The organism is Maritalea sp. S77, assembly GCF_049801075.1.
In the GTDB taxonomy this organism is placed as follows: Bacteria; Pseudomonadota; Alphaproteobacteria; order Rhizobiales; family Devosiaceae; genus Maritalea.
The window spans coordinates 343466-401136 of record NZ_JBNAGG010000001.1 but is presented as its reverse complement, the minus strand read 5'-3'; the positions used below and the strand labels follow the sequence as shown (position 1 = coordinate 401136).

The window sequence follows — 57671 nt, the reverse complement described above, 5'->3', positions numbered from 1 at the left end:
ACAAGAGCGACCAACTGAACGGGCGAAGCCTGCTTCAGCGCCAAGTTCTGCGCCAAAATCTGCCTTCGCGGATCAGCAACAGCATGATCGACAGCAAGAGCGCCAAGAGCGTGAGCAACGCGAACCGGAACCAAGGCCAACCCCAGCTGCAGTGAGAATACCACCTCAACTGCCGGTTGAAGAGCCTGTAGCTGAGGAACCGCAAGAAACACCGACAAGCGCAGAGCCATTTGAGTTTGATTTTTCAAGCAACTATCGTGAAGAGCCTGCGGAGCCGGAAGAGGCGCCAGCAGATACTGAAGACTTCACTGCCGAAGTTGAGCGTCTTGTAGAGCAAGCAGAGCGCGAGCCACAGCCTGAGCCAGTTGCACCGCAAACACAAACGCCCGAACAGCGCCAATCAGCGGAGAGCTTGCGTCAAGAGGTGAATGCAGCTGCAGAAGTTGATGAAATCGCTGATTTGATTTCTCAGGCTGATGAGCCAAGTCCATCACAACAGCAACCAGCCGCATCTATGAGTAGCCAGTCTGTTGAAGCAGAACAGGTTGAGCCCGTTGAACCGCGCTATGACCATGAAACGGACGCACTGTATACTGATGAACCTTATATGGAGCAGGAAGAGCCGCCACAGCAGCAGGAGCCGACACCAGTTGCCGCGCCACCTGCTTATGAGCCGGAGCAACCTGCAGCTCCGCAAGCACCAGTAGATTATTCAAACACAGTGCCGAATGATCCGTTGGCTGAAATTGAGCGGCTCATTGAAGATACAGCAGAAGGCCAGCAGCGCACATCATCACCACACTCCTATTTGGACGCGGAAGATGATTACACAAATGCGCCCGCGGCCAAGGAAGATTCGTCAAGCGCTGCGGAGGCTGCCATTTTGGCGGCAATGGCTGCGGCGCGCCCGAGTTCACCACAAGCTGAAGCGCCAAAAGCGCAAGCTCCAATTGGTCCAGCCCCAGAACCTGCACCAACCGCCGCTGCGGCAGCTTCTCAGCGCCCAACAGCGCCATATTTGGATCGTGAACAGCCGGAATTCGCAACTTTGCCAAACGAAGAACCTGTCCGGCGGGTCAAAAAGAAGAAAAACAACAAGCTGCCGCTCTATGCCGGCGGCATTGCGACATTGCTATTGGTCGGCTTGGCTGGTGCGACAGTTTGGAACTTTATTGGTGGCGGGCAAACTGAAGGCGATGTGCCTTTGGTAACGGCACAAAATACGGACGTGAAACAGGTTCCGGAAAATACAGGCGAAGACACCGAAGCTCCATCTGTATTTTCCGCACTTGAAGGCCAAGGTGAAGATAGCTCAACTGAGCAACTTGTCTCTCGTGACGACACTGACGGTGCATCCGGTGAAGGCGTATCACGTGTCATCACCCCATCAAGCACCGAAGACAATAGCAATGGCCTGACCAACCGCAAGGTGAAAACCGTTACTGTATTGGCCGATGGCACCATCGTTACGGGTGATGAAGCTTCTGCAGGTGCGCAGCAGCTGCCAGATATTCGCCCGAACGTGCCATCTGTTTCAGGTGGTTCCAACGAAGGCACAACCACAAGCACAGATCCGATCGGCGATGCGATCCAGTCTGCTGAAAATACAGCTCAAGATGTACAAAGCACCTTGGAAGATGCCGCTAGCCTATTGACAGGTCAAGGCACAGACACGGCCGATACAACATCTGACGACCAAGCCTCGACGGCAGGTGAGGTGGTTGAAGATGCGCCGACACCACCATCGCGGCCAGAAGGACTTGGCACCGATCAGCCATTGGCATCGGCTGTGTTGAACAATGTGCCAACCACCAACACGTCGACCTCAAGTGGTGACGATCAACCGCTTGGTTTGGTACCAGATTCAACACAAAGCACGCAGACGCAACCGACAAGTACGGTGCCAGTGAACACATCGCAGAACACCGTAAACGCACCATATTATGTGCAATTAGCAAGTCAACGTACGCCAGAAGCAGCGCAGCAAACTGTCTCTTCAGTGTCCCGTCGTTTTGCAGGCGCACTTGGCGGCCAATCTGTCGGCGTAAATCGTGTGGATTTGAGCGATCGCGGCGTATTTTACCGTGTGTTGGTGCCCGCCAATTCGCTTGAAGCGGCTAATTCGATCTGTAACAGCATCAAGCTATCCGGCGGTGATTGCTTTGTAAGGAACAACTAGTACCCCTTTGGCAAAAGCCATAAAACAGTTGATGAGCGCAGGGTTGAGTTGACCCTGCGCTTTTTTTTGCGCCATGATTTAGACCACAGGCAGCAAGGATATTAATCACCATGCCCTTTCAGGAAGACGAGTTTGCACAACAACGAGAAGCGCCGCGCCAGGGCGTGATGTATGTTGATGTAAAGGGTTATGAAGGGCCGCTCGACTTGCTGTTGGATTTGGCGCGCAAGCAAAAGGTGGATCTAGCTCATATCTCCGTGCTCTCATTGGCTGAGCAGTATTTGGGATTTATCGAAACGCTTAAGGAACGTCGGATCGAAGTTGCAGCCGACTATTTGGTCATGGCGGCATGGCTTGCCTATTTGAAAAGCCGCCTCATGGTGCCGCATGATGATGAAGATGAAGAACCCAGCGGTGAGGAGATGGCCGCATTGCTTCAATTCAGATTGAAACGTTTGGAGGCCATGCGCGACGCGGCTGCCAAACTGATCAATCGACCACGGTTGGGGCGCGAAATTCACAAACGGGGCGACCCGGAAACCATCATCACCACCAAAACCAATCAATGGCAGGCAACCTATTACGATTTGTTGCGTGCTTATGTCATTCAGCGGGAAAAATCGTTTCCGCAAGATTATTCCGTCAAGGTTCGCACCGTGTGGTCACTCAGTGAAGCTGAGGAAATTTTGGAACGCCTGATCGGCCAATCTATGGAATGGGCACCATTGCACGTCTATCTGGCAGATTATCTTGGGGCCTCAGTCGAGGAGCGGCAAACCGCTCTCGCGTCATCTTTCACCGCCAGTTTAGAAATGGTGCGACAAGGCCAGATTGAATTGCGCCAGTCGGCACCATTTTCCCCGCTTATGGTGCGGCGTAAACGCCCGAACCCAGGCACCGACAACAAGTAATGCTTGGCCACATATCCTAAAATTGATAGATAAGGGCATAAATGGTGATCAGCGCTTAAAACGAGCTGCGGAACCATATAACAATAAAAGGCAAATCGATGGACACAAATGGCCAACAGAGCGAAATTAACATCCGCAATTTGCGGGTGTTGGAAGCGCTATTGTTCGCAGCCAAAGAGCCATTAGGTGCCGAAGATTTGCATCCGCATTTGTCAGAAAATGCAGACCTCGCCGATCTTTTGGAGCAATTGCAGCAGCGTTATCAGCATGCTGGTGTCAACCTTGTGAAACGGGGTGAGAAGTTTGCCTTCCGCACAGCGGAAGATTTGTCGTTCTTGCTGCGGCGGGACGATGTTGAACAAAAACCACTTTCTCGCGCGGCATTGGAGACCCTTTCGATCATTGCTTACCATCAGCCCGTAACTCGCTCTGAGATTGAAGATGTGCGTGGCGTTGCTACGTCGAAGGGCACTTTGGATGTGTTGATGGAAGCGGGGTGGGTGCGGATGCGTGGCCGCCGCAGAACACCAGGACGGCCCGTCACCTATGGCACAACGCTAGAGTTTTTGGATCATTTTGGCCTAGAACAGATCTCAGATTTGCCTGGCTTGGGTGAGCTTAAAGGTGCTGGCCTTCTATCCTCTAACCTTCCACCAGATTTCAATGTGCCCAAGCCACGCGATGGGGCATTGACCGAAGATGAAGATCCGCTTGAACCCGATGATGCAGGCGATGATCTGCTGAGCGAGTTGACCGCGACGACCAAATCGGATGATTCCTAATTTATGACTCAGCAACCGATTCAAACACGTCAAACCAAGGCCGATGTGCATTGGGGACCGCGCGGCACCGCGGGCATCAGCTTTGCTGCCGCACTTGAGTTTCAAGATGTAGATTGCACTGTGGGTAATACCCACGTGTTGCACAATACCAGCTTTGAAACTGCGCCCGGTGAAATCTTGTGCCTGTTGGGCGAAAGCGGCTCAGGTAAATCCACCATATTACGCGCTGCCGCAGGTCTGCAGGATATCGATTCTGGGCGCATCTTGATCAACAAGCGCGTCATGTCCGCCAAAAACGTTACTGTGCCGCCAGACAAGCGCGGCATTGGCCTGATGTTTCAGGATTTTGCGCTGTTCCCACATCTCTCGATCTTGAAAAATGTCGAATATGGTTTGAAATCTTTGGGCCGTGAAGAGTCACGCAAACAGGCGTTGCACGCACTCAAGCGGGTAGGGCTGGACTCACGCGCTGACGATTATCCGTCGCAGCTTTCAGGCGGCCAACAGCAGCGATTGGCGCTGGCGCGCTCCATCGCTCCAAAACCCGGCCTGTTGTTGCTTGATGAGCCGTTCTCCTCATTGGATGCGCGTTTGCGGGAAAGTGTTCGCGCGGAAACTTTAGCCGTGCTGCGGGAAACCCAAGCCACCTGTATTTTGGTGACCCACGATCCAGAGGAAGCTATGATTTTCGGCGACAAAATCGCGCTGTTGCGTGATGGAGATATTGCCCAAATTGGCACCTCCGACGAAATCTATAACCATCCAAAAGACATTGATGTCGCGCGGTTCTTTTCACCCGTAAGCGAGATCCCAACCGTTGTGCGCGGTGGTGTGGCGACAACACCTTTTGGCAATGTTGATGCAGGCGCCCGTGAAGATGGCGCGCGTGTAATTGTCGCAATGCGGCCTATCGGTGCTGTTTATATTGATTCAAGCGGATTGGGCACGCCGGGGCGGATTGTCGCCAAGCGAGACGCACTAGGTGTGGATACGCTTGAGGTGGCCGTTGCAGGCATAGACAGCACAATCCGTTTGCGTCAGCCCACAAATGTCAATATTCGCCCAGGGTTGGATGTAAATATTGCTATTAATCCCGAACACGTGCTTGTGTTTGATGCAATTTGACCATATTTGATGGAGTGTAGATCTTAGTGAGATCATCAGTTGAAGGAGTAAGAGAATGAATCCGGGTCCATGGGGTATTCTCATCATTGCCATCGCCGCCTTGCTATTGTTTGGCCGCGGTAAAATTTCCGGCATGATGGGTGAAGTTGCTTCCGGCATTAAGGCCTTCCGCAAAGGCATGCAGGATGACGAAAAGACAGGTGAAATCGAAAGCAACACAGTCGATGCCACCAGCAAAGAGAAAGAAAAAGAGAAGCAAGACTAATCCAATTGGTCATGCTGCCTTGCCTGTAATCGGCGACAATTCATAAGAGGAGCAATATGCTCAATATCGGCTGGAGCGAGATGTTGATCATCGCGGCATTTGCATTAATTGTCGTGGGGCCAAAAGATTTGCCCGCATTATTGCGTCAACTGGGCCGCATGTTTTCCTCTGTGCGTCGTATGGGCAATGAATTCAAATCTGAGCTGACAAAAGTCGCAGCAATTGATGAATTCAAAGAAGCCAAAAAATCAATCACTGATCCGTTGAACCAGACATCTAAGCAGATTTCTGATGAGTTCAACAAAGTGAGTGAAAATGGCGTCGAGCCAACAGGCAAAATCAAACCAAAGGTTGAGGGAAGTGAAAGCGTCGCTGATGAAATTCGCGAGGCGGCGGGGCTACCACCTGTTCCACAACCAGATCCTGACGCGGCTGCCGCGTCAATGAAAGAAGCTGTGAAGCGCGGGCAAGAACGCGCCGCAGAATCTGCTGCACAAGCTGAGGCCGCCAAAGCCGCAGCGAAAGCGAAAACGGCTGAAAGCAAAGCAGGAGAAACTGGCGCGAGCGCTGCCAAAACGCCTGCTAAAAAGGCCCCGGCTAAATCATCAACGGCAAAAAAAGCGCCAGCGCGCAAGCGCACAGCTGCGTCAAAGACCAGCGCGAGTGGCACGGCGGCAAAGAAAACTGCAACCAAACGCACTACCGCTAAGCGGGCACCAGCAAAAACCGCAACTGCCAGCAAACCGACCACGGCAAGTAAGGCTTCAACAACGCGCAAACCTGCCGCAACTAAAAAACCTGCCACGGCCAAAAAAGCCGCACCGCGCACACGCGCTAAAAAAGCCAGTGCAACAACTAAGGAGCAATCATCATGAGCAAGCTCCTCGAAAATCCAGAAGCACAGCAAGACGCTGACGACCAAGAAGTAGCCCAAAGCGAAGCCCCTTTGATGGAGCACCTTGTCGAGTTGCGCCAACGCTTGATCTATTCGCTGGTCGCGGTTGCTGTTCTATTTGTCGCCTGCTTCTTCTTCGCCAGCCAGATATTCAACATCTTGCTCGGCCCATTTGAACGCGCAGTTGGCAATATTGAAGATGTGGAGCTGATCTATACCGCACCGCAGGAATTCTTCTTTACCCAATTGAAAGTCGCGCTGTTTTCCGCGATCTTCTTGGCATTCCCAGTCATTGCGATCCAAATTTACCGCTTCATTGCACCAGGTCTTTACAAGCGCGAACGCCGCGCTTTCCTGCCGTTCATTGTTGCGACGCCAATTCTTTTCATACTCGGTGCGAGCCTTGTTTATTTCGGCGTCATGCCGCTGGCGATGAAGTTTTTCATTTCGCTTGAACAAACTGGGTCAGGCCAAGCTTCCATTCAAATGGTCACGCGGGTTTCTGAATATCTTTCATTGACCATGACCTTGCTACTGGCGTTTGGCTTTTGTTTCCAGCTGCCGGTTATTTTGGTGCTTTTGGCGACAGCCGAGTTGATTTCATCAGATAATCTGAAGTCATGGCGCAAATATGCGATTGTTGGCATCTTAACGCTGGCCGCATTTTTGACACCACCAGAACCGATGACACAATTGGGATTGGCTGTGCCTGTGTTCTTGCTTTATGAGCTTTCGATTCTTGCCGTTCGCCTTGTGGAGCGATCGCGCAAACCCCTTGAGTCCGAGACTGATTCAAGCAACTAATCAAAAATACAAAAACGGCAAACCGCCGGAGAAAAAAGATGTTCGATATTAAATGGATCCGCGCCAATCCAGACCTATTTGATGGGTCATTGGCGCGCCGGGGCGCTGAGCCCATGGCCAACGCTTTGATTGCACTCGACGATGAGCGTAAGAAAACTGTGCAGCAACTCAATGAGTGGCAGGAGCAACGCAACGCGTCATCAAAACAAATTGGGCAAGCCAAATCTCAGGGCGACGAAGAAAAAGCGCAAGCGCTTTTGGCCGAAGTCTCAGATTTGAAATCTAAAGTGCAAGCGGGCGAAGATCAGGAACGTGAGCAAACTGCCGAGCTGAACAAGATTTTGGCTGGTGTGCCCAACTTACTTTTGGACGATGTGCCAGACGGTGAAGATGAAGACGCTAATGTTGAACGCCACAAAGTTGGCGAGCCAATGCGCTTCAACTTTGAACCGAAAGAGCATTATGAGCTAGGCGAGGCGCTTGGCCAGATGGACTTCGAAACCGCGACCAAAATTGCCGGTTCACGCTTTGTGGTGCTGAAAAACGATGTTGCACGTTTAGAGCGGGCTTTGGGCCAATATATGCTCGATCTGCACACCCAAGAACATGGCTTCACTGAAGTGGTCGCGCCACTACTGGTACGCTCTGAAGCCTTGTATGGTACGGGCCAATTGCCGAAATTCGCGGAAGATGCATTTCAAACAACTGATGAACGTTGGCTTATTCCAACGTCTGAAGTGTCGTTGACCAACTTGGTGCGCGAAAGCATGTTGAGCAAAGAAGAACTGCCGCTGCGCTTTACGTCTTTGACTCCATGTTTCCGCTCTGAAGCTGGTTCTGCGGGGCGCGACACGCGCGGTATGTTGCGCCAGCATCAATTCTACAAAGTGGAAATGGTAGCAGTAACAACGCCAGACACATCGCTCGATGAACATGAGCGCATGCTGGGTTGCGCCGAAGCTGTGATGAAGGGGCTGGACATTCCATATCGCGTGATGCGTTTGTGCGCCGGCGATATGGGTGCCACGATGCAGCGCACCTACGATATTGAAGCGTGGTTGCCAGGGCAGGACACCTACCGCGAGATTTCATCTGTATCCGTTGCGGGCGACTATCAGGCGCGCCGTATGCAAGCGCGCTATCGCGACGATGATGGTAAGCCGCAATATGTGCACACATTGAACGGTTCCGGCGTGGCCACCGGCCGTGCACTGATTGCGGTGATGGAAAACTATCAGCAAGATGACGGTTCAATCGCCATTCCAGACGTATTGCAGCGCTATATGGGCGGCCAAACGAAGATTTCGGTTAGCTAATGAAAGATAACCCGCGCATTTTGATCACCAATGATGACGGAGTCGACGCGCCCGGCATCAAGGTGTTGGAACAAATTGCGCGGGAAATATCCGAAGATGTGTGGGTTGTCGCCCCACAAACCAACCAGTCTGGTGTGGGGCATAAATTCACTCTTGGACAAGAGTTGGAAATCGAACAGCGCGACGCACAAATTTATGCTGTTAATGGCTCACCCGCTGATTGCGTGGTAACGGGCATGACGCATCTGCTCAAAGATCAGCCTGCAGATATTGTGCTTTCTGGCGTCAACCGCGGCCAAAACATTGCTGATCTTATGAATTGCTCAGGCACAGCGGCAGGCGCCAGAGAAGGCGCGTTGCAAGGTGCACTGGGCATCGCCTTGAGCCAAAGCATGGACTTTTCCAACGAGCATTTGATCGAGTGGGATTGCTCAACAGCCTATGGTGCGCAAGTGGTGCAGCAAGTCATGGCAGCCGCGCAAGGCACTGAAACATATTACAACATCAACTTCCCACGCTGCGAGGCGGCCGAAGTGAGTGGTGTTGAAGTGGTGCCACACCAACGATTTGCAACCTCGCCTTTTGAGTATTATCCGTCAGACAATGCGGGTAAACATTTCGTGGCAATATTGGATACGCCAAAGCCGCTAACACCTGAAGCCGATTGCGTCCGTTTGCTGGACCATAACGCCATCACCGTCACTCCGCTCTTGCTACAGCAAACTGATATGAAAGAATTGAAGCGACTGTCTGGCGCTTTTCAGTTTTCAAAGGTCAGTCACGATGCAGGATGACGAGCCAGAAAATGTAGAATGGGCAAAAGCTTCCTTGGTGCTCAGTCTTCGCCAAAAGGGCATCACTAAGCGCGAGATCGTGGACGCGTTCGAGCGAGTCCCCCACGAACTTTTTGTGCCAGAAGAATTTGCGTCCCACGCCTATAAGGACTGCGCATTGCCCATTGAATGCGGCCAGTCGATGACATCGCCTGTCAAAGTGGCTCATATGCTGAATAAATTGCAGTTTGACGAGGTTGTGCCAAAAATATTGGAAATCGGCACCGGCTCAGGCTATGCCACGGCGCTTTTGTCTCGATTCGCCAAGCGCGTGTTTACCATTGAGAAGTACGGCACCTTGCTGAGACTTGCCCAAGATCGTTGGGAAAAGCTCAAAATTTCCAACATTGTCAGCCAACATAGTGATGGTTTGGACGGGTGGGTACACCAAAGCCCATTTGATCGGATTTTGTTGACAGGGTCAGTTAAGTCCGTGTCACCGCAACTGCTGGATCAACTGGGCGAGGGCGGTATTTTGATGGCCCCCATCGGTGCACCAAATGAGTTGCAACAACTCACCTGTTTTGAGCGTGTTGGTGACCAATTTGCAGAAGATGTTGTTGGCACAATTCGCCTCGCGCCACTAATGCATGGAAAATCTCAGACTCTTTAAACTCCCCTTTACCTTAATGAATTTATAGTGGGTCGAGTAAAGTTGTATTGAGTATGAGTAAAACCATGATTGTGCGCCAAAAAACACGACTGTTGAAAAATAGCGTTGCCCTTGTCTCTGTTTTAGGAGTAGCCGGGGTTCTGGCAGGCTGCACCACAGCGCGGTCTCCCTTTGTGGCACAGGGCCCGTTGGTTACAAATTCCGTAAATACAGCGCAAAACGCCGATCTAAATCAGGCGATGCCGGGAACCATCAACGGTCCGCAACAGCCAACCATGCCACAAACGGCTTCGCCAGCGCCGGTTCGCGTTGCACAAAATACCAACGCGCCATTCACACCGCCAGCAGATGTTGGCGGCGCAGCACGCATCACATATCCAACTTCAGGCTCACAAGACCCGTTGCTAGCGGGCAATTATCCTCAGACACAGGCGTCTAACTCTAATTTCGGCAATGTGGCCGCAGCACCATCTCAGGTTTCGCAGCAACCTTTGCCAAGTTTGTCACCACTTCCAGTAAAGAGTACCCCAACCATGACAGCGTCCACTTCGCCTGCCGAAATACAGACACAGCCGCAAACTCTGCAGCCACCTGTAACCAACACAGCTGCTGCAGCAACACCAAGGCTCGTGCCAGAAAACGCATTTATGCACAAAATCGAAGCGGGCGAATCGCTCTATGTGATCGCGCGCCGCTACGATGTGTCACCAGATTCTATCGTCACAGCCAACGGCTTAGCCTCAGCCGACCGCATTTTTGTGGGTCAAGAGCTGATCATTCCTGGTCGTCCAGACCTCATCGCGCAAAAAGCGCAAGCTCAGCCGGTTCAAAAGGTGGCTGAAGTGAAGCCAGTAGCTTCGACAGTGCCAGTTCAAAGCGATGTGTCTGCCGCGCCACAAATCAGCCCGACGCCAATTGCGCGTCCTGCTGGTTTGAAAGTGGCGACAACGCCTACGCCGCAGCCGAAACAAACTGCACCGAAGGCAACTGCACCAGTTCAGCAGCAAACTGCACCTGCGCCGAAGCAAGATGAAATCAAAACAGCATCTGTACCAGAAACACAAATCACTGCGCGCCCACAGGTTGAGCCGCAGTCACAAGGCTTCCGCTGGCCTGTTTCTGGTCGCATGATCCAAGATTTTAAAGCCTCGAAAAACACGGGCATCAACATTGAAGCGCCAGAAGGTACATCAGTGAAAGCTGCCGACACCGGCACAGTGATCTATACTGGCAACGCGGTTGAGGGCTATGGCAACCTTGTTTTGATCAAGCATCCTAACGGCTATGTTTCTGCCTATGCGCACTTGAAAGACATTAGTGTATCCAAAGGGGCAAACATTCGCCGCGGCGAGCAAATTGGTTCGGTTGGCCTAACTGGTTCAGTGGCGCGTCCACAATTGCACTTCGAATTGCGCAAGGGTGCAACACCTGTTGATCCAGCTCCATTGCTGGCCAGCTAAATAATTCTAATCACTTAGAAATTTGAAGGGCGCGTCAGGAAATGGCGCGCCCTTTTTTGCCTGCAAGATGGCGCACAAACTGAATAGCCACTCGGCCAGAACGTGAGCCGCGCGTTTGTGCCCATTCGATTGCGGCTGCGCGTAACGCTTGTTCATCCTCGTCGATTCCAAAATGTGCGCAATAGGCTCGGATCATCTCCAAATAGGTGTCTTGATCGCAATTATGAAACCCGATCCACAATCCAAACCGATCAGAAAGAGAAATCTTTTCGTCATTGGCTTCATTGGAATGAATGGCCGATCGAGCTTCATTGTCGATCATTTCCCGAGCCATCAAATGACGACGATTTGACGTGGCATAAAACAAAACATTCTTTGGGCGACCTTCTAAGCCGCCGTCCAATACGGTTTTCAGCGCTTTATAGTCCGTTTCTTCAGGGCTGAACGACAAATCGTCGCAATAAATGAGAAATTGCGCGTCATGAGCCGCCAGTTTCCGCATCAATTCGGGCAAGGTGGAAATATCCTCCCGATGAATTTCAACCAGTATAAGACGTTTAATGTCCGTTTCGTTCTGGGCCCGCGCATTAATTTCACCATGAATGGCTTTGACAATGGAGCTTTTGCCCATGCCCTTGGCACCCCACAGCAGGGCATTGTTGGCGCCATAACCCTTTGCAAACTGTAAGCTATTGTCCAACAGTGTCTTTTTTTGCGGGGCAATGCCCTGCAACAGGTCAAGATCAATCCGGTTGACCTGATCCACAGGCAAGAGTTGGCTCACGCTGCCTTCCCATTGATAGGCATTGGCGTCAGTAATTTTGACATTTTCAGTGACGGGGCGGCTTGCCAACACGCGCAAAGACTGCGCGATATCTGCCAAGAACTCACTTAATTTCATTTTTGCTCCAAACTCATGAAAAAAGGTGGGGTTTTCACTTTGCATTTCAAAAATCCCCCCTATATATTCCCGCAAAACCAAACCAACCCGTGGCTTGGGTTTTATTGCAGATTATGTGAAATCTGAATCGAACAAAAGCCACATCAAGGAGTATCCGTATGTTTGTCTCACCCGCATTTGCTCAAGCTGCTGGCGCACCAGGCGCTGCTGACTATTTGACCAGCTTGATGCCGATCCTTTTGATCATCCCAATTTTCTACTTTTTGATCATTCGCCCGCAGCAAAAGCGTGTGAAAGAACAAAAGAATATGCTTGATGCCATTCGTCGTAACGATGTGATTGTCACCAATGGCGGCATCATCGGCAAAGTGACACGTGTCAAAGACGACAATGAGCTTGAAGTTGAGCTCGCTGAAAATGTGCGTGTAAAAGTTTTGCGCTCAATGGTTGCTGACGTGCGCACTAAAGCTGAGCCTGTCAACGACAACAAAAAATAATTCTTTAAACGCGAACGCTAGGTTTTCTTGCGATGCTAAATTCATCTCCACTCCGCGCGACACTCATTGTTCTGGTGGCGCTCGCAGGCATTTTGTTCACTTTGCCTAACTTTGTTGCACCTGCAACATTGAACAATCTGCCCGATTGGTTGCCGAAAAAACAAATTGTATTGGGGTTGGATTTGCAGGGCGGCTCACACCTGCTTTTGGAAGTGAACCGCGAAGAAATCGTTAGCGAACGCATTAAAGAGTTGCGTCGCGAAGCGCGGACAATTCTCGCAAACGATAATGCCATTGGTCACTTGATCAAAACTGAAGGCACCAAGCTGACAATTGAGTTGACTGATCCTGAAAATTTGCAAACTGCAGTCAGCGCTTTGCAGGCCTTAGATGTGCCACTGTCGCAAGCACTTGGCGGCGTAGGTGGCGTTGATGAAATGATCATCACCCAGACACCAGACGATTTGATCACCATTGAGTTGACTGAAGATGGTATCGCCGAGCGTTTGTCCTCTGTTGTTGCACAATCCATCGAGGTTGTGCGCCGTCGTGTGGATGAGCTGGGCACAACAGAGCCAACCATCCAACGACAGGGCAATGATCGTATTCTTGTGCAAGTGCCGGGCTTTGATGATTCAGAGCGCTTGAAAGATGTGATTTCGCAAACCGCGCGTCTCACATTCCATATGGTGCATCCAACCATGAGCGCGGCACAAGCCAAAATCCAAGGTCTTCCTGAAGGCACAATGATTTTGCCAAGCCAGGATGGCGGCGAAGAGTTGGTGTTTGAAGAGGTCGCAATTGGCGGCGAATCCCTGGTGGATTCGCAGCCGGGCTTTGACCCACAAACAAGCGCACCAATCGTTTCATTCCGCTTCGACACACGTGGTGGCGTGAAATTTGCGGAGATTACAGCAGCAAATATTGGCAAACGTTTCGCCGTTGTATTGGACAACCAAGTGATCACCGCGCCAGTGATCAATTCGGCCATTCCAGGCGGCTCCGGCCAAATCTTTGGTAACTTCACCGCAGAAAGCGCAAACGATCTTGCTGTATTGCTGCGGGCAGGTGCGTTGCCAGCAACTTTGGATATTATTGAAGAACGTTCAGTTGGCCCAAGCCTTGGTGCAGACAGTGTGGCCGCGGGTGAAACTGCCGGCTTAGTAGGCGGCTTGTTGGTCATCATCTTTATGGTCGTGGCCTATGGCACATTCGGCGTATTTGCCAATATCTCACTGGTCCTCAACGTAACTCTTATCTTAGGTACATTGTCACTTTTGGGCGCCACGCTCACATTGCCGGGTATCGCGGGTATCGTGTTGACCATTGGTATGGCCGTTGATGCGAATGTTTTGATTTATGAACGTATTCGCGAGGAAAAGCGGGCAGGGCGCTCAGCCATTCAGGCTATTGAAGCGGGCTTCCAGCGTGCCTTCACCACCATTTTGGATGCGAACGTCACCACTTTGATTGCCGCTGCAATTCTGTTCTTCCTTGGCTCCGGACCAATTCGTGGTTTTGCGGTAACATTGGCCATCGGTATCATCACGACCCTGTTCACAGCCTATGTGTTGACGCAGTTTATGATTTCACGCTGGTACGCACGTCGTCGCCCGAAGGAACTCAAAATCGCGCTTCTGAAATTTTGGCCGGAAGACTTCAATTTGGAGTTCATGAACTTCCGCAAGCTTGCCTATATTTTCTCTGCAGTCTTGATCGTTGGCTCACTGTCTTTGTTTGGGGCAAAGGGACTCAATCTCGGCATCGACTTTAAAGGTGGCTCAGCGATTGAAGTTCAATCCATTGAGGGACCAGCTGATATTGCGCAATTGCGTGAAATCGTTGGTGCGCTAGATTTAGGTGACGTGCAAGTTCAAGAATTTGGCAGTGAAAAAGACGTGCTTATCCGCGTTGAAACACAGCCAGGTGGAGACGTTGCCCAGCAAGAAGCCGTCACGAAAGTGATCGATGCGGTTGAGGCTGTTGGTTACGACCGTCGCCGCTCAGAGGTTGTCGGTCCAACCGTATCTGGTGAACTCGCACAAACTGGCACTCTGGCCGTTGTAGCTGCCATTATTGCCGTGTTGGGCTATATCTGGATGCGATTTGAATGGCAGTTTGCTGTCGGCGCTGTTGCAGCGTTGGTGCACGACGTTTTGCTCACCATTGGCTTGTTCGCAATCACCGGGCTTGAGTTTAATCTGGCCTCTATTGCGGCGATTTTGACCATTGTGGGCTACTCGCTCAACGATACGGTGGTGATTTACGACCGGGTGCGCGAGAACTTGCGCAAATATCGCAAGATGAGCATTCCCGAGCTGCTGAATATGTCGGTCAACCAAACACTATCCCGTACGATCCTGACATCGATCACCACTTTGCTTGCATTGGGCGCATTGGTCATCTTCGGCGGCGAGGTGATCCGCAGCTTCACCATTGCGATGGCTTGGGGCGTGCTGGTTGGTACCTATTCAACCATCTTTATTGCGTCACCATTGTTGATCAACTTCAACCTGACACAACGTAAAGAAGCAGCGAAAAAAGAAGAGCGCCGCGCAGACGGGGCGTCGGTTTAGAGTTGACCACGCAAGCGGACAAAGGCTTTCTCAAATATCAGGTCCCCATTGACGCCTATGGCAATGGGGGCTTCCGCTTTGGCGAAATGTCTCACAAAGGCTCACTATTGTGTCTGCCTTCAGGTATGCACGAGTGGGATGTCACGAGTGCCGCCCAAATTACCCATGCAAGTTTGGAGAAGGTTTGGGCCGAAGCGGACCAAATTGATGTGCTTTTTGTTGGCACAGGCGATCAGCTACTGATGCTTGAAAAACCAATCAAACAAGCCGGTCGTGATTTGAACATCATTACCGAACCGATGAGCACTGGCGCAGCAGCCCGCACATATAATGTTCTATTGGGTGAAAAACGCGCAGTCGCGGCAGCTTTTTTGGCAGTTGAGCGTGGCAAATGACGCAATCCCAAGAAAAGGGTGATCAAGCCGCAATCATCTCGGCTCAGCTACGTGAGCTTGATCGGGATGCCTATTTGGCCAGTTTGGTTTTGCCACAACAGGCTCGAATGTCGGTGCAAACGCTGTTTGCTTTTGCTGCAGAATTGGCTGCGGTGCGCCATCGCATAAGCGAACCGATGCCCGGCGAGATTCGCCTTCAATTTTGGCATGATGCTCTCGATGGTGAAACGCACGGTGATGTTGAAAGCAATCCTTTGGCAAAGGCTTTGTTTGAAACCATCGAAACCCGTCAACTGTCCAAAGTGCCCCTTTTGCGCATGGTCGCGGCGCGGCGATTCGATTTGTATCAAGATCCGATGCCAAACCAAAACCAGTTTGAAGGTTATGCGGGTGAGGTAAGCTCGATTGTTTTTCAATATGCTGCCCAGATTTGCGCCACTGAGAGTGAAGAGCCAGAACAGTTTAACGATGCATCAGGCCATTTGGGCGTTGCCCAAACATACACGCGTGCACTTTACAGCTTTGAGCATGATCGCCGTCGCGCCCAAGTTTTCTTGCCCCTAAATGTGTTCGAGGCCTTTGGATTGAAGGACACTGACATCTTCGCTGGCACGGAAAAAGATAAAATTGTACAAGCGCTTAACTCGTGCGCCGAAGATGCTCGTGCGCATCTAGATAAGGCGAGGAAGGCGATGGGAACTTGTCCCGGGGCTGCGAAATCTGCCTTTGCACTTTGGCCATTTGTCGAGAGTGATTTGACCAATATGCAAAAAGCTCTGGAAAAGGGCGATTGGCATGCCGCAAAAATGTCGGATTGGCGCAAAATACTCAAACTAATTGGTTGGGGTTTGCGCAAGTAGGAGCGTTCAGATGGTCGAAACGGTTGAGCAAAGCGCCTTTGAAAAATGGCGAAATCGTTTGGGGCCCGAACTAAGCCGCACCGCGCAGCGTTTCCCCGTTTCCATTTGCTTTGTCATCGTGGCAGCCGCGCTGTATTTGGTCGAACTAAACGCGCCAGATGCATCTGGCGGTAGCTTTCTCGGCAAATCTTTCGCAACATTTTCACTGGCAGCTCTTTTGGCTGTGGCCACGCAGCTCATGGTCGAAAGCGGCGTAATCAAGCGAACAGTTTCGTGGACGCTCGATATCGTTGGCTTGGTCCTTATTGGCATCACCATCTTTGGCTCGAACAAAATCATCGGCTTGCCAATTATGTGGGTGCCGCTCTTGATTCTACTTACATCAATTTCACCCACTTTGGCGCCCAAAGCCGAGGCCAGAGCGCAACAGCAGCAAGAACTATTTTGGTGGATGAACCATCGTTCCATCGTGTCTGCAATGATCGCGGGCCTGGCATTTTTGGTGATTTTGTTCGGCTTGATGTTCATCGAGCGCTCAGTGGCCATTCTGTTCGGATTTGAAATCGACAAGCTGATCTATCGTTTCCTTGTGCCCTTGGCTGGTCTTCTGTTTGCACCGATCTATTGGTTGGTCACCATCCCGGAGTTGGAAGACTATCGAGCCCAAGATATGGAAAATCCAGACTTTTTGTCAGGGGCGGTGGGCTTTCTCGGCCTTTATATATTTGCGCCATTCCTCGCACTATATACGCTGATCTTGATCGCTTACGCAGTCCAGATTCTTGTCCAGCAATCATACCCGGAGGGTACGGTCGGGTGGATGGTCATTGGCTTCATCGCCGTGGCAGGACTAAATCATTTTCTGCTATTTCCGCACTTTATGCGCAAGAAACCCCTTGTCGCCCGCTATCTGCGCCTTTGGCCGCTCTTTGCGGTGATTCCTGTCATCATGCTTACCTTTGCGATCTATATCCGCATCTCCCATTATGGGCTAACGCCAGAGCGGATTTTGCTAGGCGCAGGAACAGCTTGGACAATCATTATTATCGCATTGGGCGTGATCAATCGGCTGGATATTCGTCTATTGCCCGCCCTCGCTGCAATCCTGTTGCTGCCCATTTCCTTTGGTCCGTTCAATATGGAAAATTGGTCACAACTTAACCAGCTATCCCGTTTTGAGCAAAATTTAGAAATTTGGAAAGAATCACAAGACAAAGCGGTTGCACAAAGAATAAACGGAGCCGCAAACTATCTTCTTAAATCTGGTAGCGGCCGTACGTTGCTCACCCAAAATCTGCAATCAAAAGGTGTCGAGATCGAGGGCGAAGTGTCGCGTGAGAAACTGGCAGAAACACTTGATCTGCCTAACCTTATTCCAGACTTGGGCACGCGTAACGATTTTCTCCGCCTCGATGATAGCAGCCCAATCAATCTGTCAGGGGCACTTGCCTTTTATGGGCATGTTCAGGTGCCGTGTTGTGGTCAAAGCGCTGGCGGCTATAGTTTCAGCCTAAAAAACAATAATTTACAGGTTGAGCAGGGGAATCTTTTGGTCCACTCATTAGATCTCAAGCCATGGATTGCTGCGCAAAATTTGGCCGTCACCAAATTGCGCGAAAGGAGCATCGAGATCGCGATGGAGGGCAAAACATATATTTTATATGTGGATGAAGCCAACCTCGAGCGTGAACCGGATGACTCGTTCCGCGTGACGCGCCTGAATTTCTATCTATTTGCAAAAACGGGCAGCGACGCTAATTAGCGCCACTGTTCCAAATGCTCGAGCGCACGGGCAGAGGTCGCCCGCTTTTTTGCTTTGCCCCGGTCAGGGCCGCGCCAACGCTTCACACCTTCAGGCTTGGTCACCTCAATGGGCGGAAATAGACCGAAATTAACGTTCATGGGCTGGAAGCTTTTTATTCCATTCGTTTCGTCTGCCAAATGGCCACCAGTGATGTGGTTCACCAACGCGCCGAGCGCAGTGGTCTTCGGTGGTGCATCGAGTTGGTTGCCCAAAATCTCATTGGCTGCCAAACGGCCAACAACAAGGCCAAGCCCAGCGCTTTCGACATAGCCCTCAACGCCAGTCACTTGTCCAGCGAAACGCATCCGAGGATCAGCCTTCAAGCGCATTTGACCATCCAGCAGGGCAGGCGAGTTCAAAAATGTGTTGCGGTGCAACCCACCAAGCCGTGCAAACTTAGCATCTTCCAATCCGGGGATCATGCGGAAGATTTCCGCTTGCACGCCATATTTCAATTTGGTTTGAAACCCCACCATATTCCACAGCGTGCCCAACGCATTGTCTTGTCGCAATTGCACAATGGCGTGTGGCTTAACTTCGGGATTGTTGGGATTGGTCAAGCCAACTGGCTTCATAGGGCCAAAGCGAAGTGTTTCTCGGCCACGTTCCGCCATCACTTCGATCGGCAAGCAGCCATCAAAATAGGGAACATTCTCCCACTCTTTGAATTCAGTTTTATCACCTGCCAAAAGCGCATCGATAAACGCGTTATATTGCTCTTCATCCATCGGGCAGTTGAGATAGTCGGCGCCCGTGCCGCCAGGCCCGGCCTTGTCATAACGAGATTGCGCCCAAACAACATCAAAATTGATGCTTTCCTTATGGATAATTGGCGCAATAGCGTCAAAAAACGACAGCGAATCTTCACCAGTAAGCGATTGAATGCCATGGGCCAGCGCCTCAGATGTCAGCGGGCCAGTAGCAATAATCACATGTTGCCACTCTTTCGGTGGCAAGCCATCCACTTCGCCGCGCTCAATGGTAATGTTTTGATGTGCTTCAAGCCGTGCCGTCACATCTTCCGAAAAAACATCCCGGTCAACCGCAAGTGCGCCGCCAGCAGGCAGTTTTGCCTTATCAGCTGCAGCCATAATCACCGAATTGCATCGGCGCATCTCTTCGTGCAGCAATCCCACCGCATTGTTTTCGTAATCATCAGAGCGAAAAGAGTTTGAACAAACCAGCTCGGCCAAACCATCGGTTTGGTGAGCATCGGTTTCACGCACGGGGCGCATTTCATGCAACACGACTTGAACACCAAGTTCTGCTGCTTGCCAAGCCGCTTCAGAACCGGCAAGCCCGCCGCCTACAATATGCAAAATTTTTGATTGATCTGTCATGTGGCCAGTTAGCAAGGAATAGGGGATTAACGCAACAAAATTTACGCACAAAAAAACACCCGCGAAAGTCGCGGGTGCTTAAAGATTTGGGAGGTCTTGGAGTGTGCTTAACGCATTAGATGCGTTCTGCATGCTCACGAGCCAAAGGCTGAATGTCACCGCGTGTAATGCCCAAATCGTTCAATTCACGATCATCAAGAACGCTCAGTTCACGAACAGTTTTGCGGTATGAAGCCCAGCGGCGAAAAGTTTTACCAAAATCCATTGCTCATCTCCTTGGTTTGCAGTGGTGTGTTCCGTTTGTTGACCTGTATATAGTCCTGCTCTTTGCGCATGAGTAGACGGTATTTTTGCAACGCGCCTATGCGTATTTTGCAATGCTGGTTAAGAAGTGGTTCTTTGTGAGCGATTGCCTGTATCAATTTGAATTTCAGGCTTAAACAATCCGAGGTGATCATTTTCCGCTGTAACGCTGCAATCCAGCTCTAATAGGGTTTGACGGATGTGTAGAAGGTCTTTGATAGAGGTCATTAGCGTGCGAGGCATGGCACAATCCTTGGCGAAATGGCTTTAAATACATCCAATTCTACCCGCTTCGCGGCAGTCGCCAAAACGCAAAACATGCGGTCCAGATATGTGTGAACCGCATGTCGGCATGGTAAAACTGTCATAGAGACCTGCTAAAGTCAGGTCTTTCGCTTTGCCTATTCAGCTGCATCCTGTGCAGAAGGGCGCCGCGCCAACAATTCCTTCAAAAAATGCCCGGTATGTGAGCGTTCTTCGTCGGTGATGACCTCTGGCGGGCCCTCCGCAACCACTTCACCACCGCCGTCGCCGCCTTCGGGACCAAGATCGATCACCCAATCTGCCGTTTTAACAACTTCCAGATTGTGTTCGATCACCACAACGGTATTGCCCTGATCCACAAGCTCATGCAGCACTTCAAGCAGTTTCGCCACATCATGGAAATGCAAACCTGTCGTTGGTTCATCCAACACATAAAGTGTGCGCCCAGTCGCGCGTTTTGATAACTCCTTAGAGAGCTTCACCCGTTGTGCTTCGCCGCCCGACAATGTTGTGGCTTGCTGGCCAATTTTCACATAACCAAGACCAACCCGTTGCAGGGTAATCATTTTGTCGCGGATGGCAGGCACAGCAGAGAAGAAATCAACACCTTCATCCACTGTCATTTCCAACACGTCCGAGATGGATTTGCCCTTGAATTGAACTTCCAACGTTTCACGATTGTACCGTTTGCCCTCGCAAACATCACAAGTCACATAAACGTCAGGCAAGAAGTGCATTTCGATCTTAATCACACCATCGCCTTGGCAGGCTTCACATCGTCCACCTTTCACATTGAATGAAAAGCGCCCAGGCGCATAGCCACGTGCTTTCGCTTCCGGCAATCCCGCAAACCATTCGCGGATTGGTGTGAAGGCACCAGTGTAGGTCGCTGGGTTAGAACGGGGCGTCCGGCCAATTGGGCTTTGGTCAATATCAATAACCTTGTCCAAAAACTCGAGGCCCAGCAATTGATCGTGCGGCGCAGGCATCAAGCGCGCACCATTCAATTTGCGTGCAATGCCCGCATACATAGTGTCGAGAATCAATGTGGACTTACCGCCGCCTGAAACGCCCGTAACGGCCACAAAGCAGCCAAGTGGAATATCCACATCAACATTCTTCAAATTGTTGCCAGTGGCACCGGTAACCGAGATTTTGCGTGTGTCAGAAATCGGCCGACGCTCCGCAGGTACCTTCACGCCCATCTTTCCGGACAGATATTGGCCCGTGAGGCTGGTCTTATGATTGAGAATATCTTTGGGCTTACCCTCTGCAACAATTTCGCCGCCATGCACGCCTGCGCCGGGGCCAATGTCAACAACATGGTCTGCCGTCAAAATTGCATCTTCATCATGCTCCACCACGATCACCGTGTTGCCTAAATCGCGCAGTCGGCGCAATGTTTCAAGCAATCGCGCATTATCGCGCTGGTGAAGCCCGATTGATGGCTCGTCCAACACGTAAAGAACACCCGTTAGGCCAGAGCCAATCTGCGAAGCCAGTCGAATACGCTGGCTTTCACCGCCAGACAGGGTGCCGGAATTGCGCGACAAGCTGAGATAATCCAAACCCACATCAACCAAGAAGGTGAGGCGGTCACGAATTTCTTTCAAGATACGCTCACCAATCTCCTTCTGGGTCGATGTCAGTTTATCTGAAATTGTCTCAAACCAAATATGGGCGTCGCGAATTGATTTTTGCGAAACTTCGCCAATGTGTTTACCATCAATCTTAACTGCCAATGCCTCCGGCTTAAGCCGATAGCCACCGCAGGAGTCACATGGCGCGGACGACATATATTTTTCGATCTCTTCGCGCATCCCAGCGCTTTCTGTCTCGCGATAACGACGGGTAAGATTGCCCACAACGCCTTCAAACGCTTTTTGCGTTTTGTAAGAGCGCAAGCCGTCATCATAAATGAATTCAATTTTCTTGCCGCCCGTGCCATGCAAAATTGCTTGGCGAACGTCCTGTGCCAAATCTTCCCAAGGTGTGTCCATGCTGGCGCCATAGGATTTGCAAACCGCCTGAAGCGTTTGCGCGTAGTAGGGGGCTGAGGTGCGTGACCAAGGTGCAATCGCGCCCTTCTTCAAGCTAAGCGACTCGTCCGGCACCACCAGATCTTCGCTAACTTTCGCTTCAGCGCCCAAGCCATCACATTTTGGGCAAGCACCGAACGGGTTGTTAAAGGAAAATAGCCGCGGCTCAATTTCAGCAATGGTGAAGCCGGAAACTGGGCAAGCAAATTTTTCGGAAAAAACCATTTGCTCATTTTCGCCCTCGCTGGCGACAATCTCAGCAATGGCGATGCCTTCGGCAAGCTGCAATGCAGTTTCGAAGCTTTCGGCTAGGCGCGCCTGCATATCCGCAGACACCACAATGCGGTCCACAACCACATCAATATTGTGCTTAAATTTTTTGTCGAGCGCAGGGGCATCGGGGATTTCATAAAATTCACCATCAATGCGAACACGCTGGAAACCACGTTTCATCAGCGCGGCCAGTTCCTTTTTATATTCACCTTTCCGGCCACGCACGATCGGCGCCAGCAGGTAAAGCCGCGTGCCTTCATCTAGTGCCAAAATCTTATCGACCATCTGTGTCACGGTTTGGCTTTCAATTGGCAAACCGGTTGCAGGTGAATAGGGCACACCGACGCGCGCGAACAGCAACCGCAAATAATCATAAATTTCGGTAACCGTACCAACAGTGGAGCGCGGATTTTTTGACGTAGTTTTCTGCTCGATGGAAATCGCAGGCGACAGGCCGTCAATCTGCTCAACATCGGGCTTTTGCATCATTTCAAGGAACTGACGCGCATAGGCAGACAAGCTCTCCACGTAACGACGCTGGCCTTCGGCGTAGATTGTATCAAACGCGAGCGAAGATTTGCCAGAGCCGGAAAGCCCCGTCATCACAATCAATTCGTCACGCGGGAGAGTAACATCAATCGATTTTAGATTGTGTTCTTTAGCGCCACGAATGATAATTTCGCGATTTTGATGAGCTGATTTCGACATTAATAAATCCTGCTGTTCCTGCCGTATGAACCGGTCAAACTGAATTGCGAAGCACAACCTAGGGCGCTTAAAAATGAATCACAAGAGTTGACTTTGCTGATTTTTATGTAGAACATAAATAGAACAAATGGGTGATCGTCAAGTGGATTGTGGATGAGTGATAAACACGCCTTCAATCTGTTGGCGTGTTGTGTGCATAAACTCTACGATAATCATATGAAATTGGATGCACATATTGAATTATTTTCAATATGACGCCTGAAAGGGAAGATACGATGGCAGGCAGTGTAAATAAGGTAATTTTGGTTGGTAATCTTGGTGCTGACCCAGAAGTGCGCAGCACTAATGATGGTCGCCCGATTGTTAATCTGCGCATTGCCACATCAGAGCGTTGGCGCGATAAAAACTCAGGTGAACAGCGCGAGCGGACAGAATGGCATCGCGTGGTTATCTTCAGCGAAGGTCTTTGCCGCGTTGCAGAGCAGTATTTGCGCAAGGGTTCTACTGTTTACGTAGAAGGCCAATTGCAAACACGTAAGTGGCAAGATCAGGATGGCAATGATCGCTATTCTACAGAAGTAGTGCTGCAAGGCTTCAACGCAACGCTCACCATGCTGGGTGGCCGCGGTGACAATGCAGGTGCAGGTGGTGGCCAAGGTGGCGGCGGCTCCTACGGTAACAACAATCAAGGCGGCGGTGGTCGTCCACAAGCAAACGCACCTGCATTTGATGTTGGTGATATGGATGATGACATCCCGTTCTAAGCCGAACGAAACAGCCCATCAAAAAAGGCCGCTCTTTGAAGCGGCCTTTTGTTTGTCTACATTCTCAAAGCGACTAGCTTTTAGTGAATGGAATGCGTGCAGTTGATTTGCCGCCGCTCGCTTTGTGCAAAATATCGAACTTCACAAAAATCTCGCCATTGCGAAGTTGCAAGCCAACTTTGATGTCATAGGCATCATCGTTTTCGGCTTTCACATTCAACAATGAGAAATTCAAGTTTTTGCCTGAACGGCGCCCAATGGCCACGCCCTGGAAACTCGTATTGGAAGACATTACGGCCTCAAATCGACGATTTTGTTCGACATAAGCAACGGTGCCGCGCATGGAGAGTGTTGTTCCTGCAAGAGAACAACGTCCGCGAAGTCCGATTCGGTCAGGGCCAGAGTCTGAGAAATCCATTTTACACAAAACAGTTTCATCGTCGCCTGTTGAGGCGAGGGTGGCTTCGCCGCGCCCACGCCAATTGCCGACATAGCTTTTCAAGAGTTCCACATCGGCCTTGCCTGCAAAGCTGGGTGTTGAGAAACCACTGGCCAAAACAGCGCCCAGCAGAAGTGCTTTGATGGCATTCGCGAAATGCTTCAATTTCATTTTGGTTGTCCTCCAAAGGATCTAAACAATCGCCCCCCGGCGATGAGCAATGAAGGCAAAATAATCAAATCGCCCAGCAATGCCAAGAAAAGAGTAAGCACGCATAGCGCCCCAAATAGGGCAACCTGCGGCAACACAGAGAATATAACAACGGTTGTACCTGCGCAAAGGATCAACGTCGTTGCAATTAGAGCGGGCCCAACACGTTCCAAAGTCCGCATCACAGCTTCCTTATGTCCGTAGTTTTGATTCCGCGCTCGAACATAGTGATTCATAAAGTGAATCGTATCATCTACGGCAATACCAAAGGCAATCGTCAATGAGATGACGGTCGTTAGTTGCAACCCTGCACCGGATACCCAGAGATACAGTTCCGTGCCCAAAATTGGCGCAAAGTTTGGAATGGTGCAAATCAGCGCAACGCGCCAAGAGCGGAAGGCGATGCCGATAATGAAAATCGAAATGATCACCGCAATCGTCAAGCCATCTTGAAGCCGCTGAATCATATCAACGCTCTCATAGGCAGAAAGCACGCGGAAACCAGAGATAGAGGTATCGCTAAGGCCTGCATCCTTCAGCGCAGCGTCAGTTTGTTCCACCAGCTCACGCACTTCTTTTGACGCAAGCTGCGTCGGCATAAAGGCAGTAGCCATCGCCAAATCGCCTTCATCGGTGATAAACCGACGCTTCATAAACGGACCAACCGCATCGAAAATCTGATCGCGAGAAAATCCTGCTTCACTATAATGGTTGAAGCTGGCACCGGAAATCACTTTCCCTTTGCCGAAAATATCTTCCAAAATGGCATGTACAGTTTCGACCCGGGCGAAATCATCGTCTGTGATTTGCGGATTATTGTCGAGAAGCGGGATCGACACATAAAGCGGAGCAACGCCGCCCACGCCTTGGTCAATCTGTTCAGATGTATCCAAGGCCTCGGAGCCCTTCGGCAAAAACTGTTGGAACGAGAAACTCGGCTGCAACTGGAAATGCGGGTAAAGCATAAACAAGAATGCCAACACCCCAGCAATCGCCACAGGCTTAGAATAGCCTTGGGCCAATTTTGCAAGCGGTGGGATAATTGCGGTCAGCGCAACGCTTGGAGCTTGCTTCGGCCTATAGCCTAAGCGGGTCGCCGCACGCAGCGCCAGCGGCAAGAAGGTGACAAGGGCCAAAAATGCCATAGGGATTGCCAGCGCGCCGGTGATGGCAAACTCAAAGATGCCTTGGCCCGGCGCGATGCTGAGTGAAAGGAAGGCAACAACAGTCGTAATAGACGTCAGCGCACAAGCGGGGCTAACCCGAATGATAGTTTCGCGGATCGCTTCTTCATGTTCCATGCCTTCGCGCGATAATCGCAGCCAATGGAAACAGAAGAACATACTCTCCGCAAAGGCGATCACCAGCACCAAAGCCGTCAAGATGTTGGTGAGGAAGGTGAAGGAGCCAAATATCAGCACCACACTGCCCACGACCCACAAGACTGAAACAAATGGCGCCAGGGTTGCCAAAACAGCGCCCCAGAAGGTTCTAAAGGCGAGGAATGCAGTCAAAAAGCCTAATATAATGCCAGCGGCGGTAAATTTGACTTGGTCAGACTTACTAGCATTCAACAGCTCAGACTTCCATATCGGCGGACCAGTCAACTCTATCTGATAACGCGGATCGTCATAAAAGGCGATCATCTCACGCAACTCGGAAATCATGCGCGTTTCGCCGTCTCCCTTTAACATGTCTGGGTTTGGGAACATTAGCATCACGAACCCCGTCAAATCCTCGACAATGAGGTTTCGCATCATCGGATCGTTTTGGCGCAAATCATTGAGTGCGGCCGCTACTTCTTCGGCGTTCGCCATATTTTCTGGCACTGCAGGTCGTGTTATCCCGTCTTCTTCTGCGGGCTTGCGCAACGAGAATGGTGAAAGCGTGCCACTGGCGAAACTGTTGAGTTCCAACTCCAACGCGAGCTCGCGCATGGTCTCAATGACTTCTGGATCAGTCAGCTGATCTGATTTGACCAAAATATAAGCATCATTTTCAAATGTGCCGAACCGTTCGCCCAATTCTACATAAGTGTCGTAATACTCACCGGAGTTCTTATAGAGCCGCAACAAATCGCCATCGATGGTGATGCGCGGCACCTGTGCCAAGCAAAGCAGGGTGAATGCGACGAGAATTGCGGTGACGATTTTGGGATATTTAAGCGTAAGAAGGCCGATACGTTCGAGGCCGAAACCGATAGACAATGTAAAACGCTCCGATATTGGTCTGCAGCTTGGGCCGCGGGCCACAACGCATACTTTTTTGGATTTCGCGAAGAATTAAGCAGATTCTGAATTAAATTGCCACGATATTGCCAAGTTTGAGTTAAATTCGCCGGGAAAAACGCCCAAAACCAGCGTTGACATGTGAACAATCGCGCAATCTCAATGGCCTTTCCTTGCGGAATCACTTAAGAAAAGTGGGTTAACGCACACGCAACAGCAATAAGAACAGCCGTGACTGATACGCCCAACGATCAAACACCTGAAAATGAACCCAATTCAGATATCTCTTTGATCTCTGTAACTGATGAGATGCGCCGCTCTTATCTCGATTATGCCATGAGCGTGATTGTGAGCCGTGCGCTGCCAGATGTGCGCGATGGATTGAAGCCCGTGCACCGTCGAATTCTGTATTCGATGCATGAAAATGGGTATGAGTGGAACAAGCAATATCGTAAGTCAGCACGTGTTGTTGGTGATGTAATCGGTAAATACCACCCGCACGGCGATACAGCGGTTTATCACGCGCTTGTGCGGATGGCGCAGGAATTCTCAATGCGCTTGCCCTTGATTGATGGTCAGGGCAACTTCGGCTCGATTGATGGGGATATGCCCGCCGCAATGCGTTATACAGAAGTGCGTATGGAACGTGTGTCCACAGCGCTTTTGGAAGACATTGACCGCGACACAGTCGATTTCCGCGATAACTACGATAATACTGAGAGCGAGCCGACTATTTTGCCGGCACGTTTCCCGAACCTTTTGGTCAACGGTTCAGGCGGCATTGCCGTTGGCATGGCCACCAATATTCCAAGCCACAACTTGATCGAAGTGATCAATGCAGCCATTGCCTTGATGGACAATGCAGACATCACAACCGAAGAATTGATGGAAATTATGCCAGGGCCAGATTTCCCGACTGCGGGCATCATCCTTGGTCGCTCCGGCATTCGTTCGGCATATGAAACGGGCCGTGGCTCTGTTTTGATGCGCGGTAAAGTTGGCGTTGAAGAAATCCGCAAGGATCGTGAAGCGCTGATCATCACCGAAATTCCTTATCAGGTGAACAAAGCATCCATGATCGAAAAGATCGCGGAGCTTGTGCGCGATAAGCGGATTGAAGGTATTTCGGACATTCGCGACGAGTCAGACCGTGAAGGTATGCGCGTTGTGATTGAATTGAAACGCGATGCGGTTGCCGACATTGTGTTGAATCAGCTTTACAAATACTCGCCTCTGCAATCCTCATTTGGCTGTAACTTCGTTGCCTTGAATGGTGGCAAGCCGGAACAAATGAGCCTGCGCGATATTTTGACCGCTTTTGTTGATTTCCGTGAGGAAGTTGTAACACGGCGCGCCAAATTCTTGCTCAACAAGGCTCGCGATCGCGCGCACGTATTGGTGGGCTTGGTGATCGCTGTTGCAAACGTGGATGAAGTGATCCAACTCATCCGTACAGCGCCAGATCCTGCAACAGCACGGTCGCGCCTGTTGGAGCGGGCATGGCCTGCACATGATGTGGAAGCATTGATCAAATTGATCGATGACCCGCGTCACACCGTCAATGAAGATGGCACATATTATCTGTCAGAAGAGCAGGTTAAAGCGATCCTCGATTTACGCCTGCAACGTTTGACAGCGCTTGGCCGCGATGAAATTGGCGACGAATTGAATAAGTTGGGCGCCGAAATCGAAGACTATCTCGATATTTTGCGGTCTAAAGAGCGCGTGATCGAAATCATTCGCGAAGAAATGCTCGAAGTGCGCGACCGTTACGGTACCGAACGTCGCACAGAAATTGTCGATGCTGTTGGTGATGTGGACGACGAAGATTTGATCGCACGAGAAGATATGGTTGTGACCGTATCTCACGGTGGTTACATCAAACGCGTGCCGCTTTCCACCTATCGCGCCCAGCGTCGCGGCGGCAAGGGCCGTTCAGGCATGGCAACGCGTGATGAAGATTTTGTAGCACGGTTATTTGTGGCAAATACCCACACACCAGTACTGTTCTTCACCAGCCGCGGTATTGTTTACAAACTGAAGGTCTGGCGTTTGCCAGTTGGCGCTGCCAACTCGCGCGGCAAGGCCTTGGTCAATATGCTGCCGCTGCAAGAAGGTGAATATATCACCTCGATCATGCCATTGCCTGAAGACGAGGACACTTGGCAGGATCTCGACATTATGTTCGCGACGAAGCGCGGCACGGTACGTCGTAACTCATTGGCCGACTTCATCAATGTGAACCGCAACGGCAAAATCGCCATGAAACTCGAAGATGGCGACGGCATTGTTGATGTGGAAACTTGTTCGGCAGACGATAACGTATTGCTCACCACTGCACTTGGCCAAGCGATGCGCTTCTCTGTTGATGACGTGCGCGTGTTTACTAGCCGTAATTCAGTTGGTGTGCGCGGTATCCGATTGGCGGATGGCGACGAAGTGATTGCCATGTCTATCATTCGCCACCTTGATGCATCGCCAGAAGAACGCGCAGCCTACCTGAAACTGCGCCGCCTTATGGATGGTGATGCCGAGGAAAGCGTCGATCTGGATGAAGAACTCAGTGTCGGTGACGTTGAAATGTCATCGGAGCGCTATGCTGAAATGAGTGCTGCCGAGCAATTCATCCTTGCGATTTCTGAAAATGGGTATGGCAAGCGAACTTCATCTTACGAATATCGTAAGACAGGTCGTGGCGGCAAAGGCATAACAGCCATGGCCATGAGCGAACGTAATGGCCAAATTGTTGCATCGTTCCCAATTGAGAATGACGATCAAATTATGCTGGTGACAAATGGCGGCAAATTGATACGCGTGCCAGTTGATGGCATTCGCATCGCTGGTCGTGCAACTCAGGGCGTAACAGTCTTGTCGACAGCAAAAGATGAGAAAGTCGTCTCCGTGGAACGCATCTCTGAACCTGAACCCGATGAAGACGGTGAAGAAGGGGATGAACAAACCACTGACACCCCACCGCCAACTTCCGGTGGCGACCAGCCAGAAAATGAATAATAATAAGAGGCCGAGATTTTCTCGGCCTTTTTCTTTGGGAGGATATTATGCTTGATGGCACAATGTTGCTGGCCTTTATTACAGCCTGCTTCTTCTTGGCGATCGTGCCAGGCCCAACCGTCACCATCATCGTGGCCAACGCATTATCGCGCGGCGCGCGCGGCGGGTTTGGCACCATATTGGGCGCACAAATCGCCGTGTTGCTTATGGTCGGCATCGTCGCATTGGGGCTAGAGGCCGTCATTTCGATAATGGGTAACGCCTTTGTTTGGCTTAAAATGCTTGGTGCTGCCTATTTGGTCTATTTGGGCATCAAGATGGTGCGCAATAAATCTGGCCTAAAGTTTGAATCTGACCAAACTGATCGGCGTGGTTTTATTGAATATGTTGTCCAAGGTTTTCTCGTCACCATGGCGAATCCTAAAGCCTTGCTGTTTCTCGGGGCATTTCTGCCACAATTTATCAATACAGCTCAGCCTGTGGCGCCACAAATCATGATCTTAGGGCTCATCACTGTGACCTTTTTTGCCACTATTGATAGCTGTTATGCTCTTGCGGCCAGCAAGGCACGTAACCTATTGTCAAAACAGCGCGTTGCTTTGTTGAACAAACTTAGCGGCGGCTTTCTAATCGTTGGCGGCGCTTGGTTGGCGCTGCAGCAAAAAAGTTGAGGCACTTATGGCGGAAAAAAGAACAGGCTTTTATCCCGGATCGTTCGATCCCATCACCAACGGACATATTGATGTCATCGAGCGCGCTTGTCGTTTGGTGGATCGACTAATCGTTGGCGTGGGCGTGCATCATGGCAAATCACCCATCCTAACAGGCGACGAACGACTAACATTGCTGCAACAAGCCATTACACCGATTGCCAAGCGAAACGATGTAACCATTGAAATTGCTCAATTTGATGGCTTGATGATTCATGCTGCGCGTAATTTGCACGCAAACATCATCATTCGTGGCTTGCGCGATACCACTGATTATAATTATGAGATGCAAATGGTAGGTATGAACGCGCAAATGGCACCAGACCTGCAAACAGTGTTTGTGCCATCTAGCCCACATGTTCGGCATATTTCCGCAACATTGGTGCGCCAAATCTCGCAAATGGGCGGTGATATCACTGCCTTTGTTCCCAACGCTGTTCTAAATGTATTGAAGAGTAAATGACCGAAAACAACAAGAAATCCAAAGCCTTTGCTTTGCTGGGCACGGCCTTTGTCGGCCTGTTTGCCATTGTCGCCTACAACGAATTAACCAAAGCACCCGCTGCACAGGCGGCTTCTGGCGAAGCGAAAACTTATGCTGCGTGCGAAACACCTGCCGCGCCAGAAGGCGTTGAAACTGTGGCCATGGAAATGGAACTGAAAACCGGCACCGTTGCGTTTGAATTGCGCCCGGATTTGGCACCGAAACATGTTGAGCGCATCACAACATTGGCCAAAGAAGGCTTTTACGACAATGTGGTGTTCCACCGCGTGATCGAAGGCTTTATGGCCCAAACGGGCGACCCAACCGGCACAGGTATGGGCGGCTCAAGCTATGATGATTTGCCTGCTGAATTCACCGACACAAATTATCAGTGCGGCACGTTGGGCATGGCGCGCAGCCAAAATCCCAACTCTGCCAATTCACAATTCTTCATCACCTTTGAAGATGCCGAGTTCTTGAATGGCCAATACACTGTATTTGGCTATGTCACAGACGGCATGGAACATATTCACCAAATCAAAAAAGGTGACCCAAATCGCAATGGGATGGTCGTGGAGCCAGATAAAATTGTTTCATTTCGTGTGAAAGACCAGTAAAACCCATCTCGAATAGCGGCGGATTTATTGTCCGCCGCATATGAAAATGACCGAACAACGCCTTCTGCGCGTTGAGGAGAACAAAATGGTTGATATTAAAGATCCTGAAAACACATTGCTTTTGGAAACTACTAAAGGCAGCGTGACCATCGAATTGTTGCCACAAGTTGCGCCAAAACATGTTGAGCGCATCAAAGAATTAGCACGCGAAAAATTCTATGACGGGATCGTATTTCACCGTGTGATTGAAGGCTTTATGGCCCAAGCTGGCTGCCCAAATGGCACCGGTACCGGCGGTTCAGACAAGCCAGATTTGCCGCAAGAGTTCAACGACACACCACATAAGCGCGGCACATGTTCAATGGCCCGCACAATGGACCCGAACTCAGCAAACTCACAATTCTTCATCTGCTTTGACGATCAGTCATTCCTTGACGGCCAATACACTGTTTGGGGCCAAGTGATTGACGGCATGGATGCAGTTGACCAGTTGAAGCGTGGTGAGCCAGTGGCCAACCCAGATAGCATCGTATCCATGCGTGTGGCTGCAGATCAGTAAGCCTTTATGCGCGTAGACGAGTTCGACTTTACATTGCCGGACGATCTTGTGGCACTGCATCCTGCGGTGCCACGTGATTCTGCACGTATGCTTGTGGTCAATCCGACCACAGAATTGCAGGACCGTTCGGTCTCCGAACTAACTGATTTTCTAACCGAAAATGATGTGTTGGTGGTCAACAACACTAAAGTGTTGCCCGCTGAACTTGTCGGCACCCGCACGCGCGGTGAGGCGGTGGCGAAAATCTCCGTCAATCTGCATAAACGTGTCGATCCGCAACAATGGCGCGCCTTTGCGCGTCCGGCCAAAAAGCTGGCGATCGGCGATCAGGTCGAGTTTTTGCGCGAGGGCGTAGACCCGTTGCGTGCCGAAGTGGTGGAAAAAGCCGATGCGGGCGAAGTGCAGCTCAAGTTCGCCGAAAAGGGCGCCGAGCTGGACGAGGCGATCAAAGCCCGCGGAGCCATGCCGCTGCCGCCCTATATCGGTGCAAAGCGTGATCATGAAGATCAGGACGATACCGACTATCAAACCATCTATGCCAAGCACGATGGTGCCGTGGCTGCGCCCACCGCTGGCTTGCATTTCACGGACAGTTTGCTCGAAGCCATCCGCGCCAAAGGCGTGAAGATTGAAGAAGTCACGCTACATGTGGGGGCAGGGACGTTTCTGCCCGTCAAAGTGGACGACACTGAAGACCACAAAATGCACGCAGAATGGGGTGAAATTACCTCATCGACCATCGACATCATCAAAGAGGCCAAAGCCAAGGGCGGACGTGTGATAGCTGTGGGCACCACCAGTCTCCGCCTGTTGGAAAGCGCCTCTATGGATGGCGAGCTAAAGCCATTCTGTGGTGAAACAGATATTTTCATCACACCGGGCTACCAATTTAATGCAGTGGATGTGTTGATGACCAACTTCCACTTGCCAAAATCGACACTTTTTATGCTGGTTTCGGCCTTTTCAGGCTTTGAGACCATGCAAAAGGCCTATAAACACGCGATCGACAGCAAATATCGCTTCTATTCATTTGGCGATGCATCTTTGCTGTTTCGCGCGGATCTGCCAGCCAAGGATTAAGAATGACCCAAGACTTTGCTTTTGAACTGAAATCGAAAAGCAATGGCGCGCGCCTCGGCGAAATCTCAACGCCGCGCGGCGAAATCCGCACGCCTGCCTTTATGCCTGTCGGCACCGCCGCCACGGTGAAGGGCATGTATCCTGATCAAGTGCGTGAACTTGGCGCAGACATTATTCTGGGCAACACCTATCACTTGATGTTGCGCCCCGGCGCGGAGCGCGTGGCGCACTTGGGTGGTCTGCACAAATTTGCCAATTGGTCTCGCCCCATCCTCACAGACTCTGGCGGCTTTCAGGTCATGAGCTTGGCCAAATTGCGCAAGCTGGACGAACACGGCGTGTCGTTCAAATCCCATATTGATGGCTCCAAACATATGCTCACACCAGAGCGCTCCATTGAAATCCAAACTCTGTTGGGCGCGGATATTCAAATGCAACTCGATGAATGTGTGGCCTTGCCATCGACCCGCGAAGACATTCAGCGCGCCATGGAACTGTCAGTTCGTTGGGCCGAGCGGTCCAAAAATGCGTTTGGCACCCAGCCGGGGCGAGCGCTGTTTGGCATTGTCCAAGGCGGTGACCAAGAAGATTTACGCCTGCGCTCTGCGCAAGCGCTTACCGAGATTGGTTTCAAAGGCTACGCTGTCGGTGGCCTTGCTGTGGGTGAACCGCAGGAAACCATGTTTGAGGTTTTGGACTACACAACACCTGCTTTGCCTGAAGATCGGCCACGCTATTTGATGGGCGTGGGCAAGCCGGACGATTTGCTCGGCGCGGTCAAACGCGGCATTGATATGTTCGATTGCGTGCACCCTACACGCGCCGGACGCCACGGTCATGCCTACACCAAATATGGTGTGATCAACCTCAAAAATGCACGTCATAAAGACGATGCACGTCCCTTGGATGAAACCTCGTCCAATCCCAACTGTCAGATCTATCAGCGGGCCTATTTGCACCATCTTATCCGTGCCAACGAGATGCTGGGCGCAATGATTTTGTCGCAGATCAATTTGGCTTATTATCAAACTTTGATGCAAGGTATGCGCGATGCAATTGCCGAGGATCGGTTTGATGATTTCGCAGCCGAAACCCGCGAAGGTTGGGCGAAAGGTGATATTCCACCTCTATAATTAAAGGAAAGATCATGTCCCAGATCGATTCAGCTTTTACTGCGCTTTCCCATCATCACACCCGCTTGGCAGATGCCAAAATGCGGGAGATGTTTAAATCTGATCCGGAACGGTTCAGCAAATTTAGCCTTAAGCTGGATGATCTCGCCCTTGATTATTCCAAAAACCTAATCGATGAGAGTGCGTTTAACGCCCTGATCGATCTCGCCAAAGCCGCCAATGTTGAATCGCGGCGTGACGCCATGTTGGCAGGCGAGCATATCAATTCCACAGAAGACCGTGCCGTTATGCATATGGCGCTGCGCTATCAGGGTGACCAGCCTGTCATGGTCGACGGCAAAGACGTTATGCCTGATGTACGCGAGGTCTTGGCCAATATGCGCGCTTTTGCCAATGCAGTGCGCTCTGGCGACATCAAAGGCGCTATGGGCCAGAAAATAACCGATGTTGTCAATATCGGCATTGGCGGGTCAGACCTTGGCCCTGCAATGGTCTGCAATGCGCTGCGTCCCTACATAGACGCAGGCATCACGCCACACTTCGTCTCAAACGTCGATGGCGCAGATATCGCCGACACGCTGGCGCAAATTCAGCCCGAAACCACGCTCGTTCTGGTCGCCTCCAAAACCTTCACCACCGACGAAACCATGACCAACGCCAACACCGCACGTAAATGGCTGGTGGACACGCTGGGTGATGAAGCGGTTAAAGACCATTTCGCAGCACTCTCCACAAATTTGGACGCCTGCGCCGATTTTGGCATCGCCCAAGATCGCATCTTTGGCTTCTGGGATTGGGTAGGCGGTCGCTATTCCGTCTGGTCCGCTATCGGCTTGCCCGTTATGCTGGCCATCGGCCCGGACCATTTTGATGAGTTTCTGGCTGGCGCCTATGAAATGGATCAGCATTTCCTCACCGCACCGCTTGCGGAAAATATGCCCGTGATCATGGCGGTGTTAGGCGTGTGGTATCGCAATGTGTGGGGCCATGCCACCCACGCCGTTTTGCCCTATGATCAACGCATGAACCGCTTCGCCGCTTATTTGCAGCAGCAGGATATGGAATCCAACGGCAAATCCGTTCAGCTCAATGGCGAAAAAGTCTCCCGCAAAACTGGCCCAATCGTATGGGGCGAACCTGGCACCAACGGCCAGCACGCCTTCTATCAATTAATCCACCAGGGCACCGACACCATTCCCGTCGATTTCCTTGTCGCTGCGCAAGCGCACGACAATCTGCCCGAACATCATCAAAAGCTGGTGGCCAACTGTTTCGCTCAATCTGAAGCCTTGATGCTCGGCAAGAGCGCCGAACAAGTTGTTGCAGAGTTGAAAGAGCAGGGCCTGTCTGACGCCAAAATCGAAGCGCTCACCCCACATAAAGTGTTTGAAGGCAATCGCCCCTCCAACACTTTGATCTACACCAAGATGACACCAAAAATGCTCGGCAAACTGATTGCACTTTATGAGCACAAAGTGTTCGTGCAAGGCGCGATTTGGAACATAAATAGCTTCGATCAGTGGGGCGTAGAGTTGGGCAAACAGCTGGCCAAAGCCATTCTGCCTAAAGTGAAAGACGCACAAGCCTCGAGCCAGCACGATGGTTCCACCGAGGGCTTGCTTGCACAATTCCACGCGTGGAAGGGTTAGCCTCAACCATTCAAAAGAATCATTGCGCAATTTGAAGGCTAGGCTATCGTAAAGGTCCAACCAATCCGGTAGATCATGTCACAAGATAGCCTAGCCATTATTTTGCGCGTCGGATCAGGCATTTTATTTGCGCTGATGGTCGCTTGCGTTAAAGCCATGTCCGATGCTGCCCCAACAGGGCAAATCGTTTTTTACCGCAGTGCCTATGCGCTCATCCCGCTGGTTGGCTATTTGTGGATTCGCGGCGAGTTTCCCAAGGGTTTGAAAACGAAATATCCGATCAAACATGTGTTCCGCTGCCTAACCGGCTGCTGCGCCATGTTCGCGTCATTCGCCACTTTGGCATATCTCACCATCGCTGAATCCACCATGTTGACCTATTTGTCGCCCATCTTCGTGGTGATATTCGCACAAATCTTCTTGAAAGAAGTGGTGCCAGCCGTGCGTTGGGTTGCAGTTATTCTCGGTGTGTTCGGCACAGGTGTGCTTGTTGTGCCCGAATTGATGAACAGCCGTACCGACAATGAATCCTATTTGATTGGCGTGAGCCTTGGCGTTTTGGCCGCCATTCTCACCGCGGCCTCAATCATCCAAATCCGTAACCTTGCCAAAACCGAACATCCCGCCGCCATCGCCTTTTATTTCGCGCTCACTTGCGCAATCTTCGGCTTATGCACCTTGCCTTTCGGCTGGGCTGAAACAGATTTCAAACAAGAAATTCTGCTGCTCGGTGCTGGCTTGTTCGGCGGTTTTGCCCATATTCTTGTTACCACCAGCTTCCAACTGGGCGAGGCATCCAAGCTAGCGCCTTACGAATATCTATCGCTGATTTGGGCCGTGGTCATCGGTGTCACCATTTTCGGCAATATCCCGAGCCTAAGCTTTTATGCTGCTCTGCCTTTTATTGTCGGTAGCGCTGCAATTGTAGCGTTTAAGGAAGGCTTCCGTCGCAACATGCCGCGCTAACTCACCTTGGCCGATACTGATATTTGCCAAATCTATTCATACCGCGCTAATCTTCTAGATAGGAGGATGAGGCGGAGCGATGAACCTCGCACAAATATTGCTACTCGCTGCTGGCGCACTCGCCGCAGCATTGTTGACGTCAGCAAAAATTATCGGCGCAGACGTGCCGCCGGGCCAAATTATATTCTCCCTCGGCATCTACTCATTTTTGCCCAGCCTCATCTATTTCGGCTTGCGTGGCGATATCCCATATCGTCTCTATCTCAAGGCGCCCTTATTACAGATCTCAATGGGCCTTGGAGTATGCGCTGCTTTCTGGCTGCTGCTTTTGGTGTTAAACACCAATTCCTTGCTCATCTCCGCCTTGCTTGTTTTTATGCTCAGTGCGTTGCGCCTGGCTGAATGGTATCGTCGACGCACCCAAAAAATGGATGAATATGCGCGTCTCGGCATCGAGTTAGCCGGATTTGGTACCCTTATGTTTGCTTTGCCGCTTTTGTTAAGCGCAACCATTGTGCCCAGCAATCTGCTAACTCTATTGGCCTTTGCCTTGTTTGCCGCGCTTCTCGGCGCGAGACAAAGCAAACCGATTCAACAACGGTGGCGTCAAATGTGGCCATCGGCCCTCGGGTTTTATGCCTCTTTGTTAGCAGTAATTGTCGGCCTGTTCAGTGCGGGGCAGGGCTGGGTCAATCCAAGCCCCGCCGAGTCCTTCCATCTCGTTTGGATTGGCGTGCTTTTTGGGCTAATCCAAATCGCGATCGTCCACGCCATTCGGTTAAGCAGCCCAAAGCGCTTTAATTACAGCTTCGAAACTGGATTTCTGGTGATGGTCACCTTTATTGAAATCGTCTATTTCCGGGAACGGCCCGCAAGCAATATCTTGTTTGCGCTGCCGTTTTTCCTCACTGCACTTATCTTCATGTCGTGGCAACGTTGGCCGAGCAAGGGGCGTTCTTAGCTTGCCTCTGCCATATCATCCGCATGAATTTGCGTCGCTTCTGGCGTAATGGTTGGCGTGATCGGAATAATCGCATCCTTATCATCTGCTTCGCCTTGCTTATCGCTCGCCACCAGACGCTGAATACCGGTCGCAGCCATAATCAGAGCCACCAATGCATAAAATACATACATGCCGGGACCGCCAAATTGATCCAAAACAAATGCGCCACCAATTGGTCCAATCACCATGCCGGCTGAGAACACCAAAACCAAAGTACTGGACGCGGCAACCATCTGCTGCGGCTTCAAATAATCATTCATGTGCGCCATGCAAATCGAATAAACGGGCAGGGTGAAGCCACCCATGATCAAAAAGCCACCAAATAAGATAAACGGATAAAGGTGTGGACTACCCACATAGACCATCACAAAGCACACAACCCCATTGACGAGCGAGGCAACAATAATCACCAAACGACGGTCAATGATGTCGGACAGTTTGCCGAGTGGAAACTGGAACAGCAAGCCGCCCAACGTCGTCGCCGCCAGCAAATAGCCTGTCACCGGCACGCTAAGGCCGACATTGCGTGCATAAATAGCCGTCACAAAGGCCAATCCGCCGTTCGAAATCCCGATGAAAAACCCGCCAATAACCGCCATCGGCGAAATATTGAAAAGTTCGCGCAGCGTTACCCGTTGCGGCTCATCCAAACTTGGTTGCGTCGTCGCCGCAATCAAGATGGGTACCAGAGAGATAGAGAGCAGTACCGAGGTAAAAATGAACAATGTAATCGCGCCTGGCGCAGACAAACCGATCATCAATTGGCCGACCATATAGCCCGCCGTTTGCACCACAAAGTATGACGAGAGCAGGGACCCGCGGTTCTTATTGTCTGCCAAGGAGTTCAACCAGCTTTCCGCAACGATATAGATGCCAGAAAAGCAAAATCCAGAAAGGACACGCATTGCCGCCCAGCTCATCGGATCGTCGGTGATCAGGTGAATAAGTGCTGATGTGGACGCAATCGAAACGAGCGCCGCAAAAACCCGCACATGGCCAGAGTGATTGATCATGATCGGGGTGATGAAACAGCTCAAAATAAAGCCAATGGGATAGCCAGATTGCACCAAACCAATCGTGGTTTCGGAAAAGCCGATTTCCTGCGCACGAATGGTCAAAATGGTTGAAAGCAAGCCATTGCTGATCATCAAAAAGATCATGCCTACAAAAAGCGGCCAGGCTGCTCGGATTGCAATCCACATATGTTATGACCCCAACTGATTTGCTGTTAAAGTTCGGCCCACCCTAATCACGCAAAATGCTATACGACAAGACGGTATTTTCTGTTTATTCTCGCCCAAAAGCGGGACAATTCTGACAAATCTACAATTTCATTGAGGGCGAACCCATGGCTGAACTTAAGCGACTGAACAATGGCCACTGCATTTTGCCTTTAATGGCAACAACCATCGAATATGGCGAGCATCTCAAAAACTTGATTCAACCGCACATAATTGGCGTTGGTCCTGTCGAGGCGGCGATGAACACAATGCACATTTTGTGCGAAAGTGCGGAGCGGCCAAACTTTGTAATCCTGATTGGGTCCTCTGGTTCAGCAACGCTCGCACAAGGGGAGGTGTATCAAGCTTCATCCGTCAGTTATCGCGATATGGACGCTTCCGCCATTGGGTTCACCAAAGGTAAAACGCCATTTGTTGATTTGCCTGCCGAACTCCCGCTCGACCCCTTGTTTGATTTTTTGCCTCATGCAAGCCTATCTACAGGCGGCAAAGTGATCGTGGGGGCAGAGTTTAGCGAACAAACTGCGGACATGGTGGATATGGAAAGCTTTGCTGTAAAACGGGTTTGCCAAGCATTTGATATCCCGCTGATTGTGGTGCGGGGGATTAGCGATGGCAAAAAAGAGCTGCAAAAGTTCGATGATTGGACGGAATTACTGCCCGAACTCGATCAAAAGTTTGCAAAGGCTACAGCTCAGATTTTTGACGAACTTGCTGCAGACTAAAGCCCGTCGCGCCAACTATCTCTTCGACTGCCAGCCAAACGGCACCGCGCAACAGAGGCAAATCTTGGTGCACGCAGCGCTAAGCGTGGCACTCAATCTCGCGCCATAATCGCTGAAGCGTAGGTTTGTCATTATCTTTTTTCTTATACAATCGGATTTCGAGCTCCTCTGTCAGACGTGCATCGCCCATTTGATGCAATTTTCCACCTTCTAGCTCTTCTTTACAGAGATCGAAGGGTAACCATCCAAACCCAAACCCTTTTAAAATCATAGCTTTAATTGACACTGCCAACGCATTCTTGCTGACGATAAAAACACTTTTCGGGTGCAACTCTCGCGCCAAGATGCTGTCGACAACAGAACGCAGTGAGGAAGTATTGCCATATCCGAGAAGCGGGACAGAGCTGTTTTGACCCTTCTCGAAACAAAAAAGTGGGACATTATTCTCCACCCCGGTGACCGGCAATAATCGGTCTGTCGACAACGTAATATAGTCGCACTGGGCGACTTCAAGGGGCGCCAAAAAATCCATATCTGGATGCCAGTAGGTTAAGATGATGTCGCAGTAATTTTGCTGCAATGCGGTCACGAACTTACTCGCTTCCCAAGCAGACGAATTCAGATCAACATCAAGCCCGACCTGATCCACAAGCGGGGAAATATGGGCTTTGTAATGGGTCAAATATAGAGATTGAGTTGTTGCAAATCGAATTTGATTTTCATTCGCAGCATCAATGGTTTGACATCGCTCAATTGCCTCTGAAAACGTGTCCAAAATGATTTTGGATTGTGATAAAAAGACCTGACCAGCTGGTGTCAGTGAAAGCGGCAGTGTTTGGCGGTCAATTAGCTGCACCCCAACTTCATCTTCTAGCGCACGTATACGCCGTGAAAATGCAGGCTGGCTAACATTGCGCACCTCTGCTGCCCGCGAGAAACTCTTCTGCACGGTAAGTGCCTCAAAATCTCTGAGCCAAATGAGGTCCAAAGCCCTAATCCATCCCTGAACTTGATGTGTGATCAATCATCCAAACGATCTTCTTCAACTGCGTGGCACGCTACTGTGCTTCCATCGGGTTGGCGCATGGGACGAGGGCGCTCATGACGGCAGCGATTGGTTGCGAAACGACATCTGCCTTCAAACGGGCAGCCAGTTGGCGGCGCAAGCGGCGTTGGCCGCTCACCGCGCAGGCGAATATATTTTGGCTTGTCGTCTTTAAGTTGCGGAATGGCAGACAAAAGTGCCCTTGTGTAAGGATGTTTCGGGCGCTCAAACAGAGTACGAGTACTGGATATCTCACAAATAGACCCCAAATATAAAACCGCAACACGCGTGGCAAAATGCTGCACCACATTCAAATCATGCGCAATAAATAAATATGTTATGCTGCGTTCTGCCCGTGCTTCAAGCATAAGGTTCAAAATTTGCGCCTGTATCGAAGCATCAAGCGCAGAAATCGGTTCATCTGCAATCATAAACTCGGGATCAACCGTCAGCGCCCGCGCAATGGCGATGCGTTGGCGTTGACCGCCTGAAAAAGCATCGGGGTAACGATCGCTCCAGGTCTGATCAATCCCCACCGAACGCATAATGTCCGTCTTGCGCTGTTGAATATCCTGCGGCGAATAATCTGGAAAGTGGTGCTTTAGAGGCTCAACCAAGGCCTCATCGACCGTCATGCGCGGATTAAGCGATGCGTAGGGGTTCTGGAAAATCATTTGCATGCGCTTGCGCAAGGGGCGCTGTTCACCACGTGAAAGCTGATCAACTCGTTGACCATCAAAGTGAATTTCACCCGAAGTTGGTCGCTCCAACCCGGTGATCAGCCGTGCAATCGTTGATTTGCCGCAGCCAGATTCCCCCACCAAACAAAAAGCTTCGCCCTGATCGATGGAGAAAGAAACGTCATTCACCGCATGCACAAAGTTTTTTCGGCTACGCAGACCCAGCGAACCAGGGCCACGATGGTGCAACTCAAACTGCATATGTAGATTTTTGACATCGACCAAGGGGCGGTTTTGTACCACATCATTCATAGCGCTATTCCACCAATGTCTCTTGATGCAAGCGGTTCACTTCGTGGCAGGCCACTGAGGCGTCGCGATATTGCACAAGGCTCGGACGTTCGCGCGTACATTCTGGTGAGGCATAGGCGCAGCGTGGGTGAAAGGGACAACCCTCAGGGAGTGACAGCAAAGAAGGCATATATCCCGCGATAGACTTAAGCGGAGTGCCGGGCAACGTTTGTTGCGGCAATGCGGAAATTAGGCCCTGCGTATAGGGATGCTGCGGGTCATTGATCACTTCGCGGGTTTTTCCCGTTTCCACCACTTCGCCCGCATACATCACCATCACGCGTTCTGTGAGTTGGCACACAACGCCCAAATCATGCGTGATGAGAATAAGGCCAACATTGTTGGCCATGCATAAATGGAGCAGTAGCTCTAAAATATCGGCTTGTGTAGTAACATCTAGCGCCGTTGTTGGTTCATCAGCGATGATCAGATCTGGATCAAGCAGCAAAGCGATAGCAATGATCACACGCTGCCGCATGCCACCCGAAAGCTCATGCGGATATTGGCCAAGTCGGATTTCAGGCGCAGAAATATAAACTTCGCGCAATTTTTGAATGGCAATAAATTCGGCCTCATCCTGCCGCAATCGACGATGCGCCATCAATGTTTCAACCATTTGCTGACCGATGGTGAGTACCGGATTGAGCGTCACGAGGGGATCTTGAAAGATCATCGCCATCCGATTGCCGCGAATTTTCCGCAACTGCCGCTCGCTGAGGCGAACCATATCTTGTCCGTCAAATATCACCTTGCCGCGATCAATAAACCCGGGGGAGTTCAGCAAATTCATCAAGGCAAATCCAGTGATGGACTTGCCGGCGCCAGACTCGCCAACAATGCCGAGACGCTCGCCCTTTTGCAGCTCAAATGAAACATTGTTCACCGCAGTAATCGCACCAAAAGGCCCGCCAAACTTTACATTTAGATTTTGCACGGACAGCAAAGCCATTATCCAGCCTCCGGCACATGTTGCGGGGCGATGCTGTCGCGCAGCCAATCACCAAGCAAATTGACCACCAAAATCAGCACCACCAGCAGCAGTGCGGGCAATGTGGTGATCCACCAACTGCCGGAAAACAGATAGTCAAATCCGCTTGCAATCAGCGACCCAAGTGACGGGTAGGCGATGGGCATGCCAAGCCCCAAAAAGCTGAGCGATGCCTCCGCAATAATGGCGTTGGCGATTTGAATGGTTGAAATCACAAAGATCGATGCCAGAGAGTTGGGCAAAATATGACGCACCATAATGCGCATGGGGCCAAAGCCCATAATGCGCGCCGCATCCACATATTCTTTCTGCTTTTCCGCCAAAACAGTCGCCCGCACCGTGCGGGCATATTGCGGCCACTCAGCCAAACCGATGATCACGATCAAAAGAAAAGGGGCATATTGCGCAAAAAACGCACGGCCACCCACAACTTGGGTTAGCGCGAGGAACACAATAGCAATCATAAGTGTCGAAAAGGACAGTTGAATATCCGCCAGGCGCATCAACAAGCTATCCACACGGCCGCCCACATATCCGCTGATCAGGCCAATGCTGACGCCAATAAGTGTTTGCACCAGCACCGCACCCAACCCAATTATCAGCGAAAGCCGAAGCCCATAAAGCATGATCGACCACATATCGCGGCCCTGATCATCTGTGCCAAACAAGAACGCGGGCTCAGCGCCTTCTGCCCAGAATGGCGGGCGCTCGCTGTTCAGAATGTCAATTTGGGTCGTGTCAAACGGATCAAATGGCGCAAGCAGCGGTGCAAACGCTGCCAGCAGGCACAATATTGCAAAGATCACCAGCGAAACAAAAGCCACAGGATGATGGCGCAATCCAATGGTGAGATCGCTTTGAAAAAAGCGTGAATAGGGCGAAAGATATGAGTTGCTCATGCGGCCATCCTCGCAAAATTAACAGTCGGATTGATCGCACTGTAAAGCACATCAACAATGGTGTTCAGCACCACAAAAATCGCCCCGACCACCATCAGATAGGCAACGATCAACGGCGCGTCGCCGCGGTTCACCGCTTCCAAAAACATAAAGCCCATGCCCGGCCACTGAAACACAGTCTCTGCCAAAATTGTATAGGCCACCAATGTGCCGATTTGCACGCCACCAACGGTTACAACTGGTAGCAATGTGTTTTTCAATGCGTGGACAAAATAGATGCGCCAGGGCGATAGGCCACGTGCACGGGCATATTTCACATACTCGCTTTTCAGCACTTGCCGCATCTCAGCGCGGATCAACCGCACAAAAAGCGGCAGCATGACTGAGGCCAAAGCAAATGCAGGCAAAACAATATGTTTCAGCCCATCCCAAGATGCGAAATTTGTTTCCCAATAGCCGACAATCGGCACAACATCACCGCGGCCGAATGAGGGCAAAATGTTCCAAGTCACCGAAAACAGATAGATCAACAGAATGGATGTAACAAATACTGGAACAGACAGCCCCAAAACAGAAACACTCAAAATCAGCCGACTAATCGTATGATTTGGATAGAGTGCTGTGAAAATGCCCAACGGCACTGAGAAAATGCCCACAAGCACTGCTGCCGCAAAAATCAGTTCCAAAGTCGCAGGCATCTTTTTCAGGATAACCGTCAGTGCAGGCTCTTTGAAAAATGAGCTGGTGCCCAAATCTCCCTGAATTGCACCGGACACAAACTGGAAATATTTGGTCAAAAAACCGGCATCAGTTTCAACATTATACGCCGCAGCCGAGCCTAGATCGTGTCCTTGTTGGAAAGCAAGATTATCCTGCACGGTAAACCCGATCAGCGAGATCACCGCGAGCACAAGAAGTGCCTGAATAAATCTTTTTGCCAAATAAATAATCATCTTATCTCAAACAAAACTCGCGGTTGCAGCTCAAGTGAAAATGGTCGTGAAATTGCATTACTGAGCCTCCATCACAAGGTCGCCGAAATAGGGCGCATTTTGCGCATTCACAATGTCTTCCGCCAAAATGCCGTTGCGCACGCCCCAAGCTAAATTCTGCCAATGCAGCGGAATAAAAGCGGCATCATCGAACAAAATCTGTTCAAGATCGCGCAATAGCTCCGCTCGCACGGTCGCGTCCATCTCACTATTCGCGCGCTGCATCAACTCGTCCGCATCGGGGTTACAATAACCTGATGAGTTGTAACGACCTTGCCCGGTTTCTTCATTCGGACACGCTGTCAAAAATTGGTGGAAATTTGCGCTGTCTTCGGTGTCTGAATGCCAGCCGATCATCATCATATCAGCGGCGCGCGCGTCATACTGGGTCCAATATTGAGCCTTTGGAATGGTTTGCAAATCAACTTCAATATTGATTTTGCTCAGCATCAACGCCACCGCCTGCGCGATGCGTTCATCATTCACATAACGATTGTGCGGCGCCAACATGCTGACTTGAAAACCATCCGCATATCCGGCTTCCGCCATCAATGCCTTTGCTTTCTCTAAGTCATAGCGCGGCGTAAGCCCTTGAATATGTCCAACATATCCTTCGGGACTCATTTGCGCACTAACCGTGGCAAATCCATGCATGATGCGCTCAACAATTCCGGCATTGTTAATCGCATAATCGACTGCCTGCCGCACTCGGATATCTTTGAAGGCGGGCACTCGGTCCATGTTCAGTTGAAAAGTGATCGCACGTGTGCCGGGCATAGTGATGAGTTTGGTTTGCGGATGGTCTGAAACATTTTTGAGGTTTGATGGGGCAACAGGTGCAATAAAATCAACCGCACCCGACAGCAAAGCCGCCAGCCGCGTTGAATCCTCTTTGATCGGCGTCAGCACAATTTCTTCAACATTGCCTTTGGAGTGTTGATCCCAATAGCGATCAAAGCGCGTGAACACGCTTTTCACGCCTTGTTCGCGCTCTGCAACGATAAATGGCCCCGTGCCAGAGGCGTTGCGAGAAGAGAAGCTATTGCCATGTTTGACGATCTCCGCCTTGTCACGTCCATCATCCGTCAAACCGGAGTAAAAAGCTCGATCCATCGGGAAAAGATAAGTCAAGGAGTTCAACACAAGCGGGTAGGGTTGGCTCATTTTGACGTCGAATGTGTAGTCATCAATCACTGAAACAGACGTGAATGGCTCAAAAATCGCCTTGAAGTCACCACTGGTTTTTAAGCGGTTGAATGTCCATTCAACATCATAAGCCGTCAGCAGATTGCCACTATGGAACTGCACATTCTCCCGCAAATGAAAGCGCATCGTTTGCGGGGCGACATATTCCCATCGCTCGGCCAACCGCGCTTCAATTTCGTGATCTTGCGTCCATCGCACCAGCGGATCAAAAATCAAATGCGACAATTGCAACGTGCCACCGGAAAGCTGCTCATAGGGATCCAATGAAACCGGGTCCGCATCATAGGCAACACGCAAACTATTCTGCGCCGCCGCTGGCCCACTGAACATCACAGTGAGCATGATTGCTGCAAAAACTCTCCTCAACATGTGGCTTTGTCCTCCCCAGAACCAAACGCACCAATTTCAAACAGCAGTTTGAAATATTTTGGCTGCGTTCCCCATCACAAGCTTGGCACTCTAATGGGCTGTTTGTGATCTGAAAAGAACTGTTCCGCAATCCGCTCAATATTCGGCGCTTGCATGATTGAATAATGGTCTGCTTCCAATATCTCTCCATAAATAAGTTCAGGTAAGCGTTGACCCCATTTAGCCATATGGTCCTGCGGCTTAATCGGGTCGACCAGCAGCCCATCAGCAACATGCCCAGCAACAAATAGATGCACTTTCGTATGGCGTAATTTGCCCGGCACATGGGCACGCATCGCCGCCATGTTAAGCTGACAGCACCGTACAAGGTTTTCCAAATGTTGCTGCAACTCAGGGGCAATTTGGCTCTGTAACGATGCATGTGATTTATTTAGGCGAGGGGCCAAATCGTGCAAGAACGCCTCTTGCACTTCCGCTTTGGAATGTTCAGCAATTTGAGCGCCGCAATCAGGTTCTGGCGGATCAATCATGGTCAGATAGCCAAACGATTTATCCTGATGCTCTGCTAGACGACACATTTCTGCCGCCACCCATGCGCCAAACGACCAGCCGACCAGTTCCAAATTTTGCCGCCCATGTTCAGTTTTCTCATCCAACGCGTGCAAATAAGCCTTTGCGCGTTCCGAGATGGTCAACGGGTGTCCAGGCTCCGACCTGAGATTTGGGTCGGAAATCGCATAGACGGTGGTGGCTTTGTCCAGATGTTGAAATAAAGATTTGTAAGAAGCCACTTCGCCACCCACCGGATGGATAAAGCATATCACCTTCTCGCCATCGCCTTGTTGCCAGCAATCCACGGAGAAAGATGGGCTTTCGCCATCCTGCTGAACCTGACCGTTTTCCAGCCCTTCTTCAACATATTGCACCACATCATTCAGCGTTGCGTCCTCATGAAAGGCCGAAACGGGAAGGCTTACATCAAATGCAGCTTTGATCTCGTCGATCAAATCCAATGCCATCAAGGAGTCGAGGCCTAACTCGCCAAATGAATTGGATGGTGCGAATGCATCCAAGCCAAGCACGCTTTGAAGCATTGCCGATAAACGCGCGGCAATATCTGAAGAATTGTCTTTTCCAACGATCAATTCAACCAGTCCGCCAATAGTCAATGAGGGCGGCAATTCTGAAAGCGCGGGTTCGACACCTAAAGTCGCCTTGATCTCATCAATCAAATCCAGTGTCGCCAGCGAGTCGATGCCCAACTCATCCAAACTATGGTGGGTGGTGACTTCGATTTCACCAGAAATGCCCCGAACCAAATCGATGATGATCTCGTCTTTAGATTGGTCAGTCCTTCTCGGTGCCGCTACGGATTTTTCTGAAGTTCGATAAAATTGAACCGCGTCTTTTAGCGCAACCGTCGACACACAAATTTGAGGATGCGAACTCGCCAAGCAGCGCCGGAAAATAGAACGGCCTTCATGGTCCGATAAGCCATAAGTCAGATGCAATTGGTGCAAATCATCATGCTCAAGTGCCTCAACCGCCATGCCGCTTTCGCGCCAAATATCCCAATTGATAACCGTACGCACAGTGTCTGGCGCTTTAGGGGTTACCCAGTGCGCAAAACTATCCAGCAGCCCATTGGTCGCCGCATAATCCAACTGCCCGCGACCACCAAATTCAGAGGCCATAGACGAACAATAAATGACGCGCTTTGGCTGTTGTTTTTCAACCCAACTCTCCAGTTTTAATAGGCCTTGGGTTTTCACTTTGTTATTTTGACGCATAGCGTCTTTGTCACGATGCGCAATAAGCGCACCATGGGCCGCGCCAGCCGCAAAAACGACATTTTCAACCGGGCCGCCCAGTTTCGGCAGTGTTGCATCTTCTTGTGCAAGGTCGAGAGCATGCACAGTAATCCGGTCCGCATGGTCCGCAAGTGATTCAGGCAATTGTCCGCTACGTGTCGTGATGTCCAACACGGCATTTGAATCGGACAGAAGCTCAAGGCATATATTTCGTCCAATGCCACCGCTGGCGCCGATCACCAAGTGCCGCCCAGTATATCTCTCAATTTGTGAATTTGACGAAACGACAGGCGTCAATTCGCGCTGCCATAAACAGGCATTTCGAACCGCATAACGACCAACTTCAACAGGTCTACGCGCCAGGAAATCAGTCAAGTCTTCAAGGCGGTCATTCGCGAAATCAATCCAGTTGGTTGCCAAATTACACTCGCTGGTCAACACAGATTGTGCCCCCGCCAATAGCCCAGCGAGTGGTGCTTCATTTGCGCCATAAACATCTGCTGCCTCACATGAGGCGAGAACAATGCGCAATTTTGATGCATCGAAATGCTGCGCCAACTCAAGCACCACCGGAATTGCGTCCAAACAATAAGTTTGTGCGTGATCTATTTGTTCACTTGAGACACCAAGTCCAAGCTGCGCAGGCGCGAAGTTGACCACATCTAATGTCGAGATAGGATCGCTCTGATCAATCTCCTTGGTGATTTCAGCAACATCATCATCAATTTTCAGAAAGTGAACTTGCTCATAATTGCTCGCCAACGCGGCTTTCGCTTCGGCATCCAAACCATCGGCGTGCAATATGATCGCCAAATCTCGTTTTACACGCGGCCCATTCAAACGGCCCAAATTTTGCCAAGCAGGTGCATAAAGCCAGTCCTGTGCATCCAAGCGACGAATGTCGTCCAAATTTGCTGGAGCTTGCGCCTTGCCTTTCTTGGCAAATTCAAAATTCTCCAACATAAACGGATATAGTGGAAAACCTTGTGGACGAGGGGTTATTTGCGTAATTTCTGGTGAAAGGTGCGCGCCCGCCAGCCAGTGCTCCAAACGTTCTTCCAAATCATCACTTGCCGCCAAGTCGATCTGTTCATTGGACGCTGACTTTCGTCCATCATCCAGTTTTCGCAAGGCAGCTACTGCTTGTTTCGCATCTGCACACACAAAGCCTGCACGGTAGGATAGGTGCGGCGTGCCATACTGCAAAAATGCCAAGACATTATTGAGCTGGTCAGGCTGTGTCTCCAGATAATCAGCAATTTGTTCTGCCCAAATCACCAATGCATCTTGGTTGTGCGCTGAAAGCAAAAATAACGGAACTGCTTGTTTTGATTTAGAAGCAAGCGTTTCGACTTCGCCAACAATCGCGTGAGCGTTGGTGCCGCCGATGCCAAAACTGCTGACGCCAGCGCGACGTTGCGTTTGGCACGCCCATGTCTTGCTTTTCGCTGGGAAGTGTATGGGTGTGTCCCCCAAAGCAATTTCCGGGTTCAACGCTTTAAAATTCAAGTTCGGCGGCAGGGTTTTCGTTTTCAACGCCACAATTGCGCGGATTAAGCCAACCAAGCCAGCCGCCGCGCCCATATGGCCAATTTGGCTCTTAAGCGAACTAACTGTAAGCGTGGTATCTCGCTCACCATAAGCCCGGCGCAGTGCTTCAATTTCAATCGGATCGCCCAACGCCGTGCCTGTGCCGTGCGCTTCGATAAGGGTGATGTCGTCAGCGCTTAAGCCAGCATTGGCCAACGCAGACTGCAAAACTTGAGTTTGCCCTTGAACAGATGGCGCGGTGTAACTCATCTTGTCGTGGCCATCATTGTTGATCGCCGATCCCTCAAGAACAGCATAAACCTTATGCCCAGCATCAAGTGCCTTAGACAAAGGCATCAACAACACAAAGCCATAGCCGCTGGCCCCGATTGTGCCGGACGCATCCCGATCAAATGGCCGACATAACCCATCCTTGGAAAAAATATGTTGTGGCCGATAGGTGTAGCCATCTTGCAAGGTGGCATCGATCAAACACCCACCAACCAACATCATGTCCGCATCACCATTGCGCAACATACCAGCAGCCATATGCAACCCGATGAGAGAACTGCCACATGCAGCCTGAACCGCAATCGCTGGACCTTTTAATCCCAACCGGTAGGCAATTTTTGAGCCCAAAAAGTCCTTATCGTGGTGCAACGCCATCTGAAAACCATCAGGCAAGTCAGAATCATATTCACCATTCAATGCCTGCTGAAAATAAGTGTTTTCACCAGCGCTCGCCATCACGCCAATTCGGGCTTGTGAATGTTGTGGGTTCAAACCCGCATCTTGCAAGCAATGCACAGCACCCATCAGCAAATGACGTTGCTGCGGGTCCATCAATTTGGCTTCGGGTTTGGAAATGCCGAAATATGTAGGGTCAAAACCCATCATATTTTTCAATTGGCTACGAGCACCAATCTTTCCATGTGCCGCATCAAACCGCTCAATGCCCGTGCGATTATTGATGACTAAGTCTGTAAACGCCTCATAATTCTCGGCGCCAGCGACATTAATCGAAACACCCACAATTGCCATTTTTTCTTGGCTGTTATGGCGTTCCGGTTTCGGCGCACTTTTGGTTTCTTCTTGAGGGCCCAAATGCCGCGCAAGCTTTTCAATGCTGCTAAATTGAAAAAGCAGGGCGACAGGCAGCTGAATACCAAATGCAGACTGGCAAGCATCCCGATAGCGAATAAGGTCTAGGCTCGTTGCACCTGCTTCGAAGAAAGTCTGTTCTGGTCGAATTTTACGATGGATGATGTCCTTAAACAGATCAGCTAACTGACGTTCCGTCTGGCTGCCCCAATCTATTTCAGCGAAATCTGCGTGCAGTTCTTGTTCTATTTTCTGAAGCTTCAGCTTCTTGCGATCAATCTTACCGCTTGGCGTTTTGGGCCAATTTTCCATCGCCACAAAGCTATTCAGCCGCACATAATCCGGAAGGTGCTTTGCCAGATGAGCATTGACTTTACTCAGGGTAGGGGCTGCGCCATTCGCTTCATAAAAACAGGCCAGTTCACTGTCTGACTTTTGCACCACAATGGCCAGCGCAATGCCGGGCATACGATTAAGCACCGCTTCGATTTGCTGCAACTCAACGCGATGTCCAGACAATTTGATCTGATTGTCCAATCGGCCGCGATAGGCAAAATGATAGTTCCGTACAATTGCCGCACGATCGCCAGTCTTATACCAAACGCGCCCTTCCGCGTCAGTTTCAAACGCTTTGTCATTATCCTTGTCATCAGCATAGCAAGGGCGCACAAAATCACCTGAAACCAACAGTTCGCGGGATCTATCCTCACTGTTTTGTACATCCTTTATCCGGAAGGAAACATTAGAAATCGGGCGTCCTATTGGTGCACTGTCTGGCCACTGGTCTACATCTTCCGGCAGATTATAGGCACTCACCACATGGGTTTCGCTCGGCCCGTAATGGTTGATCAGCCGCGCCTGCGGCAATTGCTTGAACCAGGCTTTAAGCGTCTGCGTGCTCACAAGCTCTTCACCCGCTGAAACAACTTCTTTTAGATATGGCAAAATAATACCGGAGCGGAGCGCCGTTTCTGCCAAAAGCTTCAGGGCAACAAACGGTAAGAAAATGCGCTCAATCCGTTTGTCACGCATTTCTTCCAACAGAATACCCGGATCTTGCCTTAGCTCAGGCTCGATAATATGGAACGTCCCGCCCGTTGTGAGCGTGGTGAAGATCTCTTGAAAACTTACATCGAATGATAGTTTAGAAAATTGCTGCGTGATGGCAGCTTTGGCCAATGTGCCTTCCTGCTTTTGCCATTGAAGCAAATTGCACAAGGCGTCATCGGGCACATAAACCCCCTTTGGTTCGCCAGTCGAACCAGAGGTGAAAAGCAGATAAAGCGGGTTTTCGCTCTCATGCGAAGCAGGTTTGTTTTGCGAAGGTTGATTCAGATTGACTTCATAAACATCAACATCTGCAAAACTGCGGGGTTCAGCCTTAGGATGGGTAAGAATGAGCGAAGGTTTGGCCTTCTCAACAATGCGTTGCAGCATCTCGTCGGGATAGCTGGGATCAAGCGGCAAGATGGTAATGTTCATCTGTGCCAGAGCGATCAATGCAACAATATGCTCACGCGACGGTTGAATATAAACACCGATCACATCGCCGGACTTGCGGTCACCGAGCTGAACTTTCAACTCATCAATCAATTTCCACGAATGCTGAATGAGGGCGCGATAGCTTAGCCAGTGATACCCATCCACAACCGCAATTGTTGAAGGCGTCAGCGCCGCTTGCTGTTGGAACATCTCAGCAATAGTTTTGGGTGCTACAATTGTGCTTTGTGCAGACAATTCATCAATCAGCGGCAAAGTGAATTGCTGAATCGGCGTATCTAAGTCCGCCAAGCCATCAATAACTTTCTCAAAGCTCTCGCAAAGCCGATCAACATCTTCCTGCGTGAAAAAACGAGACTGAGCTTCAACAATCAGCTCCGGTCCATCAGCCGTTTCCAAAACAAAGGCAGTGATTGGCGCTTTGCCATCCACATGAGACGGGGTTTCAAATTTCGTCCTGCATTGAGCCAGCTGCAATTGATCATAGTCTGTGTTTTCCAATACAAACATAGCATCAAATCGACCGGCATCTGCGTGACCTGCCTGTGTCAAATCTTCGATGAAGTGCTCAAAAGCCACCTCATCAAATTGCAGAAATTCCGCCCAAATGGAACAGTTTGTGGCAAGCGCTTCATTCAAAGATTGTTCGGCAGGCAGACGAACAGGCAGCAACATGGTGTTGGCCATCATGCCAATCGTCTCGGCAAAGGCGGGATTAGTTCGATTACTTATGGGCGTTGCCAGTTTAAAATTCTGAAGCCCGGTTATATGGGCATAACCCAATGAGAAGGCGGCCAGATATAAATTGAACGGTGTTACATTTTGAGCAGATGCGCACCGCCGCACAATCTGCGCTGCCTCAGCGCCGAAAGTCTTTCGCGTAACAAATGCATCCATTTCATCGCACGCGCATTGCGCCGTCAGCGGAGCATAGATGCTGTCATCCTTGATCCAAAGATTATGTAGTGCTTTACGCTTGGCCGCATATTCGTCAGTGGAAAATTGCTCACGCTGCCAGTGCGCAAATTGCCCCATCTCCGGTCCAGCATCATCAGGCAGTAAATCTCCGCCATAAAGGCTAGAAAGCTGCTGCAACATCAAATTGAGCGACCAGCCATCCAACAGAATGTGATGCGCATTGATCAGCAAAACGCCTTCATGCCCATTAAACGGCAGCCAATAGGCCCGGCATAGCGCGGGTTCGCTTAAATCGAATGGCTGAGCAAATGCCTCTTTGGCAAATCCCTCCCAATCCTTCGCTTTATATTTCCCGGCACGAAAGGCCTCAAATGTGCAAGCGCTCTCGTCAAGCACCACTTGCATCAATTCACCGTCAATCTCCCGGAATGCCGTTCGAAATGAAGCATGATGTTTGAAAAGCGAACTAAACGCATGTTCCAGCTTTTCTGTATCAACAGGACCCGTAATCTTAAACACCAGCGGCACAGAATATGCCCGTGACTCCGGATAACGCTGAGCATCCAACCAAAGCCGCTTTTGCTCGCTTGTTGCCGGGCTTATGCCGCTTTGAGATAGTTTGAATGCCTGAGCTGCTTCTTCAATGGCAGTCGCTTTGCTCCGCAAATCTTTCAGTGGCAGCGATAAAATGTCTCCAACTGAAAGTGAAAGTCTCAGCTTGCGGGCAATTTGATGCTTAAACCGCAACGCCGATAAGCTATCGCCACCCGCACTCAAAAATGTACTTCCCGCATCCAAATCAGGCTGTTCCAACACAGCGGCCGCAATGTCCCGCAGCGCTTTAACCTCTGGGGAAAGTTCCGTTGCAAAATTCGTTCGTTGCCACCTTGGGTGGCCGGCCTCAATCAAGGCATCTCGATCAATCTTGCCATTTGCATTGGTTGGCAGATGGGCCAGACGATAAAAATGATGCGGCATCATATATGTCGGCAAATGCATCTGCAGATAGTCGTGAACATCATCAATGCTCACTTCGCCCGCCGGCACCACAAAAGCATGCAGCTCAAGCACACCTGTCGCAGATTTTGCGGCCATCACATGCGCATTTTCGATCTCAGGATGACGATTCAAAATCGTTTCAATTTCGCCTGGCTCCACCCGAAAACCGCGAACTTTCACCTGTCGTCCAATGCGCCCCACATAGCTGATTGTGCCGTCAGCATTGCGTTGCACCAGATCGCCAGTGCGATAATGCACCTTGCCATTCAGCTTCACAAAGGCCTGATCATTCAGATTTTGCCGCTCATGATAGCCAAGTGCCACTGCGTCACCAGAAATGAGCAATTCGCCTTTCTGGCCATCATTCACCTTCTGCAAATCAGCGTCGACGACCGTAAGCTTAGTGCCCGGTAGTGGTCGTCCAATCGGCGCATTCGCCGCCTTTTCATCGCGTGGAATAGGATAGTTAAGCGAGAACGTTGCGCACTCGGTTGGGCCATACACATTGTAAATTGTGCAATCGCTTTTTGGATTGTTTCTATACCATTTCATCACCGTCTGTGTGTTGATTTGCTCTCCGCCAATCAATAATGTCGACAGGCCCGCAAAGCACTGTTCCTGCTCAGCAACGATTGCGTTAAACAAGGCAACAGTCATAAACAGCGTATCGATGTTTTCGTCGACAAGTTGCTTAGAGAAGGCGCTGAAATCATCAAACGCACCATCAGGGAAAACAACGCAAGTCCCGCCATTCAGCAATGGCGCCCAGATATCAAAATTGATGGCATCAAATGACGGATTGGAGATATGTCCAACGCGCACATGTTCATCCAGCGGAATGTACCCTTGCATGCCCAGCCGCAAAACGCCGCGCTCTGGCACCAACACAGCTTTCGGCTTGCCGGTCGACCCCGACGTGAAAAACACAAAGCTAAGCGCGTCTTTCGAACGTTCATGCGCCGCGAACTTGCTCATCTTACCCGCATCTAAAATGCTGGCGAAAACAGCGCAGCGCTGCCCGCCAATCTTCGTTGATTTTGCATCGACCAAAATAAGGGCGCAGCCAATATCATCCGCCATCTCTTTGATGCGACTTTTGGGGCTTTGGCGATCCAACGGCGCGACCACCGCACCAGCTTTCACAATGCCCAAAATTGCAACAATTTGCTGCCAAGAGCGCGGCAACATCAGCCCGACAATGCTGCCAATCTTGATCTTCTTTACCGTTAGCCCATGTGCGAACTGATCACTTAAACTGTCTAGCTCGCGATAAGTGAGTTTGGTGGAGCCATCTTCCACAGCGATGTGGTGCGGAAAATCATTCGCAACATCATGGAAACGCTTTGCGAGAGAAGTAAACTTATCCATGGGCCACCTCCAGCTCAGAAGCCGTCGCGATAGCGTCCAGTTCCTGCAAAATTACCTTTTTAACAATCTTGAGTTCGTCGGTTTCCAACATCTCCCAATGGTCGCCACGCACAAGTTTTACTGAGAAATTACCTTCGGTACGACTACGCCAATAGGCACGGGTTTCATGCAAGAAGGGCCGGGGTAGGTCGCTCCTCGCTTGGATAAATGCCATCCGCGCACCGCTCACAGGCACTTCATAGTCACGCACAGCTAGGCGGTTTTGGTTATAAACATTGAAGTACCGTTCGATTTGAGCATCATCAATGCCCGGATAGGTGCCGTTAAACCGCACCAACTTGTCGCGAAACTCGGGCAAATCCACCACATCAATCATCCGGCGGGCTTCAACATCATGGGTGCCTTGGGTATCAAGCAACACCACGGAAACATCTTTCTTGCCACGGGCATTCAGCAACCGGCCCATCTCATGCGCCACCAAACCGCCGAACGATAGCCCGGTGATCACCATCGGTTGATCCATCAAGGGCTCAATTAGGGGGAGATAATGCGCCGCCATATCTTCAACGGACGTGTAGGCCTCTTCATTGGCGTTCAATCCCATAGATTGCAGTCCATAAACGCCGATATTCTCGTCTAGAGTTTTGGCCAGAGATAGATAGCAAAACGCGGTGCCGCCCGCAGGGTGTACGCACACCACATTGGTCGAGCCATCGCCTTGTTGCAGGGTGATTAAATGATCTTCATCCTGCCGTTCCGCCGCATCGCCGCGCAGCATTGCGCCTAACTCTTCAATGGTCGGACTAGTAATGATGCTTTTTAGCGCCAACTGCACGCCAAAACTTTCCTTGATTTGGTGCACCATTTTGATCGCGGAAATAGAACTGCCGCCAATGGCAAAGAAATTATCGCGAATGCCAATGGTCGGGTGCAGCAAAATAGTCTTCCAAATGCGATAAAGCTTCATCTCGGTGTCATCACGCGGGCTGGCTTGGTTCACCGCATTGCTCGCCATAAACTCCTGCGGATCGGGCAGGGCCTTGCGGTCAATCTTCCCGCTGGCATTTAGTGGCAGTTGGTCAAGGTGAATGATCATGGACGGCACCATATAGGTGGGCAGAAAAGGCTTTAGTGCCGATCGTAAATTGTCAGGCTCATCGCCCCCTTGCACAAATGCCAACAGCTGGTCTCGCCAGCCAATAACGGCAGCGAGGGCACAGCCACAACGCCGCAATCCAGCTTCAATCTCGCCCGGTTCAATGCGAAAGCCATTGATTTTAAGCTGAAAATCCTTGCGACCAATAAAGCGAAGTTCGCCGTTTCTGTTCTCTACGCCCAAATCGCCAGTGCGATATAGCTTGGTCTGCGGCAGATAAGGATGATCAATAAAAGTCTTAGACGTAAGGTCATCCCGCTGATGATAGCCATTGCCGACCCCGACGCCCGCAATGCAGATTTCGCCAATAGCGCCACGCGGCACAGGCAGGCCTTTCTCATCCAGCAAGCAAATGCTGGTACGTGAAATGGCTTTGCCAATGGGCACATGCAAATGATCATCTAGATCCAGATCAAAAATGTGATAGGCAGAATCCACCGCACATTCGCTCACGCCGTAGACATTGATCAACTGAACCTGGGGCAACTTCTCAATCACCGAACGCGCCAAATCTGTTGTCAGCGCACCGCCGCCACAAAAAACATATTTCAAGCTCGGGCAGCCGTTTTCTTGCAGTGCATCCAAAAACAATTGCAGTGTTGCTGGCACAAACTGGATGGCGGCAATCTGGTGCGCATTCACAAGTGCGGGCAGGTCAGCTGGATTCTTCCGCGCATCCCCCTGTGCCAACACCAACTCATGACCTGAAAGAAGGGGCCAGAAAAACTCCCACAAACTGGCGTCAAACCCGATCGCACTCTTTTGCAAAACGCTTTCTTGCGCACTCAGCGGAAA

General features: G+C 50.7%; 44 protein-coding genes (2 of these 44 running past the window's edge). 28 read left to right on the top strand and 16 right to left on the bottom strand.

Features of this window, described 5'->3' with window-relative positions; all coding sequences use genetic code 11:
• From ACP15Y_RS01800 to ACP15Y_RS01750, 11 genes are all read left to right on the top strand, one after another.
• Positions 1 to 2179 carry the 3' portion of an SPOR domain-containing protein gene (locus tag ACP15Y_RS01800; RefSeq protein WP_424981302.1) on the top strand. It extends 131 nt beyond the left edge of the window, so 2179 of the gene's 2310 nt are visible here — the last part of the coding sequence; its start codon lies off the left edge, out of view; its stop codon occupies positions 2177 to 2179.
• A 110-nt stretch (positions 2180 to 2289) separates the two neighbouring features.
• On the top strand, positions 2290 to 3090 hold the full coding sequence (locus ACP15Y_RS01795) for a segregation and condensation protein A (RefSeq protein ID WP_424981301.1): 801 nt from the start codon (positions 2290 to 2292) through the stop codon (positions 3088 to 3090).
• 98 nt (positions 3091 to 3188) lie between these two features.
• The gene (gene scpB / locus ACP15Y_RS01790; protein WP_424981300.1) at positions 3189 to 3872 is read left to right on the top strand and encodes an SMC-Scp complex subunit ScpB; all 684 of its coding nucleotides are present in this window, start codon (positions 3189 to 3191) and stop codon (positions 3870 to 3872) included.
• A gap of 3 nt (positions 3873 to 3875) precedes the next feature.
• On the top strand, positions 3876 to 4997 hold the full coding sequence (locus ACP15Y_RS01785; protein WP_424981299.1) for an ABC transporter ATP-binding protein: 1122 nt from the start codon (positions 3876 to 3878) through the stop codon (positions 4995 to 4997).
• A gap of 55 nt (positions 4998 to 5052) precedes the next feature.
• A complete protein-coding gene (locus ACP15Y_RS01780; RefSeq protein ID WP_424981298.1) occupies positions 5053 to 5262 on the top strand; it encodes a twin-arginine translocase TatA/TatE family subunit in 210 nt (69 codons plus the stop codon).
• Positions 5263 to 5318: 56 nt separating this feature from the next.
• A complete protein-coding gene (gene tatB, locus ACP15Y_RS01775) occupies positions 5319 to 6137 on the top strand; it encodes a Sec-independent protein translocase protein TatB (RefSeq protein WP_424981297.1) in 819 nt (272 codons plus the stop codon).
• Positions 6134 to 6961 (top strand): twin-arginine translocase subunit TatC, encoded by an 828-nt coding sequence (gene tatC / locus ACP15Y_RS01770; RefSeq protein WP_424981296.1) that lies wholly within the window; start codon positions 6134 to 6136, stop codon positions 6959 to 6961. The genes tatB and tatC overlap by 4 nt, the downstream gene beginning before the upstream one ends.
• Before the next feature lie 38 nt (positions 6962 to 6999).
• Positions 7000 to 8277 carry a serine--tRNA ligase gene (gene serS / locus ACP15Y_RS01765; RefSeq protein WP_424981295.1) on the top strand — a complete coding sequence of 426 codons (1278 nt, stop codon included), beginning with the start codon at positions 7000 to 7002 and terminating at the stop codon, positions 8275 to 8277.
• Entirely contained in the window at positions 8277 to 9071 is a 795-nt protein-coding gene (gene surE / locus ACP15Y_RS01760; protein WP_424981294.1) for a 5'/3'-nucleotidase SurE, read from the top strand. The genes serS and surE overlap by 1 nt, the downstream gene beginning before the upstream one ends.
• On the top strand, positions 9061 to 9723 hold the full coding sequence (locus ACP15Y_RS01755; protein WP_424981293.1) for a protein-L-isoaspartate(D-aspartate) O-methyltransferase: 663 nt from the start codon (positions 9061 to 9063) through the stop codon (positions 9721 to 9723). The genes surE and ACP15Y_RS01755 overlap by 11 nt, the downstream gene beginning before the upstream one ends.
• Before the next feature lie 53 nt (positions 9724 to 9776).
• Complete coding sequence (locus ACP15Y_RS01750) at positions 9777 to 11183, top strand: peptidoglycan DD-metalloendopeptidase family protein (protein WP_424981292.1); 1407 nt, start codon at positions 9777 to 9779, stop codon at positions 11181 to 11183.
• 34 nt (positions 11184 to 11217) lie between these two features.
• On the opposite strand, the gene ACP15Y_RS01745 is transcribed toward ACP15Y_RS01750, so the two are convergent.
• A complete protein-coding gene (locus ACP15Y_RS01745; protein ID WP_424981291.1) occupies positions 11218 to 12084 on the bottom strand; it encodes an ATP-binding protein in 867 nt (288 codons plus the stop codon).
• A gap of 158 nt (positions 12085 to 12242) precedes the next feature.
• Here ACP15Y_RS01745 and yajC point away from each other — a divergent pair, with 158 nt between their 5' ends.
• From yajC to ACP15Y_RS01720, 5 genes are read left to right on the top strand one after another with little or no spacing between them, the layout of a single operon-like run.
• A complete protein-coding gene (gene yajC / locus ACP15Y_RS01740) occupies positions 12243 to 12581 on the top strand; it encodes a preprotein translocase subunit YajC (RefSeq protein WP_027835393.1) in 339 nt (112 codons plus the stop codon).
• Positions 12582 to 12613: 32 nt separating this feature from the next.
• Positions 12614 to 15157, top strand: a complete 2544-nt coding sequence (gene secD / locus ACP15Y_RS01735) for a protein translocase subunit SecD (protein ID WP_424981290.1) — start codon at positions 12614 to 12616, stop codon at positions 15155 to 15157.
• 2 nt (positions 15158 to 15159) lie between these two features.
• Entirely contained in the window at positions 15160 to 15552 is a 393-nt protein-coding gene (locus tag ACP15Y_RS01730) for an Mth938-like domain-containing protein (RefSeq protein WP_424981289.1), read from the top strand.
• A complete protein-coding gene (locus tag ACP15Y_RS01725) occupies positions 15549 to 16412 on the top strand; it encodes a phytoene/squalene synthase family protein (RefSeq protein WP_424981288.1) in 864 nt (287 codons plus the stop codon). The genes ACP15Y_RS01730 and ACP15Y_RS01725 overlap by 4 nt, the downstream gene beginning before the upstream one ends.
• Before the next feature lie 10 nt (positions 16413 to 16422).
• Complete coding sequence (locus tag ACP15Y_RS01720; RefSeq protein ID WP_424981287.1) at positions 16423 to 18174, top strand: DUF4153 domain-containing protein; 1752 nt, start codon at positions 16423 to 16425, stop codon at positions 18172 to 18174.
• Here ACP15Y_RS01720 and trmFO read toward each other — a convergent pair.
• From trmFO to uvrA, 4 genes are all read right to left on the bottom strand, one after another.
• A complete protein-coding gene (trmFO, locus tag ACP15Y_RS01715; RefSeq protein WP_424981286.1) occupies positions 18171 to 19556 on the bottom strand; it encodes a methylenetetrahydrofolate--tRNA-(uracil(54)-C(5))-methyltransferase (FADH(2)-oxidizing) TrmFO in 1386 nt (461 codons plus the stop codon). The genes ACP15Y_RS01720 and trmFO overlap by 4 nt on opposite strands.
• Positions 19557 to 19671: 115 nt before the next feature.
• Complete coding sequence (locus tag ACP15Y_RS01710; protein ID WP_084634168.1) at positions 19672 to 19821, bottom strand: DUF1127 domain-containing protein; 150 nt, start codon at positions 19819 to 19821, stop codon at positions 19672 to 19674.
• A gap of 119 nt (positions 19822 to 19940) precedes the next feature.
• Complete coding sequence (locus ACP15Y_RS01705) at positions 19941 to 20102, bottom strand: hypothetical protein (protein ID WP_424981285.1); 162 nt, start codon at positions 20100 to 20102, stop codon at positions 19941 to 19943.
• A gap of 158 nt (positions 20103 to 20260) precedes the next feature.
• Positions 20261 to 23143, bottom strand: coding sequence for an excinuclease ABC subunit UvrA (uvrA, locus tag ACP15Y_RS01700; protein ID WP_424981284.1), 2883 nt, complete (start codon positions 23141 to 23143; stop codon positions 20261 to 20263).
• A gap of 275 nt (positions 23144 to 23418) precedes the next feature.
• Between uvrA and ACP15Y_RS01695 the strand changes: the two genes are divergently transcribed.
• Positions 23419 to 23907 carry a single-stranded DNA-binding protein gene (locus ACP15Y_RS01695; RefSeq protein ID WP_424981283.1) on the top strand — a complete coding sequence of 163 codons (489 nt, stop codon included), beginning with the start codon at positions 23419 to 23421 and terminating at the stop codon, positions 23905 to 23907.
• Positions 23908 to 23980: 73 nt separating this feature from the next.
• Here the strand turns inward: ACP15Y_RS01695 and ACP15Y_RS01690 are convergent, their stop codons facing one another.
• Complete coding sequence (locus ACP15Y_RS01690) at positions 23981 to 24517, bottom strand: hypothetical protein (protein WP_424981282.1); 537 nt, start codon at positions 24515 to 24517, stop codon at positions 23981 to 23983.
• Positions 24514 to 26763 (bottom strand): efflux RND transporter permease subunit, encoded by a 2250-nt coding sequence (locus tag ACP15Y_RS01685; RefSeq protein ID WP_424981281.1) that lies wholly within the window; start codon positions 26761 to 26763, stop codon positions 24514 to 24516. The genes ACP15Y_RS01690 and ACP15Y_RS01685 overlap by 4 nt, the downstream gene beginning before the upstream one ends.
• 330 nt (positions 26764 to 27093) lie before the next feature.
• Between ACP15Y_RS01685 and gyrA the strand changes: the two genes are divergently transcribed.
• The 10 genes from gyrA to ACP15Y_RS01635 all read left to right on the top strand — a co-directional run bounded on the left by gyrA (position 27094) and on the right by ACP15Y_RS01635 (position 37955).
• Complete coding sequence (gene gyrA / locus ACP15Y_RS01680; protein WP_424982440.1) at positions 27094 to 29796, top strand: DNA gyrase subunit A; 2703 nt, start codon at positions 27094 to 27096, stop codon at positions 29794 to 29796.
• A 47-nt stretch (positions 29797 to 29843) separates the two neighbouring features.
• The gene (locus ACP15Y_RS01675) at positions 29844 to 30467 is read left to right on the top strand and encodes a LysE family translocator (protein ID WP_424981280.1); all 624 of its coding nucleotides are present in this window, start codon (positions 29844 to 29846) and stop codon (positions 30465 to 30467) included.
• Positions 30468 to 30474: 7 nt separating this feature from the next.
• On the top strand, positions 30475 to 30969 hold the full coding sequence (gene coaD, locus ACP15Y_RS01670; RefSeq protein ID WP_133570955.1) for a pantetheine-phosphate adenylyltransferase: 495 nt from the start codon (positions 30475 to 30477) through the stop codon (positions 30967 to 30969).
• Entirely contained in the window at positions 30966 to 31607 is a 642-nt protein-coding gene (locus tag ACP15Y_RS01665) for a peptidylprolyl isomerase (RefSeq protein WP_424981279.1), read from the top strand. Before coaD ends, ACP15Y_RS01665 begins: the two co-directional genes overlap by 4 nt.
• An 85-nt stretch (positions 31608 to 31692) precedes the next feature.
• Complete coding sequence (locus tag ACP15Y_RS01660; RefSeq protein WP_133570956.1) at positions 31693 to 32166, top strand: peptidylprolyl isomerase; 474 nt, start codon at positions 31693 to 31695, stop codon at positions 32164 to 32166.
• 6 nt (positions 32167 to 32172) lie between these two features.
• Positions 32173 to 33246 (top strand): tRNA preQ1(34) S-adenosylmethionine ribosyltransferase-isomerase QueA, encoded by a 1074-nt coding sequence (queA, locus tag ACP15Y_RS01655; RefSeq protein WP_424981278.1) that lies wholly within the window; start codon positions 32173 to 32175, stop codon positions 33244 to 33246.
• Positions 33247 to 33248: 2 nt separating this feature from the next.
• Positions 33249 to 34379, top strand: a complete 1131-nt coding sequence (gene tgt / locus ACP15Y_RS01650; RefSeq protein ID WP_424981277.1) for a tRNA guanosine(34) transglycosylase Tgt — start codon at positions 33249 to 33251, stop codon at positions 34377 to 34379.
• A 14-nt stretch (positions 34380 to 34393) separates the two neighbouring features.
• Positions 34394 to 36028: a glucose-6-phosphate isomerase gene (gene pgi, locus ACP15Y_RS01645; protein WP_424981276.1), complete on the top strand. Its 1635-nt coding sequence runs from the start codon at positions 34394 to 34396 to the stop codon at positions 36026 to 36028.
• A gap of 75 nt (positions 36029 to 36103) precedes the next feature.
• A complete protein-coding gene (locus tag ACP15Y_RS01640; protein ID WP_424981275.1) occupies positions 36104 to 36994 on the top strand; it encodes a DMT family transporter in 891 nt (296 codons plus the stop codon).
• A 79-nt stretch (positions 36995 to 37073) separates the two neighbouring features.
• Positions 37074 to 37955 carry a hypothetical protein gene (locus ACP15Y_RS01635; RefSeq protein ID WP_424981274.1) on the top strand — a complete coding sequence of 294 codons (882 nt, stop codon included), beginning with the start codon at positions 37074 to 37076 and terminating at the stop codon, positions 37953 to 37955.
• On the opposite strand, the gene ACP15Y_RS01630 is transcribed toward ACP15Y_RS01635, so the two are convergent.
• Positions 37952 to 39199 (bottom strand): MFS transporter, encoded by a 1248-nt coding sequence (locus tag ACP15Y_RS01630; protein ID WP_424981273.1) that lies wholly within the window; start codon positions 39197 to 39199, stop codon positions 37952 to 37954. The genes ACP15Y_RS01635 and ACP15Y_RS01630 overlap by 4 nt on opposite strands.
• Before the next feature lie 146 nt (positions 39200 to 39345).
• On the opposite strand from ACP15Y_RS01630, the gene ACP15Y_RS01625 reads away from it, so the two are divergent.
• Complete coding sequence (locus ACP15Y_RS01625) at positions 39346 to 39963, top strand: 5'-methylthioadenosine/S-adenosylhomocysteine nucleosidase (RefSeq protein ID WP_424981272.1); 618 nt, start codon at positions 39346 to 39348, stop codon at positions 39961 to 39963.
• Positions 39964 to 40042: 79 nt separating this feature from the next.
• On the opposite strand, the gene ACP15Y_RS01620 is transcribed toward ACP15Y_RS01625, so the two are convergent.
• The 8 genes from ACP15Y_RS01620 to ACP15Y_RS01585 all read right to left on the bottom strand — a co-directional run.
• Positions 40043 to 40951, bottom strand: coding sequence for a LysR family transcriptional regulator (locus tag ACP15Y_RS01620; RefSeq protein ID WP_424981271.1), 909 nt, complete (start codon positions 40949 to 40951; stop codon positions 40043 to 40045).
• A 32-nt stretch (positions 40952 to 40983) separates the two neighbouring features.
• Positions 40984 to 42000 carry an ABC transporter ATP-binding protein gene (locus tag ACP15Y_RS01615; protein ID WP_424981270.1) on the bottom strand — a complete coding sequence of 339 codons (1017 nt, stop codon included), beginning with the start codon at positions 41998 to 42000 and terminating at the stop codon, positions 40984 to 40986.
• A gap of 4 nt (positions 42001 to 42004) precedes the next feature.
• Positions 42005 to 42988, bottom strand: a complete 984-nt coding sequence (locus ACP15Y_RS01610; RefSeq protein ID WP_424981269.1) for an ABC transporter ATP-binding protein — start codon at positions 42986 to 42988, stop codon at positions 42005 to 42007.
• Positions 42988 to 43926 carry an ABC transporter permease gene (locus ACP15Y_RS01605; protein WP_424981268.1) on the bottom strand — a complete coding sequence of 313 codons (939 nt, stop codon included), beginning with the start codon at positions 43924 to 43926 and terminating at the stop codon, positions 42988 to 42990. Before ACP15Y_RS01605 ends, ACP15Y_RS01610 begins: the two co-directional genes overlap by 1 nt.
• Positions 43923 to 44879, bottom strand: coding sequence for an ABC transporter permease (locus ACP15Y_RS01600; RefSeq protein WP_424981267.1), 957 nt, complete (start codon positions 44877 to 44879; stop codon positions 43923 to 43925). Before ACP15Y_RS01600 ends, ACP15Y_RS01605 begins: the two co-directional genes overlap by 4 nt.
• Before the next feature lie 57 nt (positions 44880 to 44936).
• The gene (locus ACP15Y_RS01595) at positions 44937 to 46493 is read right to left on the bottom strand and encodes an ABC transporter substrate-binding protein (RefSeq protein WP_424981266.1); all 1557 of its coding nucleotides are present in this window, start codon (positions 46491 to 46493) and stop codon (positions 44937 to 44939) included.
• Positions 46494 to 46567: 74 nt separating this feature from the next.
• Complete coding sequence (locus ACP15Y_RS01590; RefSeq protein WP_424981265.1) at positions 46568 to 55720, bottom strand: amino acid adenylation domain-containing protein; 9153 nt, start codon at positions 55718 to 55720, stop codon at positions 46568 to 46570.
• Positions 55713 to 57671: the final stretch of an amino acid adenylation domain-containing protein gene (locus ACP15Y_RS01585; RefSeq protein WP_424981264.1), read on the bottom strand. The gene runs 2052 nt beyond the window's last position; 1959 of the gene's 4011 nt are visible here — the last part of the coding sequence; its start codon lies beyond the right edge, outside the window; the stop codon is at positions 55713 to 55715. The genes ACP15Y_RS01590 and ACP15Y_RS01585 overlap by 8 nt, the downstream gene beginning before the upstream one ends.

Coding starts and splice junctions, on each gene's coding strand:
- ACP15Y_RS01795 (WP_424981301.1), top strand. CDS start 2,290: ATGCCCTTTCAGGAAGACGAGTTTGCACAACAACGAGAAGCGCCGCGC.
- scpB (WP_424981300.1), top strand. CDS start 3,189: ATGGACACAAATGGCCAACAGAGCGAAATTAACATCCGCAATTTGCGG.
- ACP15Y_RS01785 (WP_424981299.1), top strand. CDS start 3,876: ATGACTCAGCAACCGATTCAAACACGTCAAACCAAGGCCGATGTGCAT.
- ACP15Y_RS01780 (WP_424981298.1), top strand. CDS start 5,053: ATGAATCCGGGTCCATGGGGTATTCTCATCATTGCCATCGCCGCCTTG.
- tatB (WP_424981297.1), top strand. CDS start 5,319: ATGCTCAATATCGGCTGGAGCGAGATGTTGATCATCGCGGCATTTGCA.
- tatC (WP_424981296.1), top strand. CDS start 6,134: ATGAGCAAGCTCCTCGAAAATCCAGAAGCACAGCAAGACGCTGACGAC.
- serS (WP_424981295.1), top strand. CDS start 7,000: ATGTTCGATATTAAATGGATCCGCGCCAATCCAGACCTATTTGATGGG.
- surE (WP_424981294.1), top strand. CDS start 8,277: ATGAAAGATAACCCGCGCATTTTGATCACCAATGATGACGGAGTCGAC.
- ACP15Y_RS01755 (WP_424981293.1), top strand. CDS start 9,061: ATGCAGGATGACGAGCCAGAAAATGTAGAATGGGCAAAAGCTTCCTTG.
- ACP15Y_RS01750 (WP_424981292.1), top strand. CDS start 9,777: ATGAGTAAAACCATGATTGTGCGCCAAAAAACACGACTGTTGAAAAAT.
- ACP15Y_RS01745 (WP_424981291.1), bottom strand. CDS start 12,084: ATGAAATTAAGTGAGTTCTTGGCAGATATCGCGCAGTCTTTGCGCGTG.
- yajC (WP_027835393.1), top strand. CDS start 12,243: ATGTTTGTCTCACCCGCATTTGCTCAAGCTGCTGGCGCACCAGGCGCT.
- secD (WP_424981290.1), top strand. CDS start 12,614: ATGCTAAATTCATCTCCACTCCGCGCGACACTCATTGTTCTGGTGGCG.
- ACP15Y_RS01725 (WP_424981288.1), top strand. CDS start 15,549: ATGACGCAATCCCAAGAAAAGGGTGATCAAGCCGCAATCATCTCGGCT.
- ACP15Y_RS01720 (WP_424981287.1), top strand. CDS start 16,423: ATGGTCGAAACGGTTGAGCAAAGCGCCTTTGAAAAATGGCGAAATCGT.
- trmFO (WP_424981286.1), bottom strand. CDS start 19,556: ATGACAGATCAATCAAAAATTTTGCATATTGTAGGCGGCGGGCTTGCC.
- ACP15Y_RS01710 (WP_084634168.1), bottom strand. CDS start 19,821: ATGGATTTTGGTAAAACTTTTCGCCGCTGGGCTTCATACCGCAAAACT.
- ACP15Y_RS01705 (WP_424981285.1), bottom strand. CDS start 20,102: ATGCCTCGCACGCTAATGACCTCTATCAAAGACCTTCTACACATCCGT.
- uvrA (WP_424981284.1), bottom strand. CDS start 23,143: ATGTCGAAATCAGCTCATCAAAATCGCGAAATTATCATTCGTGGCGCT.
- ACP15Y_RS01695 (WP_424981283.1), top strand. CDS start 23,419: ATGGCAGGCAGTGTAAATAAGGTAATTTTGGTTGGTAATCTTGGTGCT.
- ACP15Y_RS01690 (WP_424981282.1), bottom strand. CDS start 24,517: ATGAAATTGAAGCATTTCGCGAATGCCATCAAAGCACTTCTGCTGGGC.
- gyrA (WP_424982440.1), top strand. CDS start 27,094: ATGCGCCGCTCTTATCTCGATTATGCCATGAGCGTGATTGTGAGCCGT.
- ACP15Y_RS01675 (WP_424981280.1), top strand. CDS start 29,844: ATGCTTGATGGCACAATGTTGCTGGCCTTTATTACAGCCTGCTTCTTC.
- coaD (WP_133570955.1), top strand. CDS start 30,475: ATGGCGGAAAAAAGAACAGGCTTTTATCCCGGATCGTTCGATCCCATC.
- ACP15Y_RS01665 (WP_424981279.1), top strand. CDS start 30,966: ATGACCGAAAACAACAAGAAATCCAAAGCCTTTGCTTTGCTGGGCACG.
- ACP15Y_RS01660 (WP_133570956.1), top strand. CDS start 31,693: ATGGTTGATATTAAAGATCCTGAAAACACATTGCTTTTGGAAACTACT.
- queA (WP_424981278.1), top strand. CDS start 32,173: ATGCGCGTAGACGAGTTCGACTTTACATTGCCGGACGATCTTGTGGCA.
- tgt (WP_424981277.1), top strand. CDS start 33,249: ATGACCCAAGACTTTGCTTTTGAACTGAAATCGAAAAGCAATGGCGCG.
- pgi (WP_424981276.1), top strand. CDS start 34,394: ATGTCCCAGATCGATTCAGCTTTTACTGCGCTTTCCCATCATCACACC.
- ACP15Y_RS01640 (WP_424981275.1), top strand. CDS start 36,104: ATGTCACAAGATAGCCTAGCCATTATTTTGCGCGTCGGATCAGGCATT.
- ACP15Y_RS01635 (WP_424981274.1), top strand. CDS start 37,074: ATGAACCTCGCACAAATATTGCTACTCGCTGCTGGCGCACTCGCCGCA.
- ACP15Y_RS01630 (WP_424981273.1), bottom strand. CDS start 39,199: ATGTGGATTGCAATCCGAGCAGCCTGGCCGCTTTTTGTAGGCATGATC.
- ACP15Y_RS01625 (WP_424981272.1), top strand. CDS start 39,346: ATGGCTGAACTTAAGCGACTGAACAATGGCCACTGCATTTTGCCTTTA.
- ACP15Y_RS01615 (WP_424981270.1), bottom strand. CDS start 42,000: ATGAATGATGTGGTACAAAACCGCCCCTTGGTCGATGTCAAAAATCTA.
- ACP15Y_RS01610 (WP_424981269.1), bottom strand. CDS start 42,988: ATGGCTTTGCTGTCCGTGCAAAATCTAAATGTAAAGTTTGGCGGGCCT.
- ACP15Y_RS01605 (WP_424981268.1), bottom strand. CDS start 43,926: ATGAGCAACTCATATCTTTCGCCCTATTCACGCTTTTTTCAAAGCGAT.
- ACP15Y_RS01600 (WP_424981267.1), bottom strand. CDS start 44,879: ATGATTATTTATTTGGCAAAAAGATTTATTCAGGCACTTCTTGTGCTC.
- ACP15Y_RS01595 (WP_424981266.1), bottom strand. CDS start 46,493: ATGTTGAGGAGAGTTTTTGCAGCAATCATGCTCACTGTGATGTTCAGT.
- ACP15Y_RS01590 (WP_424981265.1), bottom strand. CDS start 55,720: ATGGATAAGTTTACTTCTCTCGCAAAGCGTTTCCATGATGTTGCGAAT.